The organism is Rufibacter radiotolerans (genome assembly GCF_001078055.1).
GTDB classification, from domain to species: Bacteria; Bacteroidota; Bacteroidia; order Cytophagales; family Hymenobacteraceae; genus Nibribacter; species Nibribacter radiotolerans.
Genome location: NZ_CP010777.1, coordinates 4770032 through 4820793 on the forward strand (window position 1 = coordinate 4770032; position 50762 = coordinate 4820793).

Consider the following 50762-nt stretch of genomic DNA (forward strand, 5'->3'; position numbering starts at 1 on the left):
GGTTGAGGGATGGAATGATTTGAAGATGATTAGTAAGACCTAATTTCTATTCTCTCAATCATTCAATCACTCAATCATTCCATTATTTTCCGCCTGTGCGCAGCATCTGGGCAAAGTCATTGGGTAGGGAACTGGCTTCAATGGCCAGGGCGGCTTTTTCCACATCATAGTCTACGCGCCTGAACTCCACCTGCAGGCTTTGCGCGTCTGTGGTAGAGGTGTTCTCATTCAGATGCAGCAGCACATACCCGGCCTGCGGGTTTCCGTCTTTGGGTTTGCCCACCGAGCCCAGGTTTATGGCGTGGCAATAGCGGGTCTGGCCGGCTTCTTCATAAGCCAGCACGCGGTGGTAAGGCTTGTGCGTATGCCCGAAGAGCAGCACATCTGTGTGGGCATCTCTGATAATGCGGAGCAAACTGGCCTCCGGCCGATCATCAAACAGGTATTCATTGATCTTGCGGGGGCTGCCGTGCACCAGCATTAAGTTAAGGTTTGGGTTCTGGAACTCTAACCGTATGTGGCGGGGCAGCATGCGCAGGTACTGGCGGTGCTCTGGGGTGATTACTGAATCTGTGTAAGCAATGGATTGGACTCCCAAGTCTTTGTCCAGGTCGGTTTTGTAGGCGCAGCCGCACTCGCCGTTGGCCAGGCCAATGCCCTCGTCATAGTTACCGGCAATAGTAGGGATGCGGCGGCTTTTAATCAGTTCCACCACCTCATTGGGTTGGGTAGCATAGCCTACCAGGTCGCCCAGGCAATAGACGGCGTCTGGGTTCTGGGCGTCAATGTCTGCCAATACCGTCTCCAGAGCCGGTAGGTTCGCATGAATATCAGAGAAGAAAGCTATTTTCATAGGTTGCTTTTAAGAATAGGGGCTTCCCCATTGGCAAAAGAAGGAAGAAACGTTTTGGGCCTGTTTTTATGAAAACAGGCTCAAAACGCATTTTATTTAATTAGGGTAGTAGATGAAAGAAATGCCAAACCTGTTAACGTACCCTTTCACCTGTCCACTCACTCATTCAATCTATATGCCTAGCAGCATCCGCCACCCGGGGTGCAGCTGGCGCCTTCGGTCTCAATCACGCCTAAAGACGAGAGCGGCATAAAGGTTTTCTCTGGTTTCTGGGCCGGCATCTCAATGGTGGCCTGGGCCGGCGGCATACAGCAAGCGCTGGCTTCCTCAGAGGCGTAATGCGGGTCGTTGAACTCGGCATCGGCGTGGAAATAATAGACTTCCCACTGCACCCCGTCTGGGTCGGTAACCCAGAACTTGTCTTGCGTGGCATAGCAGCAGTTGGTGCCCATTTCCTCTAAGATAGGCAGGCCCCGTTCCTTAATGGCGGCCAATCTAGTGTGCAGCTCGGCCTCAGTCTCCACCTGAAAGCCCAGGTGCCCGAAATTAGCCTTCACGCGCTCTGGGTTCTGCACAAACGAGATGATCAGAGAAGGCGAGTCCAGCACGTATTTGGCATAGTCGGCTTTCTGTTTCACGGGCTCCTGCCCGAAGAAGGAAGTATAGAAGGCTACGGTTTTGGAAATGTCTGACACGTAGTAGCTCACGTGCATTCTTGGGAAAACAGCGGTAGTGTTCATATTAACAACAGTTAGAAGCGGTGCATGAATTTAAATCTGTGAACAATTTCTCAAAGAAGGTGCGGGCCACCTGCCACTGCTTTACATTAAGGCAGTAGCAGACCCGGGGGCCATCAATGTCACCGGTGATGAGGCCGGCCTGCTTCAGTTCTTTCAGGTGCTGTGACACCGTAGACTGAGACAGCGGGAGTTCGGCCACAATGTCGCCGCAGATGCAGCTCTGGCGCTGGGCCAACAGCCGGAGAATGGCAATGCGGGCCGGATGGCTCAGGGCCTTAGCTAGCTTGGCCAGCTCTACGCTCTCCACATCAAAGGCTTCGGTCTTGGTATAGGCCATGGGTCGTAATTGTTTATCGTAAATATACGATTGGTTTTCAAAAAAGAAACGCCTGCCCCGGAAAAAACATTCCGTTTCAGGCCTGTTTTCTGTAAAACGGCCCTAAAACAGCTTTACGGCTTTACCAGCGGGGCGCTGTACAGGCCCATTTTCATCTGGAAAATGTTGGCGATGCTGGTGGCTTTCTGCCGGGCCTGATCGGCCATAGGGCCCTTAAAAAGTTCTTCTACGGTCTGGTTGAACAGGGCAATCCAGCGGGTGAAGTGGGTACGGTCAATGGGCATGGAAAAATGCTTGGGGAACGGCTGCCCCTTGTAGGCCATGGACCCGAACAGCACCGTGCTCCAGAACTGGTACATCTTGGGAAGGTGGTGTTCCCAGTCCACTTGCGCAAACTCATTGAACACCGGGCTCAGCAAGTCGTCCTGGTTTACGTGCCCATAAAAAGTATCTACCAGCGTCTTAATGTCTTCTTCGGTGGTAATGTCTGGCTTGGTATTCTCCTGCATTTCTTTTTCTCCTGTGCTTCTTCTCTGGCTATAACAGTGCAAGATTAAAGAATGGTGCCAGGCCCTGAAATGACATTCATCAGTTTGGGCAAGTTTGGGCAAAAACGGCTTGAAAACGCATGTTAGTTGGTTGGTGATGGAGAATTCTCTATTTTCAAAGCTTCTAACCACGTAATTTCTTTTCCTAGATGTCTGAACCAGCTGCAAAACACCCGCGGGGGTTATATTTCCTTTTCTTCTCTGAAATGTGGGAGCGTTTCGGGTATTACCTCATGGTGGGTATTTTCTTCCTATACATGACCGATGCCCAGAAGGGCGGCATGGAACTGGACAAGGGCACGGCCTCAGACATCTACGGAACCTTCATTGCCCTGGTCTTCCTGACCCCATTCCTGGGCGGTCTCCTAGCCGATAGGGTGCTGGGCTACCGTTTGTCCATCTCGCTGGGCGGTATTTTAATGGGCATAGGCTACTGCGGCCTTGCGATAAAAGGAGACACCGCTTTCTATGTATCCCTGGGGCTTATCATTCTGGGCAACGGCTTCTTTAAGCCTAATATCTCCACGCTGCTGGGCAACCTGTATTCTAAGCCCGAGTACCTGCCGCAGAAAGACGCCGGGTACAACATCTTCTACATGGGCATTAACATTGGGGCCATGGTCTGCAACTTTGTGGCGGCCTACATGCGCAACAACTACGGCTGGGGCTACGCGTTTGTGGCCGCCGGTATTGGTATGTTCATAGGCGTGCTGGTGTTCTGGATGGGCAACAAAGAGTACCGCGAGGCGGATGTGCGCAAGCCCGTGCAGGCCAATGACATGTCGTTGGGGAAGATCTTCGGGATTGTGCTGTTACCGGCCGTGTTGTGCGGCATTGCCAGCTGGTTCCTGATTCCGGGTAACGTGTTCGGGTCAGACTCTACTGATGCGTTTTTGTTCGGGGCGCTGCCCATCGTGTTCTTCTACGTGAGTCTGTACGCCAAAGCCTCTGCCGAGGACAAACGCCCCATTGCGGCGCTCCTGGCCATCTTTGGGGTGGTAGTGGTGTTCTGGGCCGTCTTCAAGCAGAACGGTACCGCCCTCACCACCTGGGCCGAAAGCTACACCGACCGTACCATGCCGGCCGTCATTGCCAAACCCGCCGAGACCTTGGGTATGGTGCAGCGCGTAGACACCGAGCCCAAAACCGTTCCCGCCTACGACCCCATGTTCCGGACCACCACCGATGCCGACGGCAAGGTAGTGACCAAACAGGGCGTTGACCCTTACCTGAACAACCTGGAGAAAGGTTTCTGGCCGAAGGCCGGAGAATCCCTAGCCCTTATCTCTACGGAGCTCTTCCAATCGGTGAACCCGTTCTTTGTAGTAATTTTGACCCCGGTGGTAGTGTCCTTCTTTGGGTTTCTTAGCCGACGGGGCAAAGAGCCCAGCACGCCGGCTAAGATTGGCTGGGGCCTTTTCATTACCGCCCTTTCTACCCTGGTGATGGTGGGCGCCGTGTACGCCAGCGATAACGGGACCGAGAAAAGCGCGGGCTGGTGGCTGGTTGGAACCTACGCCGTGGTAACGGTGGGGGAACTCTTCCTGAGCCCCATGGGCCTTTCATTGGTGTCTAAACTGAGCCCGCCTAGATTGACGGCCTTATTGATGGGCGGCTGGTTTCTGGCGACTTCTATCGGGAACAAATTGTCTGGGGTACTGGCTAGTATGTGGGACCGTTATGATAACAAGGCGTTTTTCTTCCTGCTTAACTTTGCCGTGACCCTGGCGGCGGCCGGGGCCATTTTCATGATGATCAAGTGGCTGCGCGGTATAGTGGAAGAACATACCCGCAGAGCCTAGGCTCAGGTTACAGAACCATAAAAAAGAGAAGGCCCGGTAGCTTCAACTACCGGGCCTTCTCTTTTTATTTTTACTCTAAATTAAGATTGTATCTCTACATTCTGGCGTTCGGTTAGCCATTGTAGGGCGTCTGTTTCAGAGGTGAAGCCTTCAAAATCTGCATCCTGGCCATACCATTCCTTGGTTCTTAAAAGCTCACCAAAAGCAATGGTGTCCGGATCTTCGGCGTGCGCCGGGGTAAGCAGGTAGGCTACGTAGATAGACCGGCCCAACTGCCCATGTAACTGGGGGTAGAAAGATTCCTGCACCCACAGGGCGTCTTCCTGAGAAAGTGGGCCGCGGCTCCTGATATCAAACAGCCAGAAGCGGGACTTTGTCTCCTGGGCCAGTTCCAGCACTTGCTGGTACACGTCACGGGTAGGGAAGGCATACACCGGCTGGGGCCAGCGCAGAAACAGCACGTCTAAATCCGGGCGGTAGGTAAGCGCAATAGCATCTATAAATATAGGAGACATAAGTAGTGTATTGACGTGGTAAACTTACTGAGTTTGACCTTATACATTACTATGCAGGGCAAAATCTATATAGCCAACACCTATTTTAGCGAAACGTTCCGTTTGTCAAGATTAATTTCCCCTCCCGGAAATACCCCTACCTTTGCCTTTCTTATTTACTCTCTGTGACGACACCTTTCCCAGCCCCTGAAGAACGGCATGACCCCTACGCCGTATTGCGCCTCCCGGAATTCCGGCGGTTCATTTCGGCCCGTTTCTGTATTACCCTGGCCATGCAAATTCAGGCCGTGGTGGTGGGCTGGCAGATCTATGACCTCACCAAAGACCCGTTTTCCCTGGGCCTCATCGGCTTGGCCGAAGCCATTCCTTCCATCACCGTAGCCCTGTATGCCGGCCACGTAGCCGATATGGTGCCGCGCAAGCGCATTATCATGACCGTGCTGGCCGTGCTGCTATTCTGCTCGCTGGCGCTACTGGCGTATACCCTGGATGTGGGCCACGTGCTGCGGGTCTGGGGAACCTTACCTATTTATGCCATTATTTTCCTCAGTGGGATTGCCCGCGGCTTCATGGGGCCGGCCGTCTTTTCTTTTATGCCCCAGCTGGTGAAAGACCGCAAGCTGTACGCCAACGCCATTACCTGGAGCAGCACTACCTGGCAGGCGGCCTCGGTGGCGGGTCCGGCCATTGGCGGATTGGTGTACGCGTTTGGCGGCGTGACCATGGCCTTTGGCGTAGATGCGGCGCTGGTGCTGTGCTCGTTTCTCTTCTACAGTTTCATCGCCGGTCGGCCACTGCCTGCCACCGAAGGCCCCAAACTCAACATCAAGGAAAGCCTGCAGACCGGACTCAAATTTGTGTTCGGTAACCAGATCATCCTGAGCGCCCTGGCCCTTGATATGTTTGCGGTGCTCTTCGGCGGCGCCGTGATCCTGCTGCCCGTCTTTGCTTCTGATATTCTGAAAGTGGGCCCCGAGGGCTTGGGTATTCTCCGTTCGGCCCCGGCCATTGGTTCCGTGGGCATGGCGCTCTTCCTGGCCTACCGGCCGATCACCCACAACGCCGGCAAGAAAATGCTCTGGTGCGTGGCCGGGTTTGGGGCCTGTATGATTGGCTTCGGGTTGTCTAACGTTTTCTGGCTCTCGTTTGGGTTACTGCTGATCAGTGGTCTGCTGGACAGTGTCTCCATGATTATAAGGTCCACGCTCATTCATACGTTTACCCCGGAGCACATGAAAGGCCGGGTTTCCAGCGTGAACAACATCTTTGTGGGGTCTAGTAATGAGATTGGCTCTTTTGAGTCGGGCCTGGCGGCGAAGTTGCTGGGGGTGGTGCCGTCTGTAGTGTTTGGCGGGTCTATGACCTTGCTGATTGTGGGGTTTACTGCCTGGAAAGCGGATAAGCTGCGGAAGCTGAGTTTTTGATTTTTGTGCTTTCGCTTTGGTGCATGCAGTTGGCTGTTGCTGGCGTGGCATGCATTGTCGCCTGAGTCCTTATGCTTTCATGTTTCATGGTTTCCCTCCGAGCGCTCACGGCCGCGGGGGCCCGTCTTTCCCCCTCGCACTGCCCTTGCGGCCTACCTTTGCCTTTCTCTTTTAGCTAGGGTCTGTCCAGGGCCACAAGCGAGGCGCTCGAGGTAAAGACTGGAATCGGGAAATGCGTGGGGAAATGGGGATTGCGTTTTAAGCACGTTTTCCGGAAAACACCCTCAAAACACAGAACCGCTTCTTCAACGCAGACTCCCCCCTTGAGGGGGGTAAAGGGGGGTGTTTACACAGGAGAGCACGCATTTCGTCCCCCTTTGAAGGCCCGGGATGACGCACTCTAGCAGATCATTCCAAGTTTCCAGCCCGTTTTCCCAAAAACAGACCAAAAGCAGCGGGGCCCGCTAGAGAACATCTCTGGCGGGCCCCGCTGCTTTTATGTAAAAAAGACTACGCTTTCTTTACTTCCAGCTTAGCTGCTTTGGAAGCAACGTTTTTTGCTTTCTTAGGGCGGCTGTTGCCAAATGAACCCTTGCTGATTTTACCTTTTTTGCTTTTAACATCTCCTTTTCCCATGGTAGTACTTGTTGTTTAGTAAGTGAATAAATAAGTGCTAGGTACTCTCAAGCGAGAACTGCGGTTAGAAAGTTACACACAATGCCAAATAAGCGCAAGTTTCTGCCACTGTTTCTGCCGGGTTTCGGGCAAAACGGCCTTAAAACGGCATATGGGCTACCCTTCTAAATCCCGTTGCGTATGCGTACCTTTGCGGCTTGGTCTGGCGCTGTAGAATACCCGTATAAACAGAATTATTCTGCCGCGGTTGTTGTTACAGAGAGGCTATAATTCCTTATGACAGAAGATCTCCTACAAGATTCAGAAATAGACGCACTAGACGCCCGTGAGAACATCATCATCAAACGGGCCCGCGTCCATAATTTAAAAAACCTGAGCGTGGCCCTGCCGCGCAACCAGTTCATTGTGGTGACCGGCCTTTCCGGCTCCGGTAAATCCTCCCTGGCGTTTGACACGCTTTACGCCGAGGGGCAGCGCATGTACGTGGAGAGCCTGAGCTCCTACGCCCGCCAGTTCCTGGGCCGCATGGACAAGCCCGACGTGGATTACATTAGGGGCATCAGTCCGGCCATTGCCATTGAGCAGAAGGTAAGCATCAAAAATAACCGCTCCACGGTTGGTACCAGTACTGAGATCTATGATTACCTCAAGCTGCTGTACGCCCGCATTGGCAAGACCATTTCGCCGGTGTCTGGCAATGAGGTGAAAAAAGACACCGTGAGCAGCGTGGTAGACTTTCTCATGACGCTGCCAGACGGTACCCGCATCATGATCATGGCGCCGCTGCAGCAAACCAAAGACCGAAAGCTCAGCAAAGAACTTGACCTGCTTCTGCAGAAAGGCTATTCCAGGGTCATGCTCAACAATGAGCCCTTCTTTATTGAAGAACTCATTAGTGAAGGCAAGCCCGAGCCCAAAGGCAAGGTGCATGTCCTGATTGACCGTACCGTCATTAAGCAAGATGAGGAAGACGAAAGCCTGCAGATGCGCCTCGCAGACTCAGTGCAGACCGCTTTCTATGAGGGCCATGAGGAATGCCACATCAGAATAGGAGAGGAGACCCGTGTTTTCTCTAACCGCTTTGAGCTAGACGGAATGGTGTTTGAGGAGCCGAACGTCAATTTCTTCTCGTTCAACAACCCCTACGGCGCGTGCCAGACCTGCGAGGGCTGGGGCAGCGTGCTAGGCATTGACCCGGATCTGGTCATCCCAGACAAAAGCCTGACGGTGTATGAAGGGGCAATTGCGCCCTGGCGCACCGAAAAGCAGAACGAGTGGCTACAGCCTTTGCTCAAGAATGGCGTTCGCTTTGATTTTCCCATACATCGGCCCTATAATGAATTAACCGAGGAGCAGCAGGAGTTGCTATGGACCGGAAACAAATACTTTGGCGGCCTTAACGACTTCTTCAAGCATATTCAGGGGCAGACGCACAAGATTCAGTACCGCGTCATGCTGAGCCGTTACCGTGGCCGCACCGCGTGCCCAGACTGCAAAGGCTCGCGCCTGCGCAAGGACGCCAGCTACGTGAAGGTGGGTGGTAAAAGCATCACCGACCTGGTGCTTATGCCCGTCACCAAAACCCTGGGCTTCTTTGAGAACCTGGAACTAAGTGCCCATGACCAGGCCGTGGCCGATAGATTGGTGACCGAGGTGACCAATCGCCTGAGCTACCTGACCCGCGTAGGCCTAGGCTACCTAACCTTGAACCGTCTTTCCAATACCTTGTCTGGCGGCGAGAGCCAACGCATTAACCTGGCTACCTCCTTGGGCAGCGCGCTGGTAGGCTCTATGTACATTCTGGATGAGCCCAGCATTGGCCTGCACCCCAAAGACGCAGACCAGTTAATTGGCGTACTGCGCACCTTGCAGGAAATGGGCAACACCGTCATTGTGGTGGAGCACGAGGAAGGCATGATGGAAGTAGCCGACCAGGTCCTGGACATTGGTCCGGAAGCCGGTTCTGGCGGCGGAAATCTTATGTTTCAGGGCACATTCCAGGATTTGCTTAAAAGCGACACCTACACCGGTCGTTACCTGAGTGGCCGTATGGAAGTTCCGGTACCTGCCCAGCGCCGACCGTGGCGCAATTGCATAGAAGTGCATGGCGCGCGTGAGAACAACCTCAAGAACGTGACCACCAAGTTTCCGCTCAATGTCATGACCGTGGTGACAGGCGTAAGCGGCTCGGGTAAGTCTACGCTGGTAAAAAAGATTCTGGCCCCGGCTTTGATCAAATCCCTCGGCGGCCACGCCGATGCTACCGGTAAGTTTGACAAACTGAGCGGAGACCTCAACAAGGTGGCGCACGTGGAATTTGTGGACCAAAACCCCATTGGCAAGTCCTCCAGGTCTAATCCGGTGACCTACGTGAAAGCCTATGACGCCATCCGGACCATGTATGCTGACCAACCTTTGGCCAAAGCCCGTGGGTTCAAGCCATCGCATTTCTCCTTCAACATTGAAGGTGGCCGCTGCGAAGTCTGCCAGGGCGAAGGCCAGGTGAAGATTGAGATGCAGTTCATGGCCGACATCTACCTCACCTGTGAGGCTTGTGCTGGTCAGAAGTTCAAGCAGGACATCCTGGACATTCAGTACCATGAGAAGAACATCTCTGAAGTGCTGGACATGACCATTGATGATAGCCTTATTTTCTTCAAAGACCAGGCTAAGATTCTGGAGAAACTCAAGCCGCTGCAAGACGTGGGCCTGGGCTACATTCGGTTGGGGCAATCCAGCAACACCTTATCGGGCGGTGAGGCCCAGCGCGTGAAACTGGCGTCGTTCCTGACCAAAGGCGCCACGCCGCACAACGGCAACATCCTGTTCATCTTTGATGAGCCCAGCACCGGTCTGCACTTCCATGACATCTCTAAACTCTTGACCGCCCTGAACGCACTGGTGGAAAACGGCAACACGGTTCTCATCATTGAGCATAACATGGACATCATCAAGTGCGCTGACTGGATCATTGACCTGGGCCCGGAGGGCGGCACCAACGGCGGCCACCTGCTCTTTGAAGGCACCCCAGAGAATATGGTGAAGGAAGAAGACAACCACACCGCCAAGTACCTGAAAGCGAAACTATAATCCGTTTTGAGGCCGTTTTTAAGAAAACAGGCTCAAAACGGAAATTCTTACTGGCCCTGCGAGGTTTCAATCCTCGCAGGGCTTTTTGTTTCTGGTGTTTCAAACGTAGGGGCAATCCCTTGTGTTTGCCCTTTTCCGTTTACTATACCAGAAGGCAATCAAAAGTGCCCCTACCTAAATGCCAGGATTTTCAATATCTTGTGTCATGCTTCGCACCAGATACATTCTCCTGCTGCTCTTTTTGGTTCCACTTTTAGTGGCGGGCTTTTTCCTGGAAAAGCGCTACGGCAAACCAAACCAGCTGCATCAATCTCAGCAATTGCGGCAACTCATCCAGAAAGGCGAGTTCCAGGATGGTGACCTTATTTTCCATACTTCCCGGTCGGCGCAGAGTAAGGCTATCCAGTTGGCCACCAAATCAGCCTACAGCCATTGCGGCATCATCTACAAAACAGCTGGCGGGTATCAGGTATTTGAGGCGGTACAGCCGGTTTCTTCCACACCGTTAGACAAGTGGGTGGCGCGGGGCGAAGGCGGGCATTTTGTAGTGAAACGGCTCAAGAACGCGAAGCAAGTATTGACCCCTTCGGCGTTAGCTCGCCTAAAAAAAGAGGGGGGAAGTTTACGGGCAAGGGATACGACTTGTACTTTGAATGGTCAGATGACAAAATCTACTGCTCAGAATTGATTTATAAAATGTACCAGCGGGCCACGGGCGTGGAGATAGGTAGGCTGGAAAAACTCAGAGACTTTGACCTGAGCGCACCACCGGTGCAAGCCAAAATGAAAGAGCGCTACGGCAATCGCATTCCGTACGGCGAGGACGTGATTTCGCCGGCTAGCCTGTTTGCCTCAGATGTATTGGTGACGGTGGCACAGCGGTAGAATTTTCAGCCAACCTAAGACTTCTGTCTTAAATCATTAACTTAGCGGCCATTGCACGCAGAATGTTAGAAATGGCAGAAAGCGTTTTAGGCCTGTTTTTCTAAAAAGAACCTATAAACATGGCCACTTCCTGAGTGGCCTTTTTCATTATAATACAGCTATGAGAAAAAAGATTGTTGCCGGAAACTGGAAAATGAACAAAACCTACCAAGACGCCCTAGCGCTGGTAAGTGAGATTGACAACATGGTGAAGGACGAAGTCACGGGAGATAATGTAGAAGTGATTGTAACGCCCCCATTTCCGTTTTTACAGTCGGTAGGCAAGTTGATACAGGGCAATGACCGCCTTCATTTGGCGGCCCAGGATGTGAGCGCGCATGAGAGCGGCGCCTATACCGGCGAAGTGTCGGCGGCCATGCTGCAGTCTGTGGGCGTGGAGTACGTGTTAGTGGGCCACTCAGAGCGCCGCCAGTACCACCATGAGGATGCTGACCTGCTCTTGAAGAAAATGAAAGCGGCCCTGGGCCAGGGTATTAAGCCTATTTTCTGCTGCGGCGAGCCACTGGAGGTCCGCGAGTCTGAAAAGCATTTTGAGTATGTGGGCCAGCAACTTAGGGAAACCGTAGGGCACCTGAGCAACGAGGAGTTTGACCAGATTGTGATTGCCTATGAGCCTATCTGGGCCATTGGAACCGGCAGAACCGCCAGCAGCCAGCAGGCCCAGGAAATGCACGCCTACATCAGAGAAGAACTGTCCCGCCTGTTTGACGCAGAGGCTGCCTACAACAAGACCATTCTGTACGGCGGCAGCGCCAACCCGGCCAACGCAAGAGAGCTGTTCTCGCAACCAGACGTAGACGGCGGCCTCATTGGAGGGGCTTCCCTGAAATCCAGAGACTTCACAGACATTATCAAGTCCTTCTAAGGAATTTGCTGCCAAGGTTTCTGAGGGAATAACCTTAGGGCGATTAAAAGCGTTTTGGGCCTGTTTTCCGTAAAACAGGCCCAAAACGCTTTTGGTGTTTTGAGGGGACGGTATGAGATCAAAAGGTGCGGGCCTGTTAATAGCCTAAAAGCCAGAGCAACTTGTTTTTTGGCCCGGTAATGGCTGCGGGTAGTGGTGGAAGGCCACTTGGCAGTAACAGGTTAAGGCACAGGAATAAGCAGCGTGTTGGAGAGAGATGGTTCTGCTTCTGGATTAACCAGGCACCACTAAAAACTTCAATTGTTGCCGTGGCAGGGCCGCTTCTGTAAGGAAGTTAACCCTTTTTTGTCTCTTTTTTAGAAAACGGGGCAGATACGTACTTGTTATGTTGTATTTTCGTTAAATTATTTCAAGATCTGCCGCCGTTGAGCCAGGTCCTTTTTACAGCTATTTATGAGTTTTATTGAAGTAACCATTACCGCGTCCCCAGAATATTCAGAGATCCTCATCGCGGAACTGAGTGAACTGGGATTTGATATTTTTCAGGAAACCGACCAAGGCTTCCAAGCCTATACCGAAGAGGATAAATTCTCAGAGGAAGCCCTGCAGGAACTTCTGGAGCGCTACAGCTTCGCCGGTGAGTTCCCTTACCAGACCAAGAGCATTGCCAAGCAGAACTGGAACGAGGAGTGGGAAAAGAACTTTGAACCCCTGCTCATTGCGGACAAGGTGTCGGTGCGCGCCGATTTCCACCCCAAGCCCGAGGGCATTGCCTACGATATTGTGATCACGCCTAAAATGTCTTTCGGGACCGGGCACCATGAAACCACCACGCTCATGATTGAGAACCAGCTCACCCTGGACCACACCGGAAAGCGGGTGCTGGACATGGGGTGTGGGACCGGCATTCTGGCCATCATGGCCGAGCAGCTAGGGGCCCGCGAGGTGCTGGCCGTAGACATTGAAGACTGGACCGTAGAGAACGCCCGCGAAAACGCCGAGCGCAACAACTGCAAAACCCTTGAGGTAAGATTAGGCGACGCCAGCGTACTGCAGGGCGAGGCGCCTTTTGACCTGATCCTGGCCAACATCAACCGCAACGTGCTGCTGGAAGACATGCCCGTGTACAGCAAACTGCTTTTGCCGGGTGGCCCGCTGGTACTAAGCGGCTTTTATACCGAAGACCTCCCCGTACTGCAGGAGAAAGCCACGGAGTGCGGCCTCTCTTTCCAGAATTCCAGAAGTAAAAACAATTGGGTTTCAGCCATTTTCCTGAAAAACAGCCAATAAACAGATAGCATCTTTCCTTATGAAGCATCTTTTCCCCTTTCTATTGGTTTTCTTCCTGAGCGTGTCCGTAGGGCAGGCCCAGGTCTACAAAGTGAGCGCAGATGACCCGCAGCAGTACCTGCTGGACATGCGGGCCATGATGATGGGCGCTAAAAACGAGGCGGCCTTACAGACCTATACCGGCCTGGAAACCGCCTGGAGCAGCGGTAAAGTGAGCAATCCGCAGAAGGCCCAGATCATGGACCTGACGCAGCAAATGCTCAAGAAAAAACTCAAAGCGCGGCCGCACTTTGAGCATTTTCTGGGGGCCCTGGGCTCCAGCGTGAACGTGCACCAGTTCACCGGGGCCAAGCTGGACCAGTTACTGAACGTAATGACCCAGACCCTGCAGAAGCAGGATGCCAAGGTATATGAGCGGTTCCTGCTGAATGCTCACCAGTTTCTGGCTACCAAAATGCTGTACAAAGGCCCTACCAATAGTTTGCAGGTAATTGGCGGAACCATGGCCTTTGAGTACCGTGACGGCACGGCAGAGGCTGCCTCAGGGGCTGATTGGGGAAACGAACCCGCCGCCCCGGCAACCGCTGCCCCTAAAACGACAGCCGCCAAGACCACCCCGGCACCTGCTGCAAAGCCAGCCCCTAAAAAAGAGGTGAAGAAAGTAGAGGAAGACCCGTGGGCAGCCTGGGAAACCCCTAAGAAAGTCACCAAACCGGCGGCTAAAAAATCTACCACCGCCAAGAAAACCACTACCACTACCAAAACTCCGGTCCTAAAACAGGAACCGGTAAAAGCAGCCCCGGTGGAAAAGCAGAAGTACTTCGCGCAGCCTTTGCCTACGTTGGCTGGGCCAGTGGTGGTGCTGGAGAAAGTGAACCTGTATTTTACCTCGGCGGCAGACTCTGTGAACCTGAAAGAGGTGAATGGAGCAGTGGCCCTGTCTAACGGTATATTTGTGGGTAAAGGAGGTAAACTGGTCTGGAACTCTCTGGGCGGAGACGCCACCGCTGAGCTCAGCGGTTTCTCTTTTGAGGTGGCCAAGCCTGCTTTTAAGGCAGAAGACGTCACCCTTACTTTTCCGGCGGTCTTAGAAAATACCATAAATGGGAACCTGGAATACAGACTCACCAAGCCCAAGCCCAACGGCGATAACGGTTTCCCTAAGTTTATCTCTCACACCAATGATGCCAAGATCAAGCGGTTTGGTACAGACATCCAGTACGTGGGAGGGCTTTCCCTGGCCGGCAACACGCTCATGAGCGCCGCCCTGGACGGAAGCCCGTCTTCTATCACGGTGTCAGACAAAGGCGAGCGCAAGTTCCGGGCCTCTTCGCGTAACTACACCATTGGTGATACCCTGCTTACCGCTCCTGAAGCCGGAATCACTATTTACCAAGGCAAGGACTCCATCACGCACCCCGGGGTGAAATTCAAGTACAACCGGGACTCCAAGCGCCTGGTGCTCCTCAACCCCGAAGGGCTCTACAAACTCACCCCGTACTCGCACTCCTATAACAAAGTAGAGCTTACCACTGATATGGCCGACTGGAAGATCACGGAGCCTGCTATCAACTTTGGTATGCTCACGGCCAAGAACCAGGTACCGGCCCAGGTGAACTCCAAGGAGTACTTCACCGAGACCAAGTTCCAGCAAATCAAGACCATCTCTAATTTCCACCCGCTGTACACCGCCGTGGCCTATGGGTTAAAGAGCGGGTCGCGTTCGTTTTTCCTGGCTAATATGGCCGAAGAGATGAAATTGAAGCCAGAGGTGCTGCATAATGCCATGACTACCCTGTCACAGGGGAGCTTTGTGGAGTATGACCCCGCTACCGGGCAGGTGCGCCTGCTAGACAAGGCCTACCACTACGTAGATGCCTCCCGCAACAAGAAAGATTTTGACTATATCCATTTAAACGCCTTGTCGCCGGCCGGTAAGAACGCCACCCTGGACCTGGCTTCCGGAGATCTGGTGCTGCGGGGGGTGAAAAGTTTTGCCTTCCATACAGACTCTACCGTGATAGCCGAACCAGACAGCCAGACGGTACGCATTCAGAAAAACCGCAATATCTTGTTCAACGGAAAGGTGAAGGCCACCAACTTCACTTTTAAAGGCCAGGAATTCCTGTTTGACTATGACGGCTTCTTTATTGACTTGGCTAAAATTGACTCTACCGTGCTTACCACCCAAACCAAAGGGAAAGACGGCAAAGACAAAGAGACGCCGTTTACCCTGGTAAACCGCGGGGGTAAGGGCCAGGCCAAATTGTACCTCAACCGGCCAGACAACAAATCGGGTCGTAAGAAATCGCTTGGGTACCCGGCCCTGGATGCAATCTCAGGAGCTACCGTGTACTTCAACAAGCCAGAAATTTTGGGTGGGGTGTATGACACCAGCGTGTATTTCAGCATTCCGCCGTTCAAGATAGACAGCCTGGCCAGTTCCAAATCCAAGACCAACGTGATCGGGTTCAAGGGCACCTTCAACTCGGGGGGCATTTTCCCGCCCATTGAGACCAAGCTGAACATTCAGCCAGACGGAGCCCTGGGCTTCAACTATGTGGTGCCTAAAAGCGGGTTTTCTTTGTACGGCGGCAAGGGCCGTTTCACAGACACCCTCACCATGGACACCAAAGGCCTAAGAGGTAAGGGAACGCTCACCTACCAGACAGCCTCTATGTACTCCCCGGCCTTTGTCTTCTTTGTAGATTCTGCCATTACCAAAGTAGGTAAGAAAGGAAATTTCACGGCGGGCTCTGTGGCGCAGGGCTCTTACCCCAGCGGTACCTTCAAGTCCTTCACCATGGACTGGAAACCCTACAAAGACACCCTCAGAATTGAGACCGTAGGCAAAGAGTTGATGAGCATTTTCAGTGACCGGTTTACCTACAAAGGAATGCTGGGCTTTACGCCTTTCTCCTTGTTTGGGAGCGGCGTGGCCGAAAATAAAGAGGTGGCCATTAAGTCACCTAAGTTTGTGTTCAAGAAAGGCCTGATCCATGGCAACCAGGCGTCTATGGAGGTAGCCTCCGCTGACAAAACAACGCCGGCGCTCACCACCACAGACGTGTTCCTTGATTTCTACATGGATGAAGGGTATGCCCAGTACAGCACCGAAAAGAAAGGCGCCGTCTCTACGGAATTCCCCTTCGCCAAATACAAATCATCGCTTAGCTCGGGCCGGTGGGACTTCAAGTCAAGAAAACTGACGTTGACCGGTGACAAGGAAAGCACTTCAGATTCATACTTCTATTCCATGAAGTCCGGGCAGGATTCCCTGGCTTTCAAAGCCACCAAGGCGGTGTATGACTTCGGGAATTATACCTTGATGGCCTCCGGCGTGCCTTACATTCCGGTAGGTGACAGTTACTTGGTGCCAGATAGCGGCAAGGTGCAGTTCCTGAAAGACGCTGAACTCAGGACCTTCCGGAACGCCGGGCTCTTGATGGACTCCCTGCAGAAATACCACCAGCTCTCTAAAGGCGAAATTCACATTGATGACCGCATGGGCTTAACGGGTAACGCTATCTACAAATATACCAATGGTAGCGGAGACGCCTATAAGATCAAGTTCAACAAGTTTGCCTGGCAGCAACCAGAGGTTAGCAAAAGAGACGAACGCAACGGCGAAAAAGGCACCGCTTTCTGGTTAGCCGAGGCCACCGTGAAGCAGACAGATACCTTGTTCATCATCCCTAAAGTGCGGTACTACGGTGACCTGGCCCTGTCTTCCAATAAAAAGACGGTGAATTTTGACGGCTTCGCCAAACTCCTCTTCAAGGGCGCGGAGAGCGCAGACTGGTTCCCGTACGTTAGAAAAGACGTAGACCCCGAGGATGTACGCATTGAGGTGAAGAAACCGGCCTTAGCCGATGGCACGCCTCTTAAAACCGGTATCCACATCAATACCACCAACGGCAAGATCTACAACACCTTCGTCTCCAAAAAGCAGTTTGATGATGACCTCACCGTCTTTGACGTGGAAGGGCTGCTCTCCTTTGACAAGGAAACCAAGCAGTACAAACTGGGTGATGAGGGCCGGGCCTATGGCACGTCTTACACCGGTAACATGATGCAGTACAATGACGCCACCAAGCGCGTAACGTATGACGGGGAGTTCAACCTGATCAAGTCTGTGAAGGACTTCAAGTTGAAAGCCTCTGGAACTGGCGGCGGGCGCACAGACAGCAGCACCTATGAATTGGACACCTTTATGGCGTTTGACTTTGACGTGCCGTCCCAGGCCCTGGAAAGCATGGGCCAGAAAGTAGCCAAAGAATCGGGCGGCCTTGCCGAAGGCGTTGACCTCAACGATCCTACGCTGCTCTACAAACTGGCCGCCTTCATTGGTGACAAAGGCGTGGAAGACTTCAAGACCCAGACCCGCAACGGCTACGTGCATTTCTCCAAGATATCGCCTAAGCTCATCCACTCCCTGGTGTTGAATAAGGTGAAACTGAAATGGAATACCAAAACCAATGCCTGGCACAGTGTGGGGCAAATAAGTGTTGCCGGTATTGACAAGACAGACATTAACGCCAAGATCACGGGCTATGTAGAGATCAAGCGCGGGGCGTCCAGTGATGTGGTGTCTATGTACCTGGAGGTGAATCCGTACATCTGGTATTACTTCCACTTCTATGAAGGCGGCCTGGGCATGACCTCGTCAGATGGGGCGTTCAACGCGGCAGTGTCTTCCAAGTCAAAAGGGCAGGGCATAGCCGGTTCTTACTCTTTCTACCCTATTGAAGATATTGACAAGATGGAGTTTGTGAACTACTTCCGGAAAACCTACCTGGGGCTGGCACCTACCAAGGCCGCACCGCAACCCGCCAACAATACCTTTGATACCTTTGGCGAGGAAGACAGCAAGAAAGGCAAGAAGAAGAAAAAAGGCGACGAGGTAACAGACGCCGGTTTTGGCGTGCCACCGGTTACTACTCAGGAGGAAGAATCCAAGTCTAAGAAAAAGAAGAAGAAAGGCGAAGGCGGGACAGACATTGACCCTGTTAAAAACTAATCTGCCTTAGGCTGGTAACTCCTGCCAAACCACGCTCTTGCATTGCGCATCCCGTTTCGGGGCTACTTTTCAGAAAGTAGCCCCGAAACGGGATGTTGCTTTAAGAGCCATGGGGGCTTCTCCATTGCTGGTGGGTTTTTGCTATATTTGAAGAAATATATTTATCTGTCAGGAAAGGGCGCCGGCACACAAACTTGCCCGTAAAAGGAAGAAAAAAAGCAATGGACATAGTTATGATTGGCGGGATAGTTCTGTTGGCCTATTTGATAGGGTCTATCCCCACGGCGGTTTGGGTGGGCAAATCTTTCTACGGCATTGACGTGCGCCAGCACGGGAGCGGCAACGCCGGGGCCACCAATACCTTTAGGGTGCTGGGCAAGAAGCCGGGTACCATTGTCATGCTGGTAGATATCTTCAAGGGCTGGTTGGCTAGCTCACTGGCGGGCCTTTTGGTCAACTGGGGCGCTATCTCCCCGGACCACCTTATTCAATTTAAATTACTACTGGGGGTGGTGGCCGTTTTGGGGCACATCTTTCCGGTATACGTGGGCTTTAAGGGCGGCAAGGGTGTGGCCACGCTCATGGGCATGGTGCTGGCGGTAGACCTGCCGGTAGCGCTGCTGTGCCTGGGCATCTTTGTGGTAGTGCTGCTGCTGACCAAGTATGTGTCTCTGAGCTCAATGCTGGCGGCCATCTCGTTTCCCTTGCTGCTGTTGCTGCCTATGTTCCGGCCAGAAGACCCGCTGCTGCTGGTGTTTGGCGTGTTGATTGCCCTCATGGTGGTGCTCACGCACAAGAAAAACATTGACCGGCTGCTACGCGGGGTAGAAAGCAAGGCCAACATCAATCCGTTCAAGAGCAAGTAACGTTTCATCTAAGGACCATCCTCCTGATACCCGCTGTGGCTTCAAAAGCTGTTTTAGGGCCCTTTTCTTAAAAACAGGCTCAAAACAGATAGGGGCGCTCGAAAAAGCTGGACGAAGGGCCTCAGCCCATAAGTTTTAAGAACATTGCCGCGTTGAAAAGCTATTCTTGAGAGAGAATAGCTTTTTTGTTTTAACTTCAACTTTCAACCATCGCACCCTATGAAAGCCTATATCCAAGAAAACAAAGACCGGTTTATCCAGGAACTGCTGGAGCTATTGCGCATCCCATCGGTGAGTGCAGACGCCGCCTTTAAAGGAGACGTTTTAAAAGCTGCCGACTACCTGCGCCAGAAACTGGAAGCCGCCGGCGCAGACAATGCCCAGCTGTTTGAGACGGCCGGTAACCCCATTGTGTACGCCGACAAAATCATAGACCCCAACCTGCCCACGGTGCTGGTGTACGGCCACTATGACGTGCAGCCCGCCGACCCGTATGAACTCTGGGACTCACCGCCATTTGAGCCGGTGATCAAAGATGAGAAAATATACGCCCGTGGTGCCTGTGATGACAAAGGCCAGACCTACATGCACGTGAAAGCCTTTGAGACCATGATGCACGCCAACACTTTGCCCTGCAACGTGCGCTTCATGATTGAGGGCGAAGAGGAAGTAGGCTCTGTGAACCTGGCCACGTTTGTAAAGCAAAACAAAGCCCTTTTGAAATGCGACGTGATCGTGATCTCAGACACCGGCATGCTGGCCAACGACGTGCCTTCGGTGACCACCGGTTTGCGCGGCCTCAGCTACCATGAGGTAGAAGTGACCGGCCCTAACCGTGACCTGCACTCCGGCCTTTACGGCGGCGCGGTAGCCAACCCTATCAATGTGCTCTGCAAGATGATTGCCTCCTTGCATGACGAGAACAACCACATCACCATCCCAGGCTTCTATGACAAGGTGGACGAACTGAGCCCCGAAGAACGTGCCGAGATGGCCCGCGCCCCGTTCAGCTTAGACGCTTACAAGAAAGCCCTGGACTTGTCAGACGTGCACGGCGAGGCCGGTTACAGCACCATGGAGCGCAACTCCATCAGGCCTACGCTAGATGTGAACGGCATCTGGGGAGGTTATACCGGCGAGGGCGCCAAAACAGTGATTGCCTCCAAAGCCTTCGCGAAGATCTCTATGCGCCTTGTGCCGCACCAGAGTTCCGAAGAGATCAGTGAGTTGTTCCAGAAGCATTTTGAGTCTATCGCGCCGCCCAGCGTGAAAGTGGTAGTAAAACCGCACCACGGCGGTGAGCCGGTAGTGACCCCAACCACCTCGGCGGGTTACAAGGCCGCGGCCCTGGCCATGGAAGACACCTTCGGCAAGAAACCGGTGCCGGTACGTAGTGGCGGAAGTATTCCTATTGTGGCCATGTTCAAATCTGAGCTGGGTGTAGACACCGTGCTCATGGGCTTCGGGCTGGACTCAGACGCCATCCACTCCCCCAATGAGCATTTTGGCATCTTCAACTTCATGAAAGGCATTGAGACCATTCCGTTGTTCTACCAGCACTTCACGGAGTTGCACGGCAAAGGTTAATTTTCTGGATGCAGGCTGTAAGACACTGCACACAGGGCTTTCCTGTTGCGAAAGCCTACTAAGTCTTTCTCCCGTTTTAGGCCTGTTTTAGCCAAAACGGCCCTAAAACAGAAACCCCCGGTTCCTTAATGAGAACCGGGGATTTTTTTATGACATCAGGCTTGCGTCCTGTGTCTTATATTTGGTGTCTACCAGGCAAAGATTACTTGCTCAGCGGGAAGCCTACTGACAGTTGGAACAAAGAGTGACGGGCATCTTTGAAATCGCCGCGGGCGGGAGAATCATCTGCCAGGTCTGTGAAGGCACCGTTGTAGCGAAGGCCTAAACTTACCCCACCCTGCGTTGCGAAGCCTATACCGGCGGCGTAACCCACCTCAAAGTCTGAGTAACCTTCTTTGCTTTTCTCGCTTACCGTACGGTCCTGCAGTTTGCCGTCTACGTAGGTTTTGGTTTTGTCATTCACATTGATCAGGTAAGACACCTGCGGACCAGCCTCCAAGAACAAAGGACCCGCTTTGATTTTAGCCAATACCGGCACGTCTATGTAATTGAAATTAGAGGTGCCTTCATAGCGGTATTCGCGGCCCAGAAGGGTAGTCTGCTCATTGTCATCATACTTGTACCCTTTGTTGGAGTACAGGATCTCCGGTTGAATGGAGAAAAAGTCGGCTACCACGGGGGCATTGAAGTAGATACCGCCGGCGAAGCCTATTTTATTGTTGTAACGAGACTCGTCCTTTAAATCTCCGGAGAGGTTAGAATAGTTTACCCCACCTTTGATCCCAAAAGAAGACTGCGCCTGTGCGGTGAAAGAAGCTACGATCACGGCCAGAGAGAAGAATAATTTTTTCATGTTTTAGAATTTTAAAATCGGTTCCAATGTTTGCAGACCCTACTCAAACACTGTGCCTGTTTTTGGAACAATTGCCCTCTATACGGGAAGAATTTTTTTTGGATGGAGAAAAGGAGAATATTTTTTGGGGCCCTGAGAAAGGCAAAAATAAAGGGGCTTCATTTGCATGAAGCCCCTTTGTGCTATTGAATTGATAACCAGGGATTATTTGCTTGGGAACAAAAATCCTAAGGTTAACTGGAAGGCTTGTGAACGGGCGTTGGTCAGTTCATCATTTCCTTCTTTAGCCAGTTTGTTAATACCACCGGTGTAACGTAAGCCTAAGCTCAAGCCGTTCTCCATTTGGTATCCAAGACCGGCCGCGTAACCAATCTCCAGTTCAGCCAGGTCATCTTTGCTCACTCTTCTTGACTGGTCATAGTCCTGGTTGTTGATTTTGGTTTCGGTGTTGTCTTTGATACCTAACAGGTAAGACACCTGCGGACCGCCTTCAAAGAACAGACCACCGGTATTGATTCTCAGCATTACAGGTAAATCAAGGTAGTTATAGTTGATGTCCCCTTTGCTTTTGTAGGTAGTGTTGCCAATGGTGTACTCCTCGTCACGGTATTGGTAGCCGCGTTGGGAGAAAAGAAGCTCAGGCTGCACAGACAGGAAGTTGTCGCCGCTCAAGCTGAAGTTACCAGTAAGACCGCCTACAAAACCGAGTTTGTAGTCATAGATGTCCTGGTTTTCTGCGCCAGAAAGATTAGAGTAATTTGCACCGGCCTTTAATCCAATACGTGGACCAGATTGCGCATTGGCAAAACTGAAGGATAATGCTGCTGCTACAAATAATACAATCTTTTTCATAATGTTATTTTGGTAAAGTAAAATGCTTGTCATGACAACAAGCCGGGTAAAACCTCCCCGTTATACGGCTAAGACGATAAATGTTCGGATTTATTATATGGGTAAGAAAAAAAGATGATGCCGTTTATGGGGCAAGAACTTTAAAAAAGATAAATTAGGTTTAGCTGTATATTGGTATTCAATAGCTTATGAAACGGTTTTGAGCTTTTTAAAGGGGCGTAAAATTTTTACCGGACCACCTAAAAAACAGGAACCTGTTTTACGCCTGTTTTCTGAAAAGTAGCCCTAAAACAGAAGAAAGGAAAAAGCCGCCAGCGGATAGAAACCGCTGACAGTCAGGAAGAGGAAATACGCGGGGGCAGGGCGCCGTTGCAGCGTTACCCATAAAAAAAGGCCTGCAACCAGGCCTTTTCTTGTTTAGAGGTATCAATATATTACCGCCCTCCCAAGAGATAACTCAGATACAGCTGGAAGACAGAGTTCTTTACTTTAGGGGCATCGTCATTGTCGCTTAGGCTGGTGAGGCCGCCCTGGTACCTTAGCCCAAAGCCCATACCGCTTTCCATTTCATAGCCCAGCCCGGCGGCATAGCCAAACTCCAGTTTCTTGAAATCATCGGTGTCGCCATCTTTCACGGCCACCAGATACCCTAACGTAGGGCCGCCTTCAAAGAAAATTCCGCCGGCGTTCACATGGGCCAGAATGGGCACGTCTATATAACTGAAGGTCTGGTTGTCATCGTCATCATCTGTGAGCTCAATGGCGTATCCTTTCACAGAGAACAGAAGTTCAGGCCTAATGGAGACCATGTCTGAAAGGCCAAAGTCTAAAAAGCCTCCGCCATGAAAGCCGAACTGGTGCTTATAATCATCGGTGTTGTCGCCGGTAAGGGAGCTGTAGTTGGCGCCTGCTTTGAGGCCTAATGAGATGCCGCCTTGGGCTTGCGCGAAGTAGGTGGTGAACAACGCTGCTAATAAGAAGACTAACTTTTTCATGGTAAATAGTTTAAGTGGTACTAGTGTTTCAATAGGCGTAAAGTTTAAGGAGGTACAAGTGCTTCGGAAAGAAGTATAGGGATTAAGGACTATTCTTTATTTGAATGATGATACTAAGTCTTGTTTACGTTTTATTATGGTGTTAGATAAAAGAATTAAAAGGTTTGTTTCTCTGCTACTACACACCGCTTGGTATTTCCAGGATTTTAAATCTAAAGGCCTTATTATGAGACCGTTTTCGTTTGGATTACCCCTATCTGAGAATCATTTTTAACAAACTGCCGCTACCTACAGGCTATAAAGCACAAATGCACCGCCCTTGTGGAAGGCGGTGCATTTGTGCTTGAAGAAAAGTTAAAGGGAAAGGTTATTACCCGGCCCAGCCCTCCCGGTCCAGGCTGCGGTATTGGATCGCCTCTGCCAGGTGCTCAATCTTTATTTCCTCTGAGCCGGCCAGATCAGCGATGGTGCGGCTCACTTTCAGAATACGGTCATAGGCCCGCGCCGAGAGGCCCAGTTTCTCCATGGCGGCTTTTAAGAGCAGTCGGCCTGATTCATTAATGCGGCACAGGTCCTTCACCATTTGGGGCGGCATCATAGCATTGGAATGGATCTCGGGGAACTCCTTAAACCGCTCTGCCTGCCATTGTCGCGCCCGTTCTACCCGTTCCCGTATATCACCGCTGGTTTCGGTCTTGCGGGTCTCGGTCATCTGGTCAAACGAAACCGGCGTCACCTCCACGTGCAGGTCAATGCGGTCCAGCAAAGGCCCACTTACCTTATTGAGGTAGCGCTGCACCACGCCGGGACCGCAGACACACTCCTTGTTAGGATCATTGTAGAAGCCGCACGGACACGGGTTCATACTGGCCACCAGCATAAAGTTCGCCGGGAAATCAATGGTGAGGCGGGCCCGGGAAACGGTGACCCTGCGCTCTTCCAGTGGCTGGCGCATCACCTCCAGCACCGACCGCTTGAACTCCGGTAACTCATCCAGAAATAACACCCCGTTATGCGACAAGGAAATCTCGCCGGGTTGTGGGTTGCCACCGCCGCCCACCAATGCCACATCTGAAATAGTGTGGTGCGGTGACCTGAAAGGCCGTTGTGCCAGCAAAGAACCCTGCGCACCCAGTTTGCCAGCCACCGAGTGAATCTTGGTAGTTTCCAGGGCTTCATGCAGCGTAAGGGGCGGTAAGATAGAGGGAAGCCGCTTGGCCAGCATGGTTTTACCCGCGCCAGGCGGACCGATCATGATCACGTTATGGCCACCGGCGGCGGCAATCTCCAAGGCGCGCTTGATATTCTCCTGGCCCTGAACATCGGCAAAGTCGGCGGTGTATTGGTGTACGGTAGATTGGAAGATGTCGCGGGTATCTATCTTGACCGGGTCAATGGCCAGGTTTCCGCTCAGAAAATCAATGGCTTCTTTCAGGTTAGACACGCCAATCACTTCCAGGTTATTGACAATGGCGGCTTCCTGTGCGTTTTGGGTAGGGAGAATAAAGCCTTTAAAGCCTTCTTTGCGGGCCTGTATGGCAATGGGCAAGACACCTTTAATGGGTCTTAGTTCGCCGTCCAGGGCCAGCTCGCCCATGATCACATATTGTTCCAGGTTCTGTAGAGGCAGTTGCTCTGAGGCCGCCAGAATACCAATAGCAATGGGCAGGTCATAGGCAGAGCCTTCTTTCCGGACGTTGGCCGGGGCCATGTTGATGACCACCTTCAGGCGCGGCATCTTGTAGCCATTGTGTTTCAAAGCAGACTCAATGCGCTGCTCGCTTTCTTTCACCGCGTTGTCTGGCAGGCCCACCATATAATACTTGGTGCCCGCAGATACATTTACTTCAATGGTAATGGTATAGGCGTTCACACCCTGCACCGCACTACCGAAGGTCTTTACCAGCATAGAATATCCAGATCCAATATTGTATTTATCTTGAGGGGGCCAACAGTAAAGTGTTGGAATTAATTCCGTTACCGTTCTGAAAGGCTGTTTTCTTTAAGGACCGTTTCTGTTTAGAGGCTGTTTTTCATAAAACAGGCCTAAAACAGAAAATGAAGCCCACAGGCTTCACTTTCTAAATGATCGTTTCTTCTGCTTATTAAAGAGAAATGGAATAGGCCATGTGTTTCTCCAGCAGCAAGATCAAAATATGAATGACCTTGATATGTACCTCTTGTATTCTATCGGCGTAGCCGAAGTGGGGGACCCTGATCTCTACCTCACTGAGAGAAGCCAGTTGACCTCCGTCTTTGCCCGTGAGCGTGACCACGTGGGCGCCCATTTCTTTGGCTACCTGGGCGGCCTTTAACACGTTGCCGGAGTTTCCGCTGGTGCTTATGCCCAGGAGCACATCGCCGGGGCGGATGAGGGCCTGCACGTAGCGGGAGAACACTTGGTCATAGCCATAGTCATTGGAAACGCAGCTCAGGTGGCTGGGGTCTGAGATGGAAATGGCGGCCATGGGGGCACGGTCATCGCGGTAGCGGCCGGTGAGTTCCTCTGCAAAGTGCATGGCATCACACATGGAGCCGCCGTTGCCGCAAGACAAAATCTTACCCCCATTCTGCAGGCAGGTAGCCATGACCTGGGCCGCCTCCTCAATGACCTGGAGGGAGCTGGGTTGGGCTATAAAATTGGTAAGTACTTCTTGGGCTTGTTGCAGTTCCTGCAGAATAAGGGAAGAAGGGGTGGTTTCCATTTAATAATGAGGCCGGTGGTCTGTCGGCGGCAGGTTTGGGTTCTCGTCTGGGTTAAGCGTGGGCGGAATAGGCGCCGGCGTAATAATGGGTCCCTGGTCCTCCTCTATGTTGTCATCTAACCGGTGGTGACTGGTTGACTGGGTATAGGTAGTGTCTGCTGGTTTGGTCCAGGTGGGATCAGGAACGGTGGTCACGGGCGGAGGCGTTGCCTTGAGGCGTTGGTCATACAACTGCGCCTTCAGCTCGGTGATCTGCCGGTGCTCTTTGTCCAGGCCCCGCTTTAAGGTGGCAATATACGCGTTTTCCACGATCAGTTCTGCCAGCAGCAAGATGGCGCCCGCCCACAGCATGCGGTTGAAGAACTCGGCGTTGTCGGTCATGTCAAACAGAGCCACAAACTTAGACACGCTTAAAATGCGCAGCAGAAACAGAAAGACGGTGATGAGGTACACCATCACCAGAACATTTAAGACCTTTTTCAGAGATTCCATATAAGCAGAGGTTGAATAAACATTAGAGATTATGAATATTCTAACCTTTACGGGAAAACCAAGATTTAGCTGTGGTTCTGTTTGTTTCTTTTGAAAAGCGGCTTCTGGTTTGGGCCTGTTTTCCAGAAAACAGCCTCAAAAGGATTGCTGGTTGTTGATTGTTTCTCAATGCTGCTCCAGTTACTGTGCAGGCCTTAAAACAATCAACAATTAGCAATTGAGCAATCACCTAAGTAGTCTGCATCTGGGTGAGCTTGAAGTAGAGGCCACTCTGGCGGACCAGCTCCTGGTGGTTGCCGCGTTCCACAATACGGCCGCCTTGCAATACAATGATCTCGTCTGCGTGCTGAATGGTGCTGAGGCGGTGGGCTATGACAATGGAGGTGCGGTTCTTCATGAGGTTGGTGAGGGCTTCCTGTACCAGTTTCTCAGACTCGGTGTCCAGGGCAGAGGTGGCCTCATCCATGATCAGGATAGGTGGGTTCTTGAGGATAGCGCGGGCAATGCTCAGACGCTGGCGCTGGCCGCCAGAGAGTTTGCCACCGCGGTCGCCAATCATGGTCTGGTACCCATCCGGGCTCTGCGTGATGAACTCGTGGGCGTTGGCAATCTTGGCGGCGGCAATCACCTCAGCCTCGGTAGCATCTGTTTTGTTGAAGGCGATGTTGTTGAAAATGGTATCATTGAATAGGATGGACTCCTGCGTGACAATGCCCATCTGCTCTCTAATGGAGAATAACGAACAATCGCGCAGGTCCAGGCCGTCAATGGTGATGGCGCCTTCGGTGGGGTCATAGAAACGCGGTAGTAAGTCTGCCAGCGTAGATTTTCCTCCGCCCGAGGGCCCTACCAACGCGATGGTCTTGCCTTTTGGTATGCGCAGGTTAATGTCTTGCAGAATAGGGTCGGCGGCATATTTAAAGCCTACGTTTTTAAACTCAATCTCATGTGAGAACGGCGGAAGCACTTTGGCATCGGGCTTGTCTCTGATCAAAGGCTGGGTGTCAACCAACGCCAGAACCCGCTCGCCGGCTACCAGGCCGCGCTGGATGTTGCTGAACGCATTGGAGATGGCCTTCACCGGCGATAACACCTGCGAGAACAGAATCAAATAGCCAATCAGGGCCGCCGCCTCCAGGTCAGATTCGCCGCTTAATACCAGGGAACCGCCATAATATAGAATACCGGCCACCACGGTCACGCCCATGAACTCAGACATCGGCGAAGCCAGGCTGCGCTTGTTGTTCATAGAGGTAATGATGCGGGCATACCGGCTGTTGCTTTCCCTGAACTTATCTATCACATACGGTTGCGCATTAAAGCCTTTCACTACCCGCAGGCCGCCTAAGGTCTCGTCAATAATGCCTAAAATAGACCCCAGCGCGTCTTGCCCCTGCGATGATTGGCGTTTCAGTTTCTTTGAGATGCTTGAGATAATCAAACCTGAGATAGGCAGCACCAGCAAACTGAACAGCGTAAGCCGCGGCGACATGTAGAACAGCACGCCAAAATAGCCAATGACCAGAAAGGGCTCCCGGAACAGCACGTTGAGCGTGCTCACCACCGAGTTCTCCACCTCTAGCACGTCATTGGTGAGGGTAGACATGATGTTGCCCTTGCGCTTGTCTGAGAAAAAACCCAACTGTAGCTGTGTGAGGCGCTCATACACCTGCATGCGGAGGTTCTTCACCACCTTAGCCCGTACCACGCCTTCAATCCTGAGGCCAATGTACCGGAACAGGTTGGTGAGCATGACAGACGCGATTAAAATCAAACAGATGAATTTAAGGGCGCCCAGCTTCCCCTGGTTCTGGATCACCTGCCCGAAATAGTAGTAGAAAAAGTCCTTGGCCCAGCCAAAGCTGAAGGTAAACTCAGGGCGCTGCATCACAGAAACTTCCTGCAGGGCCACCTGGTCAAACAAGATATTCAACAACGGCACCAGCAGCGCAAAGTTCATGATCCCGAACACCGTGGCCAGCAAGGTGGCAATGGCGTAGGTGGGAACGTACTGGCTGAAAGGGCGCGCGAAGTTGAGAAGACGGAAATAAGTTTTCATTGCCGCAAAGGTAAGGCTTTGCCGGGGAAAACCCTGCTTTCCCGGAGGCTACCCGTTTTGAGGCCGTTTTTGGGAAAACAGGGCCAAAACAGCATCGCCCGCCTCTCTTGTTGGAAAGCGGGCGATGCTGGTAAAAAGGTAGTATGTTCTAGAACTCGTGGGTGCGCTGCGGAATGTTCCACCGGAAAGAAATCGCGGAGAAGGAAGTTTTCTGGTCAAAGCGGGGATCGCTGGCCTCGGCGCGGCGCACTACCTGGGTCACGTCCAGGAACATGTTGTACATGAGCTGGAAAGATGCGGTGGCCTCGCCGTACACCTGGTTGGTCTTGATGCCGCTGCCTACCTCATACCCATAGTCGCCGGAGCGGGTGTTATAGGATTTGAGCACGTTACCCCCGAAGTTGTACCGGGTCCGGTTGCCTTCAGAATCAAAGGTATCCTCGGGGTCCTGGCCATACTGGCTCACGATGGCTTTGGCCGTGACCGTGAGTTTAGGCAGGGGTTGGTACCGGATAATGCTAATGGCCTCGGCCACGTTGGCGCCCATGGGGTGGGCCAGGGGCTGCTGGTAATGCTGGTAGTTGGTGTAGGGTTGCTCATGGGAGTAGGTGAAAGGCCGCACGTAATTGATTTCCCCCTGCAGGTCCAGGTTGGAAACCCCGAAGGCATCAATGTACCGGGCCCCGCCCTGAAGCGCGTATTTGTTGGCCCACCAGCCATTACCGGCCCGAAGTTCACTGATCAAAAACTCATCCAGCACCAGCTGCCCGTACAACTGCACGCGGTTTAGGATGTTCCATTTAGCATCTGCCCCCAGAATAGCGTTGTCTTCCGAGCCTAAACCTTGCTCCACGGCCCGGTAGAAAATAAGCGGGTTCAGGTACTGTAACTCAAACCGGCCTTTGCTCCGCCCAAAAATGGTAGACTCAAACACGCCCACGTTCAGGTTAGGCAGAATGTTCAGGCTGAGATGATGCAGGGCCATGTACTTTTTAGGGTACAGCTGGTCGCGCTGCTCATGGTCGGCGGTGAGTTCGGCGTAGAGGTTGGTGTACTGCAGTTTCCAGACCTGGGTCTGTAGTTTCAGAAAGAAATACGGCGCCGAGTAATCTGACAGAATCAACGACCGGAAACCGTTACCAATGAAATGGCGGTCATGGCCCAGCATTACGCTTATGTGTTTGGTGGCAGCGTAGTTAATATAGCCTCTGGCCGAGAAAAAGTCATAGCCCCCCTTCCCGAAGGTTTTCCAATAGGCCTCATGGGGCACTATGGTGTCCCTTGCTATGCGGTTGTTCACGTAGCCCGGAAGCTTAACCTGGTTATCAGATAAAAAGGTATAGAAGCCCAGTTTCTCATCCAAGGAGCCTTCTACCTGCAGACCGCGGGAGTTAATGTAGCGCAGTCCATCGGTCTCATTGTCTTTACCGGCCTGCAAGCCGATGACCGGGTTCACACGCAACGTAAACTCAGGGCTTTCATAATGGTAAAGGTCGGTTTTGTTGGTATAGAAGTGACGCAGGAGTGGGCGCTGGTTCTCGTTGTCGCGGTCATTGCGGGTGTAGTTCCAGTTGTCGTTGAGCAGGTAATTGATGTTGTACTCATCTGCCGCTGAGCCCTGGGACATAGATTCCTGCTTAGCCGTCTCGCCGAGCGTAGCCACGCGGGCCCGGCCGTAGGGCTTGAAAGAGGTATGCAGGGTTTCGGTGTTGTGCTTGATATGGTAGCGGTCAATGACCCGGTACACGTCCGGGTTCAGGGGAACGGTGGCATCCTGGGCCTGGGCCGGGGTGGTCAGACTCAGAAGCACCAGTAACAGACGGTATATGTTTCTCATAGGAACAACGGAAAAGGGAAAGGCTAAAGATACTGGAATTTTGTGCGTGTACTCTACACCGGCCCTCGGGGTTGCCTGTAAAGAGTTCTGAGTCTTACGTTCTGAGTGAGTAAGAGGAATTGTGTTTCAGGTCTGTTTTCTGTTTTAAGCCCGATTTCCGGAAAACAGCCCCAAAACAGACAGGCTTAGTAGTAAGGCCTTGGCGCCGGTATGGCAGGAAACGGCTCTGAAAACCCTATCTTGCCAAGAGAATGATACAGCTGCTACGCCACCATGAGATAGACCAGACCCGTTGGGCCAACTGCCTGGCCCGGGCATACCAGCCGTTGGTGTATGCGCAGGCCTGGTATCTTGACGTGGTGTGCGGAAACAACTGGGAGGCCCTGGTGGAGATTCAGGGCGAGGCTTATGTTTCTGTTTTTCCGCTGCCGGTGAAAACGCTTCTGGTCCAGAAACGCGTGTACCAGCCACTGTTTACCCAGCAACTGGGACTCATTACCACCCCCGCCAGCCAGGAAACCACTATTGAAGATTACCTGGCACTTTTGCCTTCGTCCTACGCCGCAGTGCAGTATCAATTACCGTGGCCGACGGCCCTTCCGGTAACGCTCCCAGAACCATGGCATTGGCGCTTTCGGCCTAACTATGAGCTTTCCTTAGCGCCGGCATACCCAGATATTCAGCAGCAGTATTCCATAAACTTGCGGCGTAACCTGCAAAAAACTGCCGCCACTTCGCTTAAAGTAGGAAAGATAGACAGTATAGACGCCTTGCTTTCCCTGTTCCAGCGCACCAAAGGGCGGGAACTCCCTGAACTCAGGCCACGGCATTACCAGAAATTGGAACAGCTTCACCAAGCCGCTCAAAGGCAAGGAGTGGGGCAAGTATATGAAGTGCGCCAGGAAGAGGAATTACTGGCCGCCGCCTTTGTGCTCCATACGCCTCATCGGGTCACGTTTCTTTTTGGGGCCAGCTCCTTGGAGGGCCGGCGCCGCAACGCCATTGCCTTCTTGCTGGACCAGATCATCAGGCAGGAGGCGGGCTCGGGCAAAACCTTTGACTTTGAGGGCAGCGAAGTGCCGGGCGTGGCTAAATTTTATAGCGGCTTTGGTGCACAGCCCGTTCCCTACCTATCTTTAAGTCTTCAATCTAAAAGAACCACCGTTCAATGGACTCTAAACGTCTTTACATCCTTAGCCAAACGCCTTCGTTAGCCAATCACTTTATCGCAGAGCTGCGCGATGTCACCGTGCAGAAAGACAGCCTGCGTTTCCGGCGCAACCTGGAGCGGTTAGGGGAGATCATGGCGTTTAAGATTTCGGAGACCCTTCACTACGCCCCGCAGACCATCCAGACCCCGCTGGCGACTACCCAACAGACGCTGCTGCAGGAGATGCCGGTGCTGGCCACTGTGCTACGGGCCGGTCTGCCGTTCCACCAGGGCTTCCTGAATTACTTTGACAACGCCACCTGCGCATTTGTAGGAGCGTACCGGGTAGAAGGCGAGCGACAGCTTTCGGTGCACTTAGACTATATGGCCACCCCGCACCTGGAAGACAAGATCCTAATTCTGGTAGACCCCATGCTGGCCACTGGCCGGTCTCTGGCCCTTACCTACAAAGACATGCAGCGCTACGGCAAGCCCAAGCGCATTATCATTGCGGCCGTCATTGCCAGCCCCGAGGGGGTGGAGCATCTCCATAACGAGATTCCGGAGGCAGAACTATGGCTGGGCGCCCTGGATGAGCGCCTGAACGAGCAAGCCTACATTGTGCCGGGCCTGGGCGATGCCGGTGATCTGTCGTTCGGGGAAAAAAGGTGAGAAAAATCCAAAAAGTAATTTCTTAAGAAATACAACGGGCATTTCTTTTTTCGTTAGAGTTATACAGAATGATTCTAACTAAAGGGTCCTGAGGCTGTTGTATTCTTGTATCTGCGTGTAATTTGTCTATTTTGCCCGTATTACCTTTTAATTTTTAGGCAGTATGCTTGCAGCCGTAGCTAAATATATTTCTGTCTTTCTTCTGAGCTCAATTAAGTTTTTTGGCGGACCTATTGCGGGGGTTTCCATGGGGCTACCCTTTTGGGCTACCCTGGGCTTAACCATTGGAGGCATGATGACCAGCGTTTTCTTGTTCTCCATTATTGGGGCTGCGGTGCATGACCGGTACGTGGTAAGGCAAAAAGCCAAAAACAAACCCATGTTCAGTAAGAAAAACCGCCGGATTGTCTCTGTCTGGACCAAGTTCGGCATGTCTGGCATCGCGTTTCTCACCCCCATCCTGTTTACGCCCATTGTGGGGACTGTCCTGGCCACCGTATTAGGCGTCTCTAAAAGCCGAATCTGGCTGCATATGCTCTGGAGCGCCGTTTTCTGGGGCTTCGCGGTGACGTTAACCTTGTTTAAACTCAGCCACCTGCCTTTCCTGCAGTTTCTTCAAAGATAAATTGCTGGTTGTTGTTTGTTCTTTTCAGCCTGAGAAGGTAAAACAGAAGAGCCGCTTAGTTTCCTAAGCGGCTCTTCTGTTTTACAGGTGTTTTAAGGAAAACAGCCTCAAAACACGTTTTAGCTATTAAAACAATTAACAACTAGCAATCAACAATTACCTACTCTTGCGCTTGCTGCCACCGCCGGCTTTGGTTTTCTTCCAACCGGCTTTCTTGGCATCGCGGGTTTTTTCGCCTTTGCCTTTGTTCTCGTAGTTGGGCCGGGCTTTCTTCTCATGGAAGGCGCCCTTAAAGTCAGGGTCGTCGCGGCGTTTCTGGAGATCCAGCTCTTTGTTGATTTCCTGCTGCTCCTCAAAAGACGTTTTATGGATTTCCACCTGCTCGGGCATGGGAGCCCTGGGGATCTTCATCTTTATGAGTTGCTCAATGCGGTGGATATGGTGCATCTCGGCCTCATTGGCGAACGTAATGGAGGCCCCCTTTTGCTCGGCCCGGCCCGTCCGGCCAATGCGGTGCACGTAATCTTCATAGATAATGGGCACGTCAAAGTTGATCACGTGGCTCACATCCTGGATGTCAATGCCGCGGGCGGCCACATCTGTCGCCACCAGGTACCGCACTTCCCCGTCTCTGAACGCCTCAACGGCATTAATGCGGGTGTTCTGGCCTTTGTTTCCGTGTACCACGCGTACGCCACCACTGCCTTTGCGGTCCAGGAAGGAGCTCACGTTGTCGGCGTTGGTTTTGCTGCGGGTAAAGATCATGACGCGGTTAAACGTCTCCCTGTCCCGGAACAGATGCTCCATGAGGGCAATCTTGGTTCTAAGGTTGGGCACCTGGTACAGAATCTGGGTCACGGTCTCTACCGGCGTGGCCTGCGGCGTTACCTCTACCTTCATCGGGAATTCCAGGAACTCCTCAGACAACACCAGTACTTTCTGGTGCATGGTAGCCGAGAAAAGGAGGTTCTGGCGCTTGCGCGGAATAATCTCCAGAATCTGGCGGATCTGGGGCATAAAGCCCATGTCCATCATTTTGTCGGCCTCGTCCAGCACCAGGGTTTTCAGTTCCTTCAGGTGAAGTTCGCCTTTGCGGTATAGGTCTACCAGCCGACCTGGGGTGGCCACGATGATATCTACGCCTTCGCGTATGCGGTCAATCTGGGTTTTGGGGCCCACGCCACCGTAAATACCTACGGTTCTGAGGTCGGTGTAGTGGCTCAGGTTGTGCACAGCCTCCTCTATCTGCATCACCAGTTCGCGGGTAGGGGCCAGAATGAGGGCGCGGGGGTGTTTGCCCTGCGCGTATTTCACTTTCATGAGCAAGGGTAGCACGTAGGCAGCAGTCTTACCCGTGCCCGTCTGCGCGATGCCCATCACGTCATGCCCGGCCATGGCTAGGGGAATGGTCTGTACCTGGACCGGCGTAGGCTTAGTGAAGCCAGAATCGGCCACAGCTGTCAATAACTGTTTGTTCAGCTTAAAATCCTCAAATGAGGGCAAAGCAATCTCTTCTTCCTGCTCGGTTTCTTCCTCCTGGTCTATAGCTTCCTCATCCGTTTCATCGGTAGGGTTTTGCTCGGGTTGAGCGGGTATAGGCGCATCCTGCTCCGGGGCAGAATTTTTGTTTTCTTCTTCTATCATTACAGCAAAGGTACGGATTTGAATTTTGATGTCTTTCCTCCTGAGAGATAATACGTTTTGGAGCCGTTTTTGGGAAAACAGGGGAAAAATGAAAAGCTGAATATTTTTCTTATCTTCCTCAAAAGACGAATTCAAATAATTTATGCTAGAAGATTTTAAAGACTCAGTTAATTCAGTTTTAAAAGAGAGGCTAGTTAGTCCCGTATTCGGAGCTTTTGCTATCTCTTGGAGTATCATTAACTACGAGTTGATATATTATGTTTTAACGGTTGATAGCAAAGTGCCGGTACAAACTAGGCTCAGTTTTGTAAAGGAGAATTACATTGACATTGATTATAACTTTTGGCAGCCTCTTGCCTTTAGTTTGCTCATGCTCCTGCTTTTTCCTGTTAGCTCAGGGTTGGTTGCTATATTCAAGATTTGGATAGATTCAATTGTTAAGAAATTATCCTTTAAAGTGCAAAAGACTATACCTATTCCTCATGATGATGCAATTGCTTTATATGAGAGAATCGAAAAGGAGGAAGAGAGGAGAGACCGGCTTTTTAAAGAGAAGGAGGCAAAGATTATAGCACTAAATACTCAATTAGAGGAAGGTAAAGGGTTGTTTGAACTGACTGTAAGTAATTTGCGGGATAGTTTTGGAGAAAAAATTAATATGCAGCTGCATCAGATTGAAGAACTTCATAAATCTAGAAACGAGGAAATCAAGCAAAGAGGTATAGCTGAAAAAGAATTAAGAAAGATGCACAGGTTGTATTCTGCTAAGATTAAGATATTAGAATCAATAAAGCCTCAACTTTTCCCAGATAAGCTTTCTTATTTAGAAAGTGTAATGAACATGATTTTAAATCAACCATTTCCCCTTAATGTTTTCTTTACTCTAATAAATGATATGCCATTAGATGAAAAAGTAAGACCAATTCCTGCTGAAGTTACTGATGAAGATTCATTGCAATATTTAGAGGAAAGAGGATTAATTGTTTTTGATGAGAAGTCTTATAGCTTGACTCAACTTGGGGAGCAAATAAGGACTTTACTTGTTTTAAGCGATGTGGCATTTGTTAAGATACCAAAAGGAACAATAAAAGAGATTTGATTTAGCTGCTCGGTTTCAGAAAAAAACTTCAAAACCACGACACTTCTGCCTTGCGGTTTTATCTTAGCACCATGAACAGCATCCTTATCAAGAACGCCCAACTCGTGAACGAAGGCCGCATCATGACCGCCGATGTGCTGGTGAAAGACGGCTATATTTATAACATCGGGCAGAACCTGAACATAGTGGCAGACAAGGTCATAGACGCCAAAGGCCAGTACCTGCTGCCCGGCATCATTGATGACCAAGTGCATTTCCGGGACCCGGGCCTTACCCACAAGGGAGACTTGTACACAGAACCAAGGGCCGCGGTGGCCGGGGGCGTGACTACCTTCATGGAGATGCCCAACACCGTTCCCAACGCCACCACCCAGGAATTGCTGCAGCAGAAATACGACACCGCCGCCCAGCAATCCTTGGCCAACTACTCCTTCTTTATGGGCGGCACCAATGATAACCTGGAGGAGATCCTGAAGACCGACCCCCGCACCGTCTGCGGCATAAAGCTGTTCATGGGCTCCAGCACGGGCAACATGCTGGTAGACAACGTGCACACCCTGGAGGAGATTTTCAAGCAAAGCCCCATGCTCATTGCCACCCACTGCGAGGATGAGGCCACCATCAGAGCCAACATGCAGCGCGCCACGGAGCAGTACGGCGAGGACATTCCCATGAGTGCCCACCCCCAGATCAGAAGCGTGGAAGCCTGCTACAAATCCTCCAGCATGGCGGTGGAGCTGGCCAAAAAGCACAACACGCGCCTGCACATCCTGCATATCAGCACCCAGGAAGAGTTGGAGCTGTTCAGAAAAGATATTCCGCTGGAGCAGAAACGCATCACCGCCGAGGTCTGCGTGCATCACCTCTGGTTTGACGCCGCGCAGTATGAAACGCTGGGCGCCCAGATCAAATGCAACCCCGCCATTAAAGAAGCCCGGCACAAAGAAGCCCTGTTCCAAGGCTTGCTAGACAACCGACTGGACATCATCGCCACCGACCACGCCCCGCACACCTGGGAAGAGAAACAGGCGGGAACCTACAAAGCTGCACCTTCGGGCTTGCCGCTGGTACAGCACTCCTTGCAGGTGATGCTGGCTTTCCATAAACAGGGTAAAATCAGTCTGGAACGGGTAGTAGAGAAAATGTGCCATGCCCCGGCCATCTGTTTTGAAGTTGAGAAGCGTGGGTTCCTGCGTGAAGGCTACTGGGCTGACCTGGTTTTGGTAGACCTGGAACAAAGCCAGACGGTGGCCAAAGACAATATTTACTATAAGTGTGGCTGGTCACCGTTGGAAGGGCAGGAACTACCAGGCGTGGTGACGCATACCATCGTCTCTGGGCATTTGGCTTATAAGAATGGGGCTTTTGATGAGAGTAAGAAAGGGGAGAGGGTGTTGTTTAGCAGGTAGGCCGTTCTATATTTCAGTCTATGAGTGAAATGAAATACTTATTTACCTTGATTTTAGTGCTTTTTGTAGCCTTCCTCACTAGGGCGCAAGTAGCTATTATCAATGACAAGGATGGTTTCACTAATGTAAGGAAAGAGCCAAATGCCCAGTCTTCCATAATTCACAAAATCACCAACAATAAAGTTTTTTGGTATGACTTAGAGCAAGCTCAAGATGGCAGTGATTGGGTTAAGGTTTATATCCCCACTGATGCCTTCAGCTTAAAAACCAGAGAGAATGATTACATAGAGGGGTTTATTCATACCTCCAGACTTCAACCGCTAGAGCAAATTAAAAGCTATAAAGGTTCAGACTTTAGTTTCAAGTATGTAATTGAGCCTTTTAAACTTGGTGGCCGAAGCGTAGAAAAGCAAGATGGTAAATGGGTGAAAGCCATTGGCGGGAGGAACGTTTGGGGCACAGACGGCAATTTTCCAAAGATTCAAGTCAAAGGCATTCAGGTAAACGTTGCAGGGAAAGCAATTCCAATTGGCAAGGCCCTGTATGCAGATATTTATGAATGCACTAATGATTTTAAGGTTTACAAGAGCGCAGATACCTATTTTGTCTACCAATGGAATAGTGATGGCGCCGGTGCTTACCAAGTGGTCTGGGTTTTTACCAAAGCAGGCTTAAAGCAAAGATTTGTGGGGTCAATGATTTAAAGAAAATTATTATCCAGAATACTCAAATATCCTCTTGAGACAGAGAGTTTTGAAGAGGCTTGCAAGGCCGCTCAATATAACTTTCAATAAAAATTAAAGCAAAATACTTGCACTCAATGCTCAAATGCGCTAATTTTGTTCTCAAATTACACGGTGGTCGTAGTTCAGCTGGTTAGAGCACCAGATTGTGATTCTGGAAGTCGTGGGTTCGAACCCCATCGATCACCCAAAAAGCTCCTGAGAAATCAGGGGCTTTTTTTGTTTTAGGCCTGTTTTTCAGAAAACGGGACTAAAACGGAAAGAACTTTGGTTTAAGGCAGCGGTAAGGCCTTTGGTGCTTTATGGCTGCAACAGGTAAGAACTCTAATAAAGAAAGCACATGAGTCTATTAGTTATTGGATCAGTAGCGTTTGATGCACTGGAAACCCCCTTCGGGAAACGGGAAAAAATCATCGGCGGCGCCGGCACCTTCATTTCTATGTCTGCCTCCAACTTTGTGCAGCCCGTGAACCTGGTGTCTGTGGTGGGCGGCGACTTCCTGAAGTCTGACATTGCCATGCTGGAAGGCAAGGGCATCAACACCGAAGGCCTTCAGGTGAAGGAAAACGAGAAGTCGTTCTTTTGGTCTGGCCGCTACTTCAATGATATGAACAGCCGTGAAACCCTGGTGACAGAGCTGAACGTGCTAGGCGATTTCGACCCGATTATCCCCGAAAGTTACCAAGACTGCCAGTACCTTATGCTGGGCAACCTGGCCCCCCAAGTACAGCGCCAGGTGATTGAGCGCCTCAAAAACCGCCCTAAACTGGTGGTCATGGACACCATGAACTTTTGGATGGACATTGCCCTGAATGAATTGATCCAGACCATTGGCATGGTAGACGTCCTGAGCATCAATGACGAGGAAGCCCGCCAACTGAGCAAGGAATACTCATTAGTGAAAGCCGCCAAGAAAATCATGGCCATGGGGCCGAAGTACCTGATCATCAAAAAAGGCGAGCACGGCGCCCTGTTGTTCCACCAGGAAGAAGTGTTCTTCGCGCCGGCTTTGCCGCTGGAAGAAGTGTTTGACCCCACCGGCGCCGGCGACACCTTTGCCGGAGGCTTCATTGGTTACCTGGCCAGCACAGATGACATCAGCTTTGAAAACATGAAACGCGCCGTGATCCATGGGTCGGCTATGGCCTCTTTCTGCGTAGAGCAGTTCGGCACTGAGCGTTTGGTAGACCTGCAGCCAGATGAGATTGTCACCCGCGTACTGGAGTTCGTGAAACTGGTGAACTTCCAGCCGGAAAGGGTATAAGTTGTTTTAAGGCTGTTTTCCAGAAAACGGCCTCAAAATAGAGATTGAAAAAGCCAGCGGGCTACTCCTGAAAATGGGTGGCCCGCTGGCTTTTTGGCTTTAGAGAAAGGAAAATAGGCAGGCATAAACCCAATACCGGTAATTTCCTTTAACTTTTCGTCTGGGTTAAAAACTAAGACCCAACCATAGAATGGAGAAGAAACAAAATACAGTGATGGCCTTGGCCATGGGCGCGCTTATATTCCTGACGCTGGAGGTGGCGGTGTATTACAGCCTGGTAACCTGGCTCATCCCTACAGACCCAGAGGTAGAAGCCGCTGGTGGTTCTATTGTGCGCAACTGGAACAAGGTCATGTACTTCATTCTGGTGTATATGGGCGTAGTGGTAGGAGCTTTGTTGATAGCCAGCTCACAGGTGCCAAGGGGCTATAGAGGGCACGTCATGTTCTGGTTTTACCTCTCGTTGCCCATGCTCCTCGTACTCCTGATGCTGGCTTTTAGCTGACCCATTGGTATACTTTTACCACGAGGTCTCGTATAGAGGGTATCACTTAACTAAAAGGAGGCTTTATGAGCAGCGATAAAAAGAATAACTCCAATACGAAAGGCGAGAAAGATGCGGTAGGAAAAGGTTTAGAAGACCAAACCCAGCAGCATGCCAACAAGAAGTTTGACCCCACCCATCAAACCCAGAACGACCCGGTAGACAAAGGCCTGCAGGCCGATGACGCCAAGGTGCAGAACCCTAACCGGAATCTGGCCAAAGGCGGTAACCCAAGCCGGGAAGACATTCCGCAGGGGTACGGCAACAAGGGCAACCGCCCGCGCAGTAACCCATCTGACAACCAAGTGGACAGAGGTAAATAAGATTTACTATTGCTGATAAAGCACTAAAAAGCGAAGGCTGCCTTACTCAAGGCAGCCTTCGCTTTTTTATAGGGTTTTGATAAGCTTTAGGCCTAGATATAAATCCTATTCTTCACTCAGAACTCAAGACTACCTCATCATGTGCTTATAAATCATTTCAGACACGGTGGCCATGGCGGCAATGCCAGCCGGCTCATCCTGCAGTTCCTTAGATAAGAGTACCAGTACATACTGGCGGCCATCTGGCAGAAAAACAATGCCAGAATCATGGCGCACGCCAGTAATCCAGCCGGTTTTGTGGGCCACCTTCACGTCTGTAGGCAGTTTAGACGGTATAATATCCTTGAACTTCTGGTCCAGCAGGATCTTGACCATTTCCTGAGAGGCTTTTTTAGACACGGCCTTTCCCTGGGCTATGTGCTGGAACAGCACCATCAGGTCATACGCGGTGGCGGTGTTGTTCAGGCCTTGGCGGTAGGCTTTGGTGTCTTCCACGCCCCGCAGCACCTGCATGTCCTTCATGCCCAAGCTGCGCATGGTCTGGGTCACGTTCTTAGCGTCCAGCTTCTCTATGACTATGTTGGTGGCCAGGTTACTGCTCTGGATGATCATGCGGTAAAGCAAATCATACAGGGTGCGTTTCTGCCCCAAAAGTCTATGCAGTTCCTGGTCGCTGTCATCCTCGGCGGCAATGCTATAGAGGCTGCCGTCCACAATACTTTTAAACTCGTTTTTGACCAAGATAGAATCCGTGATGGAAAACTTTCCTTCGGCGGCTTGCTTATAGGCTTCCAGAAGCACCGGGGTTTTCATGGTGCTGGCCGCGTGGAAGGACGTGTGCTCATTGATCAGCAGTTCCTCACCGGTTTTCAGGTCTTTGAACGCCACGGCAAAAGTGCCCTTCTGCTTGCTGAGTTCAGTGGTGATCTGTTCTTTTAAGCTGTTCATTCTGGCTTGTTGTTTGGTTGCCGTACAGCCACATAGCCAAATGGCCAGCGCTAAAAAGGTAAGCCTGGTGCTCATATATTATTGGGTTTGCCTGTAAGTTAAAGAAGGGCAGCTGAAATACCAGAACCCTACAAAAGCGTTTTAAGCCTGTTTTTTCAAAAACAGGCTTAAAACGCAAGGACCGCCTAAAACTCCTGCTTCAGCCAGGCCCTGAAATTAGCCTGCTGTTCAGGGCTAGCCTCTGGCTTTTTGCGCACATTATATTGCGGAAGGTGCAGCAGGCCATCTGGGGCTAGCCGTACCGTCTGTAGTTTCTTCTGCCTAAACAAGGTAAGTTCAATAGGTTCTGGCTTGGCCAGCAGGTTCACCAAGTTGCCATTCTCTACTTTGCGGCCGTTCACGGCAATGAGCTCGTCTTCTACAGCCATTACCGCCGCGGCAGGTGAGCCCGGGGCAACGTAACCAATAGCGGCGGCCGCCGGAAGGGCAGGGTTCACCTTAAATCCATAAAAGCTCTCATACGGCAACGCAGACGGCAGTTTCTCCAGCGTGCACCCCACGTAGTCTAGGGCCGGGGCCAGCCACTTCTCAAAGGAAACCGTCCCGAAGATCATCTCCCGGAAGTAATCCTCCAACGGAATGCCGGCCACCTGCTGGGCCAGATCCTGATAGTCTTCCTCGCGGTAGCCCCTGCCAGTTTGCCCAAATTCCTGCCATAGGCGGCGCATCACCTCGTCCAGGGACCGGCGGTTCTGGGTGGCCCTTCGTATCTCCAGGTCCAGCACCAGCGCGGCAATACAGCCCTTGTGGTAGATGCTCACCTTACGGTCGGGCACGCCGGGTTTGTAGCCGTCCAGCCAGGTGTCAAAAGAAGAATCGGCTACAGAGAGGTGTTGTTCTCCCTGGTCTACGGTGTGCTTTTTGAGAACGGTGTTCAGTTCCTGAAAGTATTGGTCAGCGGTAAAGACGCCACCACGGGCCAGCAGGTAATCCCCGTAATAGGTAGTCACGCCCTCGGCCACATAGCCGGTCCTGAAGTAATTCTCCTGGGTGAAATTGTAGGGCTGCAGCTCTATAGGACGTATTTGCTTGATGTTCCACGTGTGAAAAAGCTCATGGCAGCTAACGCCCAGCAGCTCTTTATACAGCGCCGGCGACATCAATAACTCGGCGGGGCCGAGGGTGATGACCGTGGAATTGAGGTGCTCTACCCCGTGGTAGTGCTGATAAGGCAGAATGATGTTCAGGAAATGGTAGTCGGGCACCGGGAACGTTTCAAACAGCGCCAGCTGCTCCCGGGTAAAGGCCCTGAAGTGCGGGATAAGTTGCTCCCAGTTAGGCTGGCACTCGCCCTGGAACCAGACATGGAACGGAATGCCCTGCTCCTCATACACCTGGTGCTGCAAGGTGGCGCTGGCAATAAACGGCGAATCTGCCAGTTGGTCAAAGTTCTGGGCCTGCAGGGTCTTGGGCGCTACGGTTGGTAATCCGCAGGCAATCTGCCAGTGGTCTGGAATGGCCATGGAAACCAGGCAGGGCTCCTGTTCCTGGCCCTCGGCGGTGAGCAGGCAGTTCACGGGGTTCACGTAGAGAAAATCCTCGGCCAGCCAGGACCCGCCGGCGTCCATCTGCCGCGCATAGAAGTTGTAGTGCACGTGTACCTGCGCCTGGCCCTGGGTCTCTACCTGCCAGCGGTCCTTGCTGACTTTGCGGCAGGGCAGGGGTGTGCCCTCTGGCGTAACCACCCTGAAATCCTGCAGCTTCTGCGCGAAGTTCTGGAGCTCATACCGGCCGGGGCGCCAGGCGGGCAATTGCAGGTACAGCTCTGGCGTGTTGATATTCTCTAATACCGTCCGGATTTGGAGATAGCCGGAGAGGGGATTCTGGGCGGAAAGGTGGTAGTGTAACATGTAAACGTAGTAACGGAAGCTGCCTTACAGGGAAAGTGGCTGGAAGTTGCAATATTTTGGGTTCTCTGTCAACTGCCCAAAGGGGGCAAGGCCTTGTGCTATGTATAACATCTCCTTTTGAACGAAGATTGGCCTGCCGCGTTAAGCCAAGTAGGCTAGCCGTAAGTAAATGGTTATCTGTGATTTTAACTAAACCATGAATGTAACAGAAGAAAAGGAGGTGTCTCTTAAAAATCAAAGGAAGAAGGAGAAAGAGAGCGCGAAGAAACAGGAAAAGAAAACCGCTAAGCTAGAGGCTATCATAGCCAAAGAGCGTCTGAGCGGACTTACCAACATGTACCGCACCGCTGCCAGAAACCATGTTTCTTATATTGCCATAGGAGACCGCCGCGCCAACATTCTCATTAGTATTTGCACGCTTGTTATCTCTGTTATTTTTACGTTTTACCTGCGCAAGTTTGAAGACATCAGCACGTACCTTATACCTGGGGTTACGTTGATCATCACCTGTACCATCACCTTGGTGCTGGCCATTTTCTCTACCCGGCCAGACCGCACCCGGGGCTATTATACCTTAGATGAGGTGGCCAGCAAAGACGTGAACCTGCTTCATTTCGAGAACTTCCACAGAATGTCTATTAAGGAATATGAACAGGCCATGGACAAGTTACTGGAGAGCGGCACGCGTTCGCGCCACGCCCTTATGCGTGATTTGCACGGGTTAGGGGTCTCGGTTGCCCGCAAATACCATTACTTGCGCATGGCCTATAACGTGATGATGGTGGGCTTTGTCTTAACCGTAGTAGCGTTCTTTGCGGTCATCCTAGGGCACATGTAGACGATTGGGAGCCATTTGGAAGGCCTGCCGTTTTGGGCCTGTTTTCCTAAAAACAGGCCCAAAACGGCAGGTTTTAGCCAAGCAGGTGCAGCGCAGCTTTCAGAAAAGTGGGGTAACGTGCAAATAATCAAATTAAAATAGCAGCATTGGTTTGATTTTTCAGAATTGATGTCTAATTTTGCAACCCTTAATATAATGTTTAGTGTAAGATGAAAAGAACATTCCAACCTTCGCAACGCAAAAGAAGAAATAAGCACGGCTTCCGCTCAAGAATGGAAACTGCCAATGGTCGTAGAGTATTAGCTAGCAGAAGAGCTAAAGGCCGTCACAAACTGACCGTTTCTGACGAAAGAAGACACAAAGCCTAATTTTTCTGAGTAGCTCGCTGCAAGGCGCCTCGCGAATGGGTACCTTCACTGAACATTCTGCAGAAGAGCCACCGATTTCTTATAGATTTCCAAAAGAAGAACGTTTACGGAGCAAAAAGCTGATTGAACAGCTGTTCCGTGAAGGTTCTTCTTTTAATTCGTATCCCCTGCGTTTTGTGGCACTCCACGTGCCCGAAGCCTCTGAGCCCCCGGTTCAGGTGTTGGTTTCTGTCTCCAAAAGAAACTTCAAGAAGGCCGTTGACCGTAACCGGCTCAAGCGCCAGATAAAAGAGGCCTACCGGTTGTCAAAACCCACTATTACTCAGCTAAACACGCAGGGTGGTACCTGGTACATTGGGGTTTTGTACATCGGCAAAGAAAAAAATCCTTTCAATACTATCCATAAAAAACTAAATTCCGGATTGGAGCGTTTGTTTACTAAATAGCCTTCCCCTTTTTTTTGTTTTTACTGGTCTGGATATGTTGAAGAAATCTTTTGCCGGCCTCTTAGTGGCTGGCGCGGCGTGGGGCCTTTTCTCCTTTACTTCCGGCACTTCTGAGCGCTATTTTGACATAGCCAAGAACCTGGACATCTTCGCTACCCTTTTCAAAGAGGTGAACACGTATTACGTAGATGATGTGGCACCCACCAAACTGGTGCGCACGGGTATTGACGCCATGCTCAAGTCTCTGGACCCCTACACCAACTACATTCCCGAAGACGATATTGAGGATTTCCGCACCATGACCACCGGGCAGTACGGCGGTATTGGCGCCCTGGTGGGCAAGCGCGAAGGTCGTACCATTATCTCTTTGCCGCATGAGGGCTCCCCGGCCCAGAAGGCTGGCCTGATCATAGGCGACGAGATCCTGAAGATAGATGGCGTAGACCTTTCCAAGAAAACCGACGGTGATGTAAGCAAGCTGCTCAAGGGCCAGGCCGGTACGGTGGTGAAGCTGGAGATCAAGCGCTTTGGCGAGGAGAAGCCTATGCAGGTGGAACTGACCCGCGCTAACATCCAGATCAACAATGTTCCTTATTATGGCATGGTCACCCCAGAGATTGGCTACCTGCAGTTGTCTGGCTTTATGGTAGACGCGGGCCGCGAGGTGCGCAATGCCGTGGCTAAACTGAAGGAGCAAGGAGCCAAAAAGGTAATCCTAGACCTGCGCGACAACCCGGGCGGCCTCTTGAACGAGGCAGTCAACATCTCCAATCTCTTTCTGCCCCGCGGCAATGACATTGTAAGCACCAAAAGCAAAGTAGCCGACTGGAACAAAATGTACAAAGCCCTGGATGAGCCTTTGGACCTACAGATGCCTATTGCGGTGTTGACCAACTCCAACAGTGCCTCGGCGGCAGAGATTGTGGCCGGAGCGTTGCAGGATTATGACCGCGGCGTACTGGTTGGGGAGAGAACCTTCGGCAAAGGCCTGGTGCAGATGACCCGTCCGCTTTCCTATAACTCGCAATTAAAAGTAACCACAGCCAAATACTACATCCCCAGCGGGCGGTGTATTCAGGCCATTGATTATGCCCACCGCGCGGCAGATGGCTCTTTGCACAAAACCCCAGACTCTTTACGCGTGGCCTTTAAGACTGCCAGCGGAAGAGTGGTGTATGACGGCGGTGGCATTAGCCCAGACATTGAAGTGAAAGAGCAGCCGATGCCAGACATCATCCGGAAACTGGTCTCCAAAAACTATATCTTTGATTACGCCACCCGGTTCAGGGCGTCCAATCCTACCATTGGTGGTGCCAAGGACTTTCATCTCTCAGATGCGGAGTACCAGAAGTTCGTGGCCTTTCTCAACGGCAAGGACATCTCTTATTCCACAGATGTGGAGAAGGCCCTGGAGAACATGATTAAGAAAGCCAAGGAAGACAAACACTATGATGAGGTAAAGGCAGACATTGAGCAAATCCAGAAGAAGGTAGCCACCAATAAGAGCAATGACCTTCTCCGGTTCAAGCCTGAGATCAGAGAGATGCTGGAGCAGGAGATTGTGTCTAGGTATTATCTGCAAAAAGGATTAGTGGAAGCTACCTTCAATGATGATAAGAATATTCTGGCGGCTGTTGATGTCCTGAATAACCCCGCTAAATACCAGGGTCTCCTGACCACCGGCAAAAAGTAGAAAGTACTCCTTATATATAAGGACACTCTATATATATAGTATAGTAAGGGCAACTGGTAACCAGTTGCCCTTTTGTTTTAGAATAGCGTAGCTTTGTAGAGTAATGGCGGCATCGCCTTTTTAATACATGGCCTACATCCTTTCCTTAGAAACCTCTACCACTGTTTGCTCAGTAGCGCTGCACCAAGACCAACAGTTGTTGTCTTATTCTGAACTGCAGATGGAGAAATCACATTCCTCGCATATCACAGTCATGGTGCAGCAGGTAATGGAGTATGCCGGTGTAAGTTTAGAGCAACTGAGTGCGGTGGCCGTGTCGGGTGGCCCGGGGTCTTACACTGGGTTGCGTATAGGATCAGGCACCGCCAAAGGGCTTTGCTTTTCCCTGGATAAACCTTTGATTGCAGTAGATACGCTGTCAGCTATGGCGCAGCAGATCATTGCCGTTACCCCTCACCCGGAACGCTACCTGTTCTGCCCCATGATAGATGCGCGCCGGTCAGAAGTCTACACCTGTCTACTTACCCATGAACTGGAGATGCGACTTCCGGTGGAGCCAGTTATTCTGGAGCTTTCCAGTTTTGCCCCGGAATTGGAAAAACAGCCCATAATCTTCTTCGGGAGTGGGGCGGCAAAAGCCCAGGAACTATTGGCTTCTCACCCGAACGCTTTTTATCTGAGCAATGTTAAACCTACAGCCAAAGCCATAGGTGAACTAGCCAGGGAAAAGTGGCAGGCAGCAGCATTTGAGAACGTGGCCTATTATGAGCCGTTCTATTTAAAAGAAGTATACATCACAAAGCCGCAAGGGAAATAGAGATGGAAGAATTTGTAAACCGAGTAGCCAATAGTGGGCTTGTTACCCTTAACCTGGAAGAGTACCTACACCCCGGGGAAAGAGTAGTCTATGATATAAAGGATAACCTCTTCATGGAGCTGATGCTGCGGGAGAAAGATTTCCGGGCTTTTGTAAAAGAGCATGACTGGTCACAGTACGAAGGAAAGAACGTGGCTATCATTTGTTCCACAGAGGCCATTGTGCCTACCTGGGCTTATATGTTATTGGCAAGTAAGCTGCAGCCATATGTGAACCGGTATGTGTTTGGCGATTTAAAGGCGTTGGAGCAGGCCCTGTTACAAGATGCTATCTCTAAAATCAACGCCGAAGACTACAAGGACGCTAAGGTGGTAATCAAAGGTTGCGGTCAGATCCCGGTGCCAACCTATGCCTATGTAGAGATAATGCAGAAGCTATTACCGGTAGTAAGTAGTATCATGTATGGAGAACCTTGCTCTACAGTACCTATATATAAGAAGCCCAAAGAGAAAACAGCGGTAGCGGAATAAAGGGAAACGGTCATTATATATACCTTTAAGGGGAGAAGAGGCATCATACCCTGGGCTCCCCTATTTTTTTGAAAAAAATATCTCTTCCGGAACTTCTTGGGTATGAACACGGTTACCTCCAAGCGCCCCGGGGGAAAGGCTGCTTGGGAAGGAGACTTCGGAGCGGCCTATTGCGGATATCAAAAGCTTTCGTACCTTTGCACTCCCTTCCACGGAGGGGTTTTCCGAGCCAGCAGGGCGAAGATGAAAGAGGAAAAAAATCTTTAGAAAGTGTTGCACAGAAAAGGATCTTCCTTACCTTTGCACTCCCTTCCAGCGAGGGTCCCGGAAGCCGAAAGGGCGGACGGGAAAGAGAAAAAAAACTTCATCGATCGCTTGCGGAAAGGGAACTTGTTCTTACCTTTGCAGCCCCTTCCGGAAGGAAGCCTCTTACGCCGGCAGGGCGGGAGAGGGAGAAAAAAAAGTTTAAGATAATTGCTTGCAAAGCGAAAGATGTTTCTTACCTTTGCACCCGCTTCTGGAGGGAAGGAACCTAAGCCGGCAGGGCGAGGGGATAAAAAAAGAGAAAAAAAGTTGCCTGGGGGCTTGGAGACGAAGAAATTCTCCTTACCTTTGCAGCCCCTACCGGAAGGGAGGGAAACGGTAAGCGTTGTTTACCGCTAGTCACTAACGACAGGTTAGTGGGAGGTTCTTTGAGTGAATGGGAAAGATAGGAAAACAAGGCAGACACCCTGGTGTCTGTCTAGGAAGAGAAGCAAGCGTATCGGCGGTCGACGTCTTTACAACATCGACTGTCTTTATTATTATTAATTGAGACCAGTCAAACGAATCTACTACAATGGAGAGTTTGATCCTGGCTCAGGATGAACGCTAGCGGCAGGCCTAATACATGCAAGTCGAACGGGGTAGCAATACCCAGTGGCGCACGGGTGCGTAACGCGTATGCAACCTACCTTGAACTGGGGGATAGCCTTCCGAAAGGGAGATTAATACCGCATAAGACAACTTGAGGGCATCTGAGGGTTGTTAAAGATTTATCGGTTCAAGATGGGCATGCGTGCCATTAGCTAGTTGGCGGGGTAAGGGCCCACCAAGGCGACGATGGCTAGGGGGTCTGAGAGGATGGTCCCCCACACTGGCACTGAGATACGGGCCAGACTCCTACGGGAGGCAGCAGTAGGGAATATTGGGCAATGGGCGGAAGCCTGACCCAGCCATGCCGCGTGCAGGATGAAGGCCTTCTGGGTTGTAAACTGCTTTTATCAGGGAAGAAAACACCCATGCGTGGGGAACTGACGGTACCTGAGGAATAAGCACCGGCTAACTCCGTGCCAGCAGCCGCGGTAATACGGAGGGTGCAAGCGTTGTCCGGATTTATTGGGTTTAAAGGGTGCGTAGGCGGCCCATTAAGTCAGTGGTGAAAGCCCGGGGCTCAACCCCGGAACCGCCATTGATACTGGTGGGCTTGAGTATGGACGAGGTTGGCGGAATTGAGGGTGTAGCGGTGAAATGCTTAGATACCCTCAAGAACACCGATTGCGTAGGCAGCTAACTAGGCCATAACTGACGCTGAGGCACGAAAGCGTGGGGAGCGAACAGGATTAGATACCCTGGTAGTCCACGCCGTAAACGATGATTACTCGATGTCGGCGACAGACTGTCGGCGTCTTAGCGAAAGCGTTAAGTAATCCACCTGGGGAGTACGCCCGCAAGGGTGAAACTCAAAGGAATTGACGGGGGCCCGCACAAGCGGTGGAGCATGTGGTTTAATTCGATGATACGCGAGGAACCTTACCTAGGCTAGAATGCGCGTGACGGTACCGGAGACGGTACTTCCCTTCGGGGCACAAAGCAAGGTGCTGCATGGCTGTCGTCAGCTCGTGCCGTGAGGTGTTGGGTTAAGTCCCGCAACGAGCGCAACCCCTATCCCTAGTTGCCAGCACGTCAAGGTGGGGACTCTAGGGAGACTGCCTCCGCAAGGAGTGAGGAAGGCGGGGACGACGTCAAGTCATCATGGCCCTTACGCCTAGGGCTACACACGTGCTACAATGGCGCATACAGAGGGTCGCTACCTGGTGACAGGATGCCAATCTCAGAAAGTGCGTCTCAGTTCGGATCGGAGTCTGCAACTCGACTCCGTGAAGCTGGAATCGCTAGTAATCGCGTATCAGCAATGACGCGGTGAATACGTTCCCGGGCCTTGTACACACCGCCCGTCAAGCCATGGAAGTCAGGGAGACCTGAAGGCCGTCACCCACAAGGAGCGGCTTAGGGTAAAACTGGTAACTGGGGCTAAGTCGTAACAAGGTAGCCGTACCGGAAGGTGCGGCTGGATCACCTCCTTTCTGGAGACCGCCCGCCGAGGGCTCGCCTCCTTCCTCCTTTCTTTCCCTTTACTTAAAACCACAACAGACACTTACGGTTTTTTTAGGTCAGTACGGACACCTACCCCAAGTAGTAGGGCTTGTAGCTCAGGTGGTTAGAGCGCTACACTGATAATGTAGAGGTCCGTGGTTCGAGTCCACGCAGGCCCACACCATGGCGCACGGGGGATTAGCTCAGCTGGCTAGAGCGCCTGCTTTGCACGCAGGAGGTCAACGGTTCGACTCCGTTATTCTCCACTTCGCCTGACCTAAAGGAACAATAGAAAGCATCAATGCATTGGCAGGCACCGACAGGGTCTCTGCCGCACATGCCAGGGAGCACCTATAGCGATATAGGGGATACTTGGCGGGGGGTTCTTTGACATACTGGGAAGAGAGAAAACAAAAGTAGAGTACGCGCCGCATGAGCGATCATGCAGGCGGAAGAAAGTAAAGAAGGGCGCATGGAGGATGCCTAGGCTCTCAGAGGCGAGGAAGGACGCGATAAGCTGCGAAAAGCCCCGGGGATCGGCACATACGACTCGATCCGGGGATATCCGAATGGGGCAACCCGGCTGGTTGAAGACCAGTCACACCTTCGGGTGAGCGAACGCGGGGAACTGAAACATCTAAGTACCCGCAGGAAGAGAAAATAACAATGATTCCCTAAGTAGTGGCGAGCGAACGGGGAAGAGCCCAAACCAGGGCTGTCAAGGCAGCGCTGGGGTTGTAGGACCACGACGTGGGACCAAGAATTGAAGCTTAACTACCTGGGAAGGTAGGCCATAGAGGGTGATAGCCCCGTCAGCGCAAGCTTCTTGGCCCTAGTGGTATCCTGAGTAGGGCGGGACCAGAGAAATCCCGTCTGAATCCACCGGTACCATCCGGTAAGGCTAAATACTCCTGAGAGACCGATAGTGAACCAGTACCGTGAGGGAAAGGTGAAAAGAACCCCGAATAGGGGAGTGAAATAGAACCTGAAACCATGCGCCTACAAGCGGTCGGAGCCCCTTCGTGGGGTGACGGCGTGCCTTTTGCATAATGAGCCTACGAGTTACTCCTCCC

Annotated in this window: 42 protein-coding genes, 3 tRNA genes, 1 rRNA gene and 1 other annotated feature; of the genes, 29 read left to right on the forward strand and 17 right to left on the reverse strand. The window is 51.6% G+C overall.

All coding sequences use genetic code 11. From position 1 onward, the window contains the following. Positions 1–82: 82 nt before the first annotated feature. The 4 genes from TH63_RS19510 to TH63_RS19525 all read right to left on the reverse strand — a co-directional run bounded on the left by TH63_RS19510 (position 83) and on the right by TH63_RS19525 (position 2439). Positions 83–853 (reverse strand): metallophosphoesterase family protein, encoded by a 771-nt coding sequence (locus TH63_RS19510; protein WP_048922436.1) that lies wholly within the window; start codon positions 851–853, stop codon positions 83–85. A gap of 179 nt (positions 854–1032) precedes the next feature. After that, the gene (locus tag TH63_RS19515) at positions 1033–1593 is read right to left on the reverse strand and encodes an ArsI/CadI family heavy metal resistance metalloenzyme (protein ID WP_048922437.1); all 561 of its coding nucleotides are present in this window, start codon (positions 1591–1593) and stop codon (positions 1033–1035) included. Between the two features lies 1 nt (position 1594). Continuing rightward, entirely contained in the window at positions 1595–1930 is a 336-nt protein-coding gene (locus TH63_RS19520) for an ArsR/SmtB family transcription factor (protein WP_048922438.1), read from the reverse strand. A 113-nt stretch (positions 1931–2043) separates the two neighbouring features. Beyond that, on the reverse strand, positions 2044–2439 hold the full coding sequence (locus tag TH63_RS19525; protein WP_048922439.1) for a group III truncated hemoglobin: 396 nt from the start codon (positions 2437–2439) through the stop codon (positions 2044–2046). A 188-nt stretch (positions 2440–2627) separates the two neighbouring features. Between TH63_RS19525 and TH63_RS19530 the strand changes: the two genes are divergently transcribed. After that, positions 2628–4280, forward strand: a complete 1653-nt coding sequence (locus TH63_RS19530) for a peptide MFS transporter (protein WP_048922440.1) — start codon at positions 2628–2630, stop codon at positions 4278–4280. 80 nt (positions 4281–4360) lie between these two features. Here the strand turns inward: TH63_RS19530 and TH63_RS19535 are convergent, their stop codons facing one another. After that, complete coding sequence (locus tag TH63_RS19535; RefSeq protein ID WP_048922441.1) at positions 4361–4795, reverse strand: hypothetical protein; 435 nt, start codon at positions 4793–4795, stop codon at positions 4361–4363. 164 nt (positions 4796–4959) lie between these two features. Between TH63_RS19535 and TH63_RS19540 the strand changes: the two genes are divergently transcribed. After that, complete coding sequence (locus TH63_RS19540) at positions 4960–6219, forward strand: MFS transporter (protein WP_048922442.1); 1260 nt, start codon at positions 4960–4962, stop codon at positions 6217–6219. Between the two features lie 510 nt (positions 6220–6729). Here TH63_RS19540 and TH63_RS20040 read toward each other — a convergent pair. Then, positions 6730–6855, reverse strand: coding sequence for a 30S ribosomal protein THX (locus tag TH63_RS20040; RefSeq protein ID WP_076606551.1), 126 nt, complete (start codon positions 6853–6855; stop codon positions 6730–6732). Between the two features lie 276 nt (positions 6856–7131). Here TH63_RS20040 and uvrA point away from each other — a divergent pair, with 276 nt between their 5' ends. The 8 genes from uvrA (at position 7132) to TH63_RS19575 (ending at position 20518) form a co-directional block, all read left to right on the forward strand. Continuing rightward, on the forward strand, positions 7132–9945 hold the full coding sequence (gene uvrA, locus TH63_RS19545) for an excinuclease ABC subunit UvrA (RefSeq protein ID WP_048922443.1): 2814 nt from the start codon (positions 7132–7134) through the stop codon (positions 9943–9945). Between the two features lie 205 nt (positions 9946–10150). Further along, positions 10151–10633 (forward strand): YiiX/YebB-like N1pC/P60 family cysteine hydrolase, encoded by a 483-nt coding sequence (locus TH63_RS19550; protein ID WP_197088602.1) that lies wholly within the window; start codon positions 10151–10153, stop codon positions 10631–10633. Beyond that, positions 10588–10830 carry a YiiX/YebB-like N1pC/P60 family cysteine hydrolase gene (locus tag TH63_RS20825; protein ID WP_197088603.1) on the forward strand — a complete coding sequence of 81 codons (243 nt, stop codon included), beginning with the start codon at positions 10588–10590 and terminating at the stop codon, positions 10828–10830. Before TH63_RS19550 ends, TH63_RS20825 begins: the two co-directional genes overlap by 46 nt. Positions 10831–10990: 160 nt before the next feature. Beyond that, positions 10991–11755 carry a triose-phosphate isomerase gene (tpiA, locus tag TH63_RS19555; protein WP_048922444.1) on the forward strand — a complete coding sequence of 255 codons (765 nt, stop codon included), beginning with the start codon at positions 10991–10993 and terminating at the stop codon, positions 11753–11755. A gap of 453 nt (positions 11756–12208) precedes the next feature. Beyond that, positions 12209–13045, forward strand: a complete 837-nt coding sequence (prmA, locus tag TH63_RS19560; protein ID WP_048922445.1) for a 50S ribosomal protein L11 methyltransferase — start codon at positions 12209–12211, stop codon at positions 13043–13045. 19 nt (positions 13046–13064) lie between these two features. After that, entirely contained in the window at positions 13065–18065 is a 5001-nt protein-coding gene (locus tag TH63_RS19565; protein ID WP_156180752.1) for a hypothetical protein, read from the forward strand. Positions 18066–18286: 221 nt separating this feature from the next. Further along, on the forward strand, positions 18287–18931 hold the full coding sequence (gene plsY, locus TH63_RS19570; RefSeq protein WP_048922447.1) for a glycerol-3-phosphate 1-O-acyltransferase PlsY: 645 nt from the start codon (positions 18287–18289) through the stop codon (positions 18929–18931). A 219-nt stretch (positions 18932–19150) separates the two neighbouring features. Then, on the forward strand, positions 19151–20518 hold the full coding sequence (locus TH63_RS19575; protein ID WP_048922448.1) for a dipeptidase: 1368 nt from the start codon (positions 19151–19153) through the stop codon (positions 20516–20518). A gap of 202 nt (positions 20519–20720) precedes the next feature. On the opposite strand, the gene TH63_RS19580 is transcribed toward TH63_RS19575, so the two are convergent. The 8 genes from TH63_RS19580 to TH63_RS19615 all read right to left on the reverse strand — a co-directional run bounded on the left by TH63_RS19580 (position 20721) and on the right by TH63_RS19615 (position 30311). Continuing rightward, positions 20721–21371 carry a porin family protein gene (locus TH63_RS19580; protein ID WP_048922449.1) on the reverse strand — a complete coding sequence of 217 codons (651 nt, stop codon included), beginning with the start codon at positions 21369–21371 and terminating at the stop codon, positions 20721–20723. A gap of 204 nt (positions 21372–21575) precedes the next feature. Then, complete coding sequence (locus TH63_RS19585) at positions 21576–22223, reverse strand: porin family protein (RefSeq protein ID WP_048922450.1); 648 nt, start codon at positions 22221–22223, stop codon at positions 21576–21578. A gap of 434 nt (positions 22224–22657) precedes the next feature. Continuing rightward, positions 22658–23218, reverse strand: a complete 561-nt coding sequence (locus tag TH63_RS19590) for a porin family protein (RefSeq protein WP_048922451.1) — start codon at positions 23216–23218, stop codon at positions 22658–22660. 370 nt (positions 23219–23588) lie between these two features. Beyond that, positions 23589–25127 (reverse strand): YifB family Mg chelatase-like AAA ATPase, encoded by a 1539-nt coding sequence (locus tag TH63_RS19595; RefSeq protein ID WP_048922452.1) that lies wholly within the window; start codon positions 25125–25127, stop codon positions 23589–23591. A gap of 196 nt (positions 25128–25323) precedes the next feature. Further along, positions 25324–25923, reverse strand: a complete 600-nt coding sequence (gene lpcA / locus TH63_RS19600) for a D-sedoheptulose 7-phosphate isomerase (RefSeq protein ID WP_048922453.1) — start codon at positions 25921–25923, stop codon at positions 25324–25326. Continuing rightward, positions 25924–26415: a hypothetical protein gene (locus TH63_RS19605; RefSeq protein ID WP_048922454.1), complete on the reverse strand. Its 492-nt coding sequence runs from the start codon at positions 26413–26415 to the stop codon at positions 25924–25926. 229 nt (positions 26416–26644) lie between these two features. Then, positions 26645–28474, reverse strand: coding sequence for an ABC transporter ATP-binding protein (locus TH63_RS19610; protein WP_048922455.1), 1830 nt, complete (start codon positions 28472–28474; stop codon positions 26645–26647). 148 nt (positions 28475–28622) lie between these two features. Next, entirely contained in the window at positions 28623–30311 is a 1689-nt protein-coding gene (locus TH63_RS19615) for a hypothetical protein (RefSeq protein WP_048922456.1), read from the reverse strand. Between the two features lie 251 nt (positions 30312–30562). Between TH63_RS19615 and TH63_RS19620 the strand changes: the two genes are divergently transcribed. From TH63_RS19620 to TH63_RS19630, 3 genes are all read left to right on the forward strand, one after another. Further along, positions 30563–31525: a GNAT family N-acetyltransferase gene (locus TH63_RS19620; RefSeq protein WP_048922457.1), complete on the forward strand. Its 963-nt coding sequence runs from the start codon at positions 30563–30565 to the stop codon at positions 31523–31525. Then, a complete protein-coding gene (upp, locus tag TH63_RS19625) occupies positions 31480–32133 on the forward strand; it encodes a uracil phosphoribosyltransferase (RefSeq protein WP_048922458.1) in 654 nt (217 codons plus the stop codon). Before TH63_RS19620 ends, upp begins: the two co-directional genes overlap by 46 nt. Positions 32134–32380: 247 nt before the next feature. Then, on the forward strand, positions 32381–32758 hold the full coding sequence (locus TH63_RS19630) for a hypothetical protein (protein WP_231583515.1): 378 nt from the start codon (positions 32381–32383) through the stop codon (positions 32756–32758). 156 nt (positions 32759–32914) lie between these two features. On the opposite strand, the gene TH63_RS19635 is transcribed toward TH63_RS19630, so the two are convergent. After that, the gene (locus TH63_RS19635; RefSeq protein ID WP_082161842.1) at positions 32915–34402 is read right to left on the reverse strand and encodes a DEAD/DEAH box helicase; all 1488 of its coding nucleotides are present in this window, start codon (positions 34400–34402) and stop codon (positions 32915–32917) included. 142 nt (positions 34403–34544) lie between these two features. Here TH63_RS19635 and TH63_RS19640 point away from each other — a divergent pair, with 142 nt between their 5' ends. The 7 genes from TH63_RS19640 to TH63_RS19670 all read left to right on the forward strand — a co-directional run bounded on the left by TH63_RS19640 (position 34545) and on the right by TH63_RS19670 (position 39784). Further along, entirely contained in the window at positions 34545–35501 is a 957-nt protein-coding gene (locus TH63_RS19640; protein WP_048922459.1) for a helix-turn-helix domain-containing protein, read from the forward strand. Between the two features lie 71 nt (positions 35502–35572). Next, positions 35573–36910, forward strand: a complete 1338-nt coding sequence (locus TH63_RS19645) for a dihydroorotase (RefSeq protein WP_048922460.1) — start codon at positions 35573–35575, stop codon at positions 36908–36910. 20 nt (positions 36911–36930) lie between these two features. Further along, entirely contained in the window at positions 36931–37614 is a 684-nt protein-coding gene (locus TH63_RS19650; protein WP_156180754.1) for a hypothetical protein, read from the forward strand. A 153-nt stretch (positions 37615–37767) separates the two neighbouring features. Continuing rightward, a tRNA-His gene (locus TH63_RS19655) sits at positions 37768–37841 on the forward strand. Positions 37842–37993: 152 nt separating this feature from the next. Next, positions 37994–38917 carry a PfkB family carbohydrate kinase gene (locus TH63_RS19660; RefSeq protein ID WP_048922462.1) on the forward strand — a complete coding sequence of 308 codons (924 nt, stop codon included), beginning with the start codon at positions 37994–37996 and terminating at the stop codon, positions 38915–38917. Between the two features lie 190 nt (positions 38918–39107). Then, entirely contained in the window at positions 39108–39422 is a 315-nt protein-coding gene (locus TH63_RS19665; RefSeq protein ID WP_048922463.1) for a hypothetical protein, read from the forward strand. 65 nt (positions 39423–39487) lie between these two features. Beyond that, entirely contained in the window at positions 39488–39784 is a 297-nt protein-coding gene (locus TH63_RS19670) for a hypothetical protein (protein WP_048922464.1), read from the forward strand. A 129-nt stretch (positions 39785–39913) separates the two neighbouring features. On the opposite strand, the gene TH63_RS19675 is transcribed toward TH63_RS19670, so the two are convergent. Next, a complete protein-coding gene (locus tag TH63_RS19675) occupies positions 39914–40732 on the reverse strand; it encodes a serine hydrolase (RefSeq protein WP_231583516.1) in 819 nt (272 codons plus the stop codon). A gap of 185 nt (positions 40733–40917) precedes the next feature. Further along, on the reverse strand, positions 40918–42642 hold the full coding sequence (locus tag TH63_RS19680) for a M61 family metallopeptidase (protein ID WP_048922466.1): 1725 nt from the start codon (positions 42640–42642) through the stop codon (positions 40918–40920). A gap of 196 nt (positions 42643–42838) precedes the next feature. On the opposite strand from TH63_RS19680, the gene TH63_RS19685 reads away from it, so the two are divergent. The 9 genes from TH63_RS19685 (at position 42839) to TH63_RS19725 (ending at position 49955) form a co-directional block, all read left to right on the forward strand. Continuing rightward, on the forward strand, positions 42839–43480 hold the full coding sequence (locus tag TH63_RS19685) for a Pycsar system effector family protein (RefSeq protein WP_048922467.1): 642 nt from the start codon (positions 42839–42841) through the stop codon (positions 43478–43480). 209 nt (positions 43481–43689) lie between these two features. Further along, positions 43690–43848: a 50S ribosomal protein L34 gene (rpmH, locus tag TH63_RS20045; protein WP_071885432.1), complete on the forward strand. Its 159-nt coding sequence runs from the start codon at positions 43690–43692 to the stop codon at positions 43846–43848. 35 nt (positions 43849–43883) lie between these two features. Beyond that, on the forward strand, positions 43884–44294 hold the full coding sequence (rnpA, locus tag TH63_RS19690) for a ribonuclease P protein component (RefSeq protein WP_048922468.1): 411 nt from the start codon (positions 43884–43886) through the stop codon (positions 44292–44294). Positions 44295–44328: 34 nt separating this feature from the next. After that, positions 44329–45987 carry a S41 family peptidase gene (locus TH63_RS19695; RefSeq protein WP_048922469.1) on the forward strand — a complete coding sequence of 553 codons (1659 nt, stop codon included), beginning with the start codon at positions 44329–44331 and terminating at the stop codon, positions 45985–45987. A gap of 127 nt (positions 45988–46114) precedes the next feature. After that, positions 46115–46804 (forward strand): tRNA (adenosine(37)-N6)-threonylcarbamoyltransferase complex dimerization subunit type 1 TsaB, encoded by a 690-nt coding sequence (gene tsaB / locus TH63_RS19700; RefSeq protein ID WP_048922470.1) that lies wholly within the window; start codon positions 46115–46117, stop codon positions 46802–46804. Positions 46805–46806: 2 nt separating this feature from the next. Continuing rightward, positions 46807–47334, forward strand: coding sequence for a DUF2480 family protein (locus TH63_RS19705; protein WP_048922471.1), 528 nt, complete (start codon positions 46807–46809; stop codon positions 47332–47334). Between the two features lie 835 nt (positions 47335–48169). Continuing rightward, a 16S ribosomal RNA gene (locus TH63_RS19715) occupies positions 48170–49679 on the forward strand. Positions 49680–49794: 115 nt separating this feature from the next. Next, a tRNA-Ile gene (locus TH63_RS19720) sits at positions 49795–49868 on the forward strand. Positions 49869–49881: 13 nt separating this feature from the next. Beyond that, positions 49882–49955: transfer RNA gene (locus tag TH63_RS19725), tRNA-Ala, on the forward strand. A 186-nt stretch (positions 49956–50141) separates the two neighbouring features. Further along, positions 50142–50762, forward strand: a sequence feature (23S ribosomal RNA rRNA prediction is too short).

Coding starts and splice junctions, on each gene's coding strand:
- rpmH (WP_071885432.1), top strand. CDS start 43,690: ATGAAAAGAACATTCCAACCTTCGCAACGCAAAAGAAGAAATAAGCAC.
- TH63_RS20040 (WP_076606551.1), bottom strand. CDS start 6,855: ATGGGAAAAGGAGATGTTAAAAGCAAAAAAGGTAAAATCAGCAAGGGT.
- TH63_RS19660 (WP_048922462.1), top strand. CDS start 37,994: ATGAGTCTATTAGTTATTGGATCAGTAGCGTTTGATGCACTGGAAACC.
- TH63_RS19630 (WP_231583515.1), top strand. CDS start 32,381: ATGGGGCTACCCTTTTGGGCTACCCTGGGCTTAACCATTGGAGGCATG.
- TH63_RS19535 (WP_048922441.1), bottom strand. CDS start 4,795: ATGTCTCCTATATTTATAGATGCTATTGCGCTTACCTACCGCCCGGAT.
- prmA (WP_048922445.1), top strand. CDS start 12,209: ATGAGTTTTATTGAAGTAACCATTACCGCGTCCCCAGAATATTCAGAG.
- TH63_RS19530 (WP_048922440.1), top strand. CDS start 2,628: ATGTCTGAACCAGCTGCAAAACACCCGCGGGGGTTATATTTCCTTTTC.
- TH63_RS19680 (WP_048922466.1), bottom strand. CDS start 42,642: ATGTTACACTACCACCTTTCCGCCCAGAATCCCCTCTCCGGCTATCTC.
- TH63_RS19605 (WP_048922454.1), bottom strand. CDS start 26,415: ATGGAATCTCTGAAAAAGGTCTTAAATGTTCTGGTGATGGTGTACCTC.
- upp (WP_048922458.1), top strand. CDS start 31,480: ATGGACTCTAAACGTCTTTACATCCTTAGCCAAACGCCTTCGTTAGCC.
- TH63_RS19650 (WP_156180754.1), top strand. CDS start 36,931: ATGAGTGAAATGAAATACTTATTTACCTTGATTTTAGTGCTTTTTGTA.
- TH63_RS19595 (WP_048922452.1), bottom strand. CDS start 25,127: ATGCTGGTAAAGACCTTCGGTAGTGCGGTGCAGGGTGTGAACGCCTAT.
- TH63_RS19515 (WP_048922437.1), bottom strand. CDS start 1,593: ATGAACACTACCGCTGTTTTCCCAAGAATGCACGTGAGCTACTACGTG.
- TH63_RS19580 (WP_048922449.1), bottom strand. CDS start 21,371: ATGAAAAAATTATTCTTCTCTCTGGCCGTGATCGTAGCTTCTTTCACC.
- TH63_RS19685 (WP_048922467.1), top strand. CDS start 42,839: ATGAATGTAACAGAAGAAAAGGAGGTGTCTCTTAAAAATCAAAGGAAG.
- TH63_RS19620 (WP_048922457.1), top strand. CDS start 30,563: ATGATACAGCTGCTACGCCACCATGAGATAGACCAGACCCGTTGGGCC.
- TH63_RS19695 (WP_048922469.1), top strand. CDS start 44,329: ATGTTGAAGAAATCTTTTGCCGGCCTCTTAGTGGCTGGCGCGGCGTGG.
- lpcA (WP_048922453.1), bottom strand. CDS start 25,923: ATGGAAACCACCCCTTCTTCCCTTATTCTGCAGGAACTGCAACAAGCC.
- uvrA (WP_048922443.1), top strand. CDS start 7,132: ATGACAGAAGATCTCCTACAAGATTCAGAAATAGACGCACTAGACGCC.
- TH63_RS19525 (WP_048922439.1), bottom strand. CDS start 2,439: ATGCAGGAGAATACCAAGCCAGACATTACCACCGAAGAAGACATTAAG.
- TH63_RS19645 (WP_048922460.1), top strand. CDS start 35,573: ATGAACAGCATCCTTATCAAGAACGCCCAACTCGTGAACGAAGGCCGC.
- TH63_RS19575 (WP_048922448.1), top strand. CDS start 19,151: ATGAAAGCCTATATCCAAGAAAACAAAGACCGGTTTATCCAGGAACTG.
- TH63_RS19520 (WP_048922438.1), bottom strand. CDS start 1,930: ATGGCCTATACCAAGACCGAAGCCTTTGATGTGGAGAGCGTAGAGCTG.
- rnpA (WP_048922468.1), top strand. CDS start 43,884: ATGGGTACCTTCACTGAACATTCTGCAGAAGAGCCACCGATTTCTTAT.
- TH63_RS19665 (WP_048922463.1), top strand. CDS start 39,108: ATGGAGAAGAAACAAAATACAGTGATGGCCTTGGCCATGGGCGCGCTT.
- TH63_RS19640 (WP_048922459.1), top strand. CDS start 34,545: ATGCTAGAAGATTTTAAAGACTCAGTTAATTCAGTTTTAAAAGAGAGG.
- TH63_RS19670 (WP_048922464.1), top strand. CDS start 39,488: ATGAGCAGCGATAAAAAGAATAACTCCAATACGAAAGGCGAGAAAGAT.
- TH63_RS19590 (WP_048922451.1), bottom strand. CDS start 23,218: ATGAAAAAGTTAGTCTTCTTATTAGCAGCGTTGTTCACCACCTACTTC.
- TH63_RS19610 (WP_048922455.1), bottom strand. CDS start 28,474: ATGAAAACTTATTTCCGTCTTCTCAACTTCGCGCGCCCTTTCAGCCAG.
- TH63_RS19585 (WP_048922450.1), bottom strand. CDS start 22,223: ATGAAAAAGATTGTATTATTTGTAGCAGCAGCATTATCCTTCAGTTTT.
- TH63_RS19635 (WP_082161842.1), bottom strand. CDS start 34,402: ATGATAGAAGAAGAAAACAAAAATTCTGCCCCGGAGCAGGATGCGCCT.
- plsY (WP_048922447.1), top strand. CDS start 18,287: ATGGACATAGTTATGATTGGCGGGATAGTTCTGTTGGCCTATTTGATA.
- TH63_RS19615 (WP_048922456.1), bottom strand. CDS start 30,311: ATGAGAAACATATACCGTCTGTTACTGGTGCTTCTGAGTCTGACCACC.
- TH63_RS19565 (WP_156180752.1), top strand. CDS start 13,065: ATGAAGCATCTTTTCCCCTTTCTATTGGTTTTCTTCCTGAGCGTGTCC.
- TH63_RS19705 (WP_048922471.1), top strand. CDS start 46,807: ATGGAAGAATTTGTAAACCGAGTAGCCAATAGTGGGCTTGTTACCCTT.
- TH63_RS19510 (WP_048922436.1), bottom strand. CDS start 853: ATGAAAATAGCTTTCTTCTCTGATATTCATGCGAACCTACCGGCTCTG.
- tsaB (WP_048922470.1), top strand. CDS start 46,115: ATGGCCTACATCCTTTCCTTAGAAACCTCTACCACTGTTTGCTCAGTA.
- TH63_RS19675 (WP_231583516.1), bottom strand. CDS start 40,732: ATGAACAGCTTAAAAGAACAGATCACCACTGAACTCAGCAAGCAGAAG.
- tpiA (WP_048922444.1), top strand. CDS start 10,991: ATGAGAAAAAAGATTGTTGCCGGAAACTGGAAAATGAACAAAACCTAC.
- TH63_RS19550 (WP_197088602.1), top strand. CDS start 10,151: ATGCTTCGCACCAGATACATTCTCCTGCTGCTCTTTTTGGTTCCACTT.